Genomic DNA, 57,671 nt, shown 5'->3' with positions numbered 1-57,671 from the left:
TCCGCGGAAGACGTGGACGACACCGGTCGCAGGCACTGGGCGATCGGGGTGTCGACGTTGACGCCACAGGAGTGCGTGCGGGACATCTCGCGCTTGGTCGCGCTTGCCGGCCCGTCGGTGATGGCGATCGATCAGATCGACACCCTGCTGGCGCAGTCCGCCACGTCGACGGGGGGCCGCGACGACGGCGCGACGGACAACCGCGACCTGGAGCACGTCGCGCACGGACTCATGTCGATCCGCGAGACGATGCGGCGCACCGCAGAGGTCGTGGCGTGCCTGCCGTCGGTGTGGGAGTCGATCAGGTCGAGGGCGGCGGCCTCGGTGGCCGACCGGTTCCGGGAAACCGCGCCCCTGCACGAACTTCCGAGTGCCGACATCGGCCGGGCCATTCTCGAGCGCCGGTTCACAGCAAGCTACCGGGCCGTCGACTTCACCCAGCCCTATCCGAGTTGGCCGATTCTGCCGTCGGCGTTCGACGACGCGCAGCAATACACCCCACGCCGACTGCTTCAGCGCGCCGACACCCATGTTCGCGCATGTCTCGATCGCGACGTGGTCGAGGAACTGGCCCACCTCAATGCATCCACCGACAATGCATCCACCGACTCGGGGCAGCCCGCACCCGACGACACACCGTTGGAAACGACCGATCTGGACCGTTTGTTCAACGACTTCCGCAGGCGAGCGGTCGGTGCGGCGGCTCTTGACCCCGAGGGCGAGGACATTACGGTGCCAGGCCTGCTGTCCGCCGCGTTGGACGCCTGGATCATCGAACGCGGCGACGCCGAGCAGACGTTCGCCCTCGACCCGCCTCCTGGCAAGCAGGTTCCGTTGCACGGCAGACTGCGGCAGCGCCTCGACGCGGTGACCGATGACGAACGGCACTGGGCGTTCCGGGCGATCGCGAGCGGGAACGCCATCGCAGTCCAGAATCGGATCAAGAACGCCTGTGTCGCAGCTGGTTTCGGCAGCAACATAGACAAACGTCAATTGTTCCTGTTGCGAAACACCCCGTGGCCGGGTGGCGTGAAGACGGCGGAGGTGGTCGCCGCCTTTGAGGAGTCCGGCGGTCGCACGCTCACGCTGTCGGATGACGATCTGCGTACCGCATCGGCGCTGCGCGATCTCATCGTCGACGACCATCCCGACCTCGTCGGATGGTTGACGAGCCGTAGGCCCGCACATGGGCTGGGTTTCCTGCGCGAGGCGCTTGGCGACGAGGCTGGACCCAAGGCGGTCGAGATACCAACGCCGACAACGGTTCCCGAACCCGAGCCGATCTCAGAGCCGGAGCCAGAGCCGTGGGCCAAGCGGTTGAAGAAGGACGTCCCCCGCGAACAGGTCACCAGCACGGCGATTCCCCTCGGCGTCGACGACGCCACCGGGCAGCCGCTCAGCGTCGAGTTGCTCGCCTTGCGCAAACACACCGCGATCTTCGCGGGATCGGGATCGGGCAAGACGGTGTTGATCCGCCGACTCGTCGAGGAGTGCGCGCTGCGCGGCGTCTCGTCGATCGTGCTGGACCCCAACAACGACTTGGCGCGACTCGGCGTGCCATGGGCCGAACACCCCAGTGGTTGGCGGGCGGCCGACTCGGCACTGGCAGGAGACTACTTCGACAACACCGAGGTCGTCGTGTGGACGCCTCGCCGCTCAGCCGGACGGCCGCTGTCCTTTCAGCCGCTCCCGGACTTCGCCAGCGTCGTCGACGACCGCGACGAGTTCAACGAGGCAGTCGAATCTGCCTTCGCCGCAATGGAACCCCACGCTCACATCGCGGGCAAGACCCCCAAGGCGAACCAATCGCGGGCAGTTCTTCGCGAGGCGTTGCAGTGGTACGGCCGGCGGCCGTCGCCCACGCTGACCGGATTCCTCAGCGCACTCGCCGATCTGCCCGACGGCGTCAGCGTCATCGCGAATGCCCGCGACCGGGGCGCGGAGTTGAGCCAGAACCTGCGGGCCGCCATGGTCAACGACCCGATGTTCGGTGGCGACGGCGCCCCGGCCGACCCTGGGTCGCTGTTGACGCCGTCGGAGGGGTATCGCGCCAGGGTCTCGGTGATCAGCATGGTCGGACTCTCCGACGGGACGCAGCGCGAAGGGTTCGTGAACCAACTGCAGATGGCGTTGTTCGCGTGGATCAAGCGCAATCCGGCGGGTGATCGGCCACTCGGTGGTCTGCTGGTGATGGACGAGGCGCAGAACTTTGCGCCGTCGGGCCGCACCACGGTGGCGACGCGCAGCACGTTGGCGCTGTCGTCACAGGCTCGCAAATACGGCTTGGGGTTGGTGTACGCCACCCAGGCCCCCCGCGGTCTCAACCCGAACATCCCCGGCAACGCGGCGACGCAGCTGTTCGGACTGCTGAACGCGCCCGTCCAGATCGCCGTCGCCAAGGAGATGGCCCGGGTCAAGGGCGGCCTGGTGCCCGACATCAGCAGACTGCGGGCCGGAAACTTCTACGCCGCGCTCGAGGGCACTGCGTTTCAGAAGATCACGACGCCATGGTGTCTGTCGCAGCACCCACACAGTCCGCTCACCACCGAGGAGGTCCTCGAGTTGGCGCGCCGGCCGCTGGGGCCCAAGGGCTAGCGCGCCGACACCTCAACCTCGGGGACCTCCGGAACATCGGTGGCCTCAACGGGTTCGGTCACGTCGCCGCGGAGCACGGCGCTCATGCGCTCGGAGTCCAACTGGCCCTCCCAGCGCGCCACCACGATGGTCGCCACGCAGTTGCCGAGCAGGTTGACCGACACCCGCATCGAGTCCATGATCCGGTCGGCGCCCAGCAGCAGGGCGACTGCGGCGACCGGAATCGCTCCGTGCCCGATGGCGGCGACGGTCGCCGACAACGCCAGGAACGACGACCCTGGCACGCCGGCCATGCCCTTGGAGGTCAGCATGAGCACCAGCACGGCGGTGATCTGCTCGCCGAGGCTGAGGTCGACGCCGAGTGCCTGCGCCAGGAACAGTACGCAGATGGAGAGGTACAGCGTGGCCCCGTCGAGGTTGAACGAGTAGCCCGTCGGCACCACCAAACCCGTTGTGGTCCTTGAGCACCCGGCGAAGATCAACTTGTCCATGATGCGTGGCAGCACCACCTCGGTGGAGGCCGTTCCCAGCGCGAGGAACAGCTCGTCCTTGATGTAGACCACGAAGCGCCACAGGTTGACGCCGGCGAGGAACCACACGATCACCCCGAGGACCAGGATGAACAACGCGGCCCCGAGGTAGCAGGCACCAATCAGCTTGGCGTAGCTGCCCAATGACGAGATGCCGTACTGGCCGATGATGTAGGCCATGGCGCCGAACGCGGCGAGCGGCGCCAGCTTCATGATCCATCCGATGATGGTGAAGAGCAGGCTGCCGAGGTGCTCGATCATCTCGAACACCACCGGCGGACCGTGCTCACCGAACTTGGCGAGCGCCAACCCGAAGAGCACCGCGAAGAAGAGGACCTGCAGCAGCTGGTTCTCGGCGAAGGCCGAGAACACCGACGTCGGAATGATGTTGAGCAAGAACTCCACGGTGTGGGGCAGTTCCCCGCTGCCGGTCTTCTTGGCGACGGCGTCAGCCCCGGAGGCCAGCGTCTGAGGGTCGATGTTGAAGCCCGCGCCGGGTTTGACGACATTGGCGATCACCAGTCCGAACAGCAGCGCGAAGGTGGTGACGACCTCGAAGTAGATCAGGGCCTTCACGCCGATGCGGCCCACCGACTTGAGATCGCCGACGTGGGCGATCCCGATGACCACGGTGCAGAAGATGATCGGCGCGATCAGCATCTTGATCAGCTTGATGAAGGCGTCCGCGACCGGCTTGAGATCGGCGCCGAACGCCGGCCAGAGCCAGCCGACCAGGATGCCCGCGACGATGGCGACCAGGAGTTGGGTGAACAGCGACGTGTACCACCGCGACTTCGGCGGGGTGTCCACCGCGCCTGTCGTGGCTTGCTGGGAGTCGGTCATCGACAATGGATACGTCGATCACGTGTCGGAAAGGTGAGCCGCCTGTAACGGGGACGCTACGAACGGGTCAGTACTCCACGCGGAAGTTGCCGATCAGGCGGATCAGGTTGCCGTCCGGGTCCGTCAACGTCGCCAACTCGACGCCCTTGTTCACGCCTTCGATCTCACCCGGCGCGAGCCCGTGGTCTGCGGCGGAGGCGACGTGGGCCGCGAGATCGTCGACTGCGAAGTTCACCAGGCCGCATCCGGCCCGTTCCTCGTCGACGAAGACCTGCACCCAGCCGCCGGGCACCACCTGCCATTCGACGAGCACCGGCATCGGGTTGTTGTCCGGTGCGCGTCCGAAGAGTTTCTCGTAGAAGGCCTTCGCCGCGTCCAGGTCGGTGACGGGGACTACGGCCATTACGTGTTCGAAGGTCATGTCTGTACGGACCACCCGGGCTCGAGGAACTCATCTCCAGCGACGAAACGGGGCCGGCCACGGATGTGGTCGGCCCCGTCTCATCGGAACTGCGTTACTGCTTCTTCTGTCCCGGAATGCCCTCGTAGGCGATGTCGCCGGTCTTCAGGTTCTGGGCGGTCAGCTCGCCGAGCCCGTCGAGGAACTTCTGGCGCTCGGTGACGACGTGCTGAATCGCGACGTCGACGTTGTCCTTGGTGATGGCGGGCATCACGTAGACGGGCGCCTTGTTGACCTCTTCCTTCTTGACCAGCGCGTTGGCCACGGCCAGTCCGGCGGACAGCTCCACGGTGCCGTTCTGCAGCGAGGTGCCGATGAACTCACCGCTCTTGACGGCGTTGAGGCCGTCCTCGATGCCGTCGATGCCCACGATCGGCACGTCGGTGCGGTTCGCTTCCTTCAGCGCCTGCAGGGCGCCGAGGCCCATGTCGTCGTTCTGGGACACGACGCCGTTGATCTGCGGTCCGAAACTGGAGACCCAGTTCTTCATCTTGTTGACCGCTTCGTCGCGCTTCCAGTTCGCGGTGTCCTTGGCCAGCACCTTGATGTCCGGGTACTTGGCCAGGACCTGGTCGATGCCCTTGCCGCGGTTGATCTCACCGGAACCGCCGAGCGGGCCCTGCAGGATGACGATGTTGCCCTTGCCACCGAGCTTGTCGGCCATCATCTGCATTTCCTGCGCACCGGCGGCGACGTCGTCGGGCTGCACGTTGCCCGCGAGGTCGGGGCTGTCGAGCGCGGCGTTGACGGCCAACAGCGGAATGCCCTTGGCCTTGGCGGCCTGGATCTGCGGGCCGAGCGAATCCGCTTGCACGGGAACGACGATGATCGCGGCGACGCCCTGGTTGATCAGGGAGTCGACCTGGCTGGCCTGGGTGGACACGTCGTTGTTGGCCGAGTTCCACACCAATTCGATGTTGTTGGCCTTGGCATAGGTGTCCATGCCCTCCTTGCCCGCGGTGATGAACGAGCTCATGTCGTACACCGTGACACCGATGCGGGTGGTGTCACTGTTGGCCGCGGTGTCGCCCGCGCCGCAGGCGGTCATGCCGAGCGTCAGCGCGCCCGCCGAGGCGATGACGCCTAGCTTGGTGGTCAGTCTCATCTATTCACTTTCTCCAATGGTGGTGTAACGGAAAGGGGTTGATCAGGGCTGCTTCTGGCCGGGGATTCCCTCGTAGGCGATGTCGCCGGTCTCGAGGTTCTTCTTGGTCAGCTCGGACAGTCCTGCCAGGAACTCTGCTCGCTTGGTGACGACGTGCTCGATCGCGACGTCAACGTTCGCCTGCGTGATCGCCGGCATGATGTAGACCGGGTTGGTGTTGACCTGCTCCTTCTTGGCCAGCGCGTTGGCGACTGCCAGACCGGCGGACAGCTCCACGGTGCCGTTCTGCAGCGACGTGCCGATGAACTCACCGCTCTTGACGGCGTTCAGCCCGTCCTCGATGCCGTCGATGCCGACGATCGGCACGTCGGTGCGACCGGCTTCCTTGAGCGCCTGCAGCGCGCCGAGGCCCATGTCGTCGTTCTCGGCGACCACGCCGGTGATCTGCGGCCCGAAGCCCGAGATCCAGTTCTTCGTCTTGTTGACCGCTTCGTCCCGCTTCCAGTTGGCGGTGTCCATCGCCAGCACCTTGATGTCCGGGTACTTGGCGAGGATGTTCTGAATGCCCTTGGTGCGGTCGAGTTCGCCGGACTGGCCGAGCGGACCCTGCAGAACGACGATGTTGCCCTTGCCGCCGAGCTTGTCGGCCATCATCTGCATTTCCTGCTCACCGGCCTTGACGTCGTCGGGCTGCACGTTGGCGGCGATGTCCTTGCTGTTGAGCGCGGCGTTCACCGGGACCAGCGGGATGCCCTTGGCCTTGGCCGAGGCCACCTGCGGGGCGAGCGAATCAGCCTGCACGGGAACGACGATGATCGCGGCGACGCCCTGGTTGATCATCTGGTCGACCTGGTTGGCCTGAGTGGAGACGTCGAGGTTCGCCGAGTTCCACACCAGCTCGATGTTGTTGTCCTTGGCGTACTGGTCCATCCCCTCCTTGCCCGCGGTGATGAACGAACTCATGTCGTACACCGAGACACCGATCCGGGTCTTGCCGCTCTGGGACTCGGTGTCACCCGCGCCGCACGCGGTCAGGCCCAAGCCCAACAGCCCTGCGGAGGCGACGGCGACGAACTTCGTTGTCAGTCTCATCTGGTCTCTCACTCTCGTTCGTTGATGTGAAATCGTGGTCGTGGACAAGGGATCATGTTCTTCGCCGGGTCGACCACACGTCGACCGCGACCGCTGCGACGATCAGCACACCCTTGATCACGTCCTGCCAGTAGGCGGGCACGACGAGGATGTCCAAGCCGTTGTTCAGCGTCTGAATGATGAAGAGGCCCAGCACCGTTCCCCAGATGGTGCCGCGGCCACCCATCAGGCTGGCGCCGCCGATCACCACCGCGGCGATGGCGTCGAGCTCGTAGCCCTGCCCCAGGTTCGGAGGCCCGGAGATGACGCGGGACGACAGCATCACCCCGGAGATTCCGGCCAGCAGACCCGACAGTGCGTAGACGCTGAACAACACGTTCTTGGCGTTGATGCCGGCGATTTCTGCGGCGTTGCGGTTGCCGCCGACGGCGTAGACGCGCATGCCGTAGGTGGTCCGCTTCATCACGATCGCCAGCACGATGATGCCCAGGATCATGACGACGACGGGGATGGTCAGACCGAAGATCTTCGTGTTGGCGATGGAACCGAATTCGGCGGGCAGGCCGTTGATCGGGGCACCGCCACCGATCACGTAGGCAAGACCCGAGCCCGCGGTCAACGTGCCCAACGTCGCGATGAACGGTGGAACGTTTATTCGGGACACCAGGATTCCGTTGATGGAACCGACCGCAAGGCCGACGACCATCGCCACGGCGACGGTCATCCACACCTGACCGGGGTTGGCCTTCGCGGTTGCCGCACCCGCCATGGCCGACACCGCGATCACCGAGCCCACCGACAGGTCGATGCCGCCGGTGAGCACCACCAGCGTCTGACCCAGAGCGATGAGGGCGAACGGCGCGGCCGCCACCAGGATGGTCAGCAGGTTGTCGACGGTGCCGAAACGTGCACTGCGGTAGCTGAAGTAGGCGATCACCAACAGCATGATGATGACCATCGAGTAGCGAAGCGCGATGCCGCCGATCCACTCGCGGGAGAACAGCCGCACGGGCTCCCCCGTGATCGGCGACGTGACGACCGGCGTACTACCGGATGGCTCCGGCGTCGTGGTGTCGACTGGGGTGGTCACGATTGTTCCTCCGGGTCGGGATGTTGGACGTGTTTGGGGCCGTCGAGTGCAGTCGCCATCCGGAACACGGATTCCTGCACCGCCGGATGGTCGAGGGCGTCGCGGTCGAGCTCGCCGACGAAGGTGCCGTCGCGCATGACGAAGGCGCGGTGGGACAGCCCGATGATCTCCGGCATGTCCGACGACGCCATCAGCACCGCCATGCCGGCTTCGGCGAATTCGGTGATGATGCGGTAGATCTCGCTGCGCGCACCGACGTCGACCCCGCGGGTCGGCTCGTCGAGCAGCAGCACGTTGACGTCGCCGGTCAACCAGCGGGCCAGCACGACCTTCTGCTGGTTGCCGCCCGAGAGCGTTCCGACGAGCTGGCCCATTCCGCTGCTGCGCAGGCGCACGGACTTCATCACGTCGGAGACGGCCGTGGTGCGGGACTTGCCCTTCAGCCAGCCCGCAACGCTGAACGACGACAGTCGCGGCAGCGATCCGTTGTCGAGCACGCTCATCGACAGCACGACCCCGGAGATCTTGCGGTCCTCGGGCACCATTGCCATGCCCGCGGTGATGGCGGCCGCCGGCGCGTTGCGCTTGACCGTGTTGCCCCGCACGACGATCTCACCGGAGCTGGTGTGCCTGGCGCCGAAGATGGCCTCCAGCAGCTCCGTTCGGCCCGCGCCGACCAGCCCGGCCAGTCCGACGATCTCGCCGGAGCCGACCGTGAACGACACGGGTTCCGAGGCGCCGTCGACCTGCAGGTCGCGCACCTCGAGCACGGCGTCGGACTTGGGCGCCACCCGATCGGGGAACAACCCGTTGAGTTCTCGGCCGATCATCGCGGTCACGATGTCGTCGTCGGTGACCTCGGCGAGCGGCTCGTCGAGGATCAGCCCGCCGTCGCGAAGGACCACCACGCGGTCGGCGATCGCACGAATTTCGGCCATCTTGTGGGTGGTGTAGACCATCGCTACGCCGTGTTCACGCAGCCGCCGGACGATGCCGTAGAGCCCCTCGACCTCACGCTCGGAGATGGCAGAGGTGGGCTCGTCGAGCATGACGACTTGAGCGCCAGTCCGGGCTGCCTTGACGATCTCCACGATCTGCCGGAGACCGACGGGCAGGCTGCCCATCCGGGCGGTCGGCGAGATGTCCACGCCGAACACCGCAAGGGCTTCCTTCGCCTCACCGATCATCGCCTTGCGGTTCAGGAACGGCCCAGTCTTGATTTCCCGTCCCACGAAGAGGTTTTCGTAAACCGTCATGTCCTCGATGGACGCCAGCTCCTGCGGCACGATCGCCACGCCGTGGCGAACCGCATCGCGCGGGTTGCCGGGTGTCAGGTGGGTGCCCGACACCGTGACCGTTCCCCCGTCGGCGCTGTACTGCCCGCTGACGATCTTCATCAGCGTCGACTTGCCTGCACCGTTCTCGCCGGCCAGCGCGGTGACCGTCCCCGGCTCGAGGTTCAGGGTGATGCCCTTGAGCACCGGGACACCGCCGAAACTCTTGGTGATGTCGGCACATTCGAGGATCGCCGAGCTCATCTCACACTTCCCGTCGCTTCGCTCGCCCCACCAATGCTCACCAGTACCTTCACATTCTCAGGGTCCATCGACGCCCCGAACGCCTCCGCGGAGTGTTCGAAGTCGTAGCGAGCCGTGATGATCTCGTCGACGGGAACGGCACCCGAGGACAGCAGGTCCATCGCGGCGGTGTAGTCCTCGCGGACGTACATCAGACTGCCGATCAGGGCAATCTCGCGATCCTGGATCAGGTCCAAGCGAACCGGGACGGCACCGGCCGCGACGCCGACGACCATCACGGCGCCACCCTTGTCGACCAGCTCGATCGCCTGGGCCACCGAGCTCTCCCTGGCCACGCAGTCGACCACGACGGCGGCGGGACCACCGAGCAGGGCCAGCGCCGAGGTGACCGCATCGGGTGCGGTGGGGTCGAAAGTGCCTGCCGCACCAAGCCGTTCGGCTCGCTCTCGCTTGGAGTCCAGCAGGTCGGCGACCACGACCTTGGCCCCGGCGTCGCGCAGTGCCAGCAGCACGAACAGACCAATCGGGCCTGCCCCGATCACCACGACGGGGCGATCCCGCAGATCGCCGACCGTCTCGGCGGCGCGGCGGACGGCGTGCACCGGGGTGGCCAGCGGCTCGATGAGGATTGCGTGGTCGTCGTCGAGCGCGGGGTCCAGTGCGATGACCCGGTCGACGGCGACGGTGAAGCTGTCGGCCAGGCCGCCGGGGGTCTGACAGCCGAGCACCAGCAGTTCCTGGCAGATGTTGTATCGGCCTGCCCGGCACTGCGTGCAGTGCCCGCAGGCGAGGTTGGGCTCCACGACGACGCGGGTCCCGACCCAGGAGTCGTCCACTCCGGCACCCACGGCGTCGACGACGCCGATCACCTCGTGCCCGGGGCGGTACGGCAGGTCGATGAACGGGTGATGACCGCACGCCGCGTGCGTATCCGATCCGCAGATGCCGACGACGGTGCCGCGGATGCGGACCTCGCCAGCCTCGGGACCGGCCTCGGGCACCGTCTCGAAGACGATGTCGTCGATCGCGTTGACGACGACGCGGCGATTTGCCCCGGGGGCAGCCGGGCTCACCATGCGGTGTACCCGCCGTCGGCGACGAGAACCGATCCCGTGATGAACGACGCGGCGTCGCTGGCGAGGAAGACCACGCTCGGAGCGATCTCCTCGGGCATCGCGTAGCGCTGCTGAGGTGCGTCGTCGATCCAGTACCGCTTGAGGTCGGGTCGGTCGACCGGTGCCATCTCCGTCTTGCAGTAGCCGGGAGCCACGGCGTTGACGCGGATGCCCAGCGGACCCCATTCGGCGGCAAGCGATTTGGTGAGGTGGTGCACCGCCGCCTTCGACGCGTTGTACGCCGGCTGCATCTGCGGCCGGTTGACGATCAGGCCGGACATCGACCCGATGTTGACCACCGAACCCGATCCACGCTCACGCATGTGGGCGCCGACTGCCAGCGAACAGGCCCACAGCGCCTTGACGTTCAGGTCGAACACGTCGTCCCACTGCTGTTCGGTGACGTCCCAGGAGTCGGCGTGATAGCAGGTGCCCGCGTTGTTGACCAGGACGTCGACGTGTCCGAGCGCCTCGACGGCCTCGGCGGTCATCCTGGCGACGTCGTCGGCCTTGGTGATGTCGGCGGTGATCGGGTGCATCGTGTGCCCCTCGGCCGCCGCCTCCGCCACGACCGTCGCGTTGCGCTCGGCGCTGCGGCCCGCGATGGCCACGGTGGCGCCCGCTTCGGCCAAACCGAACGCGAACGCCCGCCCGAGTCCCTGGTTGCCGCCGGTGACCAGCGCGGTGCGGCCGGTCAGGTCGAATGGAGAGCGCTTGGTCGCTTCCGAACTCGTCATGATGGCACCACGATCGACTTGAGGCTGGCGGGATCTGTGTCGCTGTCGAGGGCCTCGCCGACGTGTTCCAGGTCGTACCTGCCGGTCACCATCCCGTCGAGGTCGACGGCGCCGGACGCCACCAAATGGATTGCCGCAGGCCAGGTGTCGGTGTAGCGGAACACCCCGGTCACGTTGATCTCCATGTTCTGGATGTGGCCGATGGGCAACGGGTAGTCGCCGGAGCCCATCCCGACCAGCACGACGTAGCCGGCCGGGCCGACGGCCTTGATGCCGCTGGTGACCGCCGGAGCGGCGCCACTAGCGTCGATGAACACGTCGACCTGAGGATCGAGTGCGGCGACGTCGTCGACCATCGGATCGAGGACCTCGGTTGCCCCGAAGCGCAGCACGGCCTCGCGCCGCGATTCGAGCGGGTCCGACACGACGACGCGGGAGGCACCGAAGGCGCGCGCGGCCTGCGCGCAGATCACGCCGATCGGTCCGGCACCGGCGATGAGCACCGAGGTGCCCGGCGCGACGTGAGCCTTGCGCATCGTGGTCACGGCGACCGACAGCGGCTCCAGCAGGGCGGCGGCCTCGTCGGACATGGAATCGGGTACCGGGTGGGCGAATTCGGCGTCGATGACGACGTAGCGGCAGAACGCGCCGTCGATCGGCGGGGTGGCGTAGAACTCCATGTACGGGCACAGGTTGTAGCGACCCGCCATGCACTGCTTGCACCGGCGGCACGGGTGCTGCGGCTCGACGGCCACGCGCTGTCCAACCCGCGTCGGGTCGACCTGGTCGCCGACGGCGGCGATGCGGCCCGCCAGTTCGTGCCCGAGGATCATCGGGTCCTCGACGACGAAGTCGCCGATGCGGCCGTGGCGGTAGTAGTGCACGTCGGAGCCACAGACGCCGACGGCGGCCACCTCAACCAGGACCTCGTGGGCCCCCGGCGTCGGGACGGGCCGGTCCTCGATCTTCAGCGTTCCGACGCCGGTCATCACACTCGCGCGCATCGTGTCGGAAATGGTCTCGGTCATATTGCTTCCCTTCGTTCGGAGGTCAAGAGGGCCCGGCCGACGACTATCTGCTGAACACCGGCTGCTGCGCACAAGGGCGCGATCTCCTCGGTGACCCCGCCGTCGACGGCAACGGGTAGTTCGAATCTGGTGGTGCAGGCGGTGACGAGGCTCAGTCGCTCGAGTCCGCAGCGGTCCTTGGTACCGGGTTCGATGAGCATCACCAGGACACCGTCGGGTTCGGCGGGCCATTGCGGATCGGCGAGCCCGTCCCATTCCCGCCACACCGCGATCCACGCCGAGCCACCGGCGGCGCGGATGGCGTGCGCCCGCTCGGACGTGAAGGCCTGCCACGGCAGGAACACCGCACCGGGGTGGAGAGCCAGGATCTTCGGGAGCACGGCGTCGACGAAGTCGGCCGAGCCGATCAGGTGGACGCCGATCTTCTGGCGGTCGACGGCCGTCGAGATCATCTGCAGCTCAGCCAGACTCACACCGGCGGGCAAGCCCTCCGACACCGCCATGACGTCGACGTGGACGTCGAGCCCCGTGTCGGCCAACGTGAGCGCGGCGGCGACGCGAGCGTCCGTCGCGGAGTACACCGAACCTGCGAGCAGACCGGGAAAGTCGCGATGCCATGGTGCCAATGCGATCATCGATCGCCTCCGTCCAGTAGCGGCGACGCCGCGAGCGACGCCCATCGCGCCCTCAGGGCGGGAAGATCCCTGCCCTGCGAACGTGGTTCCACGCGGGTCCTGGCATCGGGCAGCCACCGCTTGGCCAGGTCGACGAGCCCGGCCCGGTCGGCATGGGAGGCCACCGCAGCGGCCTGGATGCAGGCGCCCCGCGCGGTCGCTTCGTCGACGTCGGGCACCGTGACCTCGTCGCCGAGCAGATCGGCCAGCAGTTGCAGCGTCGCGGGTGAGCGGGCTCCCCCACCGACTGCCGTTGCGGCACCGGTCATTTCGACACCGCATGCGAGCAGACTGTCGCGGCCGGACATGAGTGACAGCAGCGGACCTTCGACGAAGGCGCGCGCCAGTTCCTCGCGGGTGCTGACCGACGTGAGGTCGGCGATGGCGCCGCGGGCGTCGGGCCGGTCCGGGGTGCGTTCCCCGTCCAGGAACGGCACCAGCACGGGACCCTGGGTCGGCCCCGCCGCCAGTGCGAGCGCGGAGATCCCGGCCAGGTCGGTGCCGAGCAGCACCGCCGCGCGGTCGACGACCCGGGCGGCGTTGAGGGTGCTCATCAACGGCAGATACCCGCCCGTCATGTCCGCGACACCGTCGACGGCACCGGTCGTGTCGAAGACCGGACCCCGCGAGGACGTCGCCACCACGCCCGAGGTGCCGATGCTGAAGTACTGGTCTCCGTCGGTCAGGCCCAGCCCGAGGTAGGCCGCATGCTGGTCGCCACCGCCCGGCCCGACCACCACGTCGTCCCCGATACCGAGCAGAGCCGCCCTGGCGGGCAACACCCGGCCCGCCGCATCGGTGGGTCCGAGCACGGTCGGCAGTTTGGCGGCCCAGTCCCTCGGCCCGGCCGCCACCTCGAGGTAGGACGGAATCCACTGTCCCTCAACGGCGTCGAAGTACCCGGTGCCGGACGCCTCCGAGCGATCGGTCACCTTTTCCCCGGTCAACCAGAACGTCAGGTAGTCGTGCGGCAGGAGCATGGTGTCGACCCGGTCCAGCAGCCCTGGCTCGTGCTCGGCGACCCACGCCAGCTTGGCGATGGTGAAGGCGGCGGTCGGCAACGTGCCGATCCGCATGACCCAGTGGCGGGCACCGATGCGCTCGACGAGGCGCGCGAGGTTGGGCGCCCCGGTCGTGTCGTTCCACAGCTTGGCGGCGCGGAGCACCTCGCCCTGCGCGTCGAGCAGCACCAGGCCGTGGCATTGCGCCGCAACGGAAATCGCCCGGATGTCGGCCCGCTCGGCGCACGCGGCCATGGCCTGGTTCGCGGCGGCGACCAGCGCGGCGACCCAGTCACGTGGATGCTGCTCACTGCACGGAGGAAAGGCGGGCGGGTGCGGGGCGGCGCCCGACCCGAGGATCTTCCCCGAGGCCAGGTCACGGATCTCGACCTTGCACGATTGCGTCGACGAGTCGACGCCCATTACCGCCGGTGTGGTCATGCGCCGCGCACCACCGGTGCCGACTCGTCGCCGGAACGGTGGCCACGGGCACCGACGCCACCGGCCGGATGACCGTCGACGACGTCGCGGAGGGTGTGACCGCGCATCGACATGGTCACGACGGCCACCGCGTCACTCCATGCGCCGACGGCGAGGGTGCTCGCCATCGCGATCATGTCGCCGGGATCGGCGTCGGACGGCGTCGGCGGCAGCGCGGCGACGCTGCTCGCCGCCGTCGCGAAGGGTGAGTCGGGGCTCTCGGTGACGGCGACGACGTGGATGCCGCGACGACCGAGACGCTCGACGAGGCTGGTGAGCTCGTTGCTTTGGCCCGTCTTCGAGATCGCGACGACGAGATCCGACGGCGTGATCGCGCCCATCCCGCCGTGTAGCGCATCCATCGAGGGCAGGTACACCGCGGGTGTGCCGCAGACCGAGAGCAGGTGAGCGAGGCGTTCGGCCATGATGCCCGAGGTGCCGGAGCCGGTGGTGACGACTTTGCCTGCGACGGCGATCATCTGGTGGGCGACGGTGACGATGCTGGACTCGACCGTTCCGACGAGCGCCGCAATCGCGGCGGACTCTCGGGACAGCACCTCACCGGCGAGGTCAGCCAGGCCTTCGTCCTTAAAAGCACTGTCGGCCAGGCCTTCGTTGTCGAGGCCTTCGTCGCTGCTCAACTGTTCAACCCCGCCGCTAGTGAGATTCCTGTGTGATGTGGATCATGCAATGCGTATGCTCACATGTCAATGTCTCTGCACATATGTGCAAGACGGGGTGAGCCTAGCGGCTCAGGAGTCACGGGAGGCGACCCATGGGGCCCGACGAGCTGTTCCAGCGCGCGGTCATCGCCCGTCGCTATTACCTGGAGGGCCGCACGAGAATTCAGATCGCCGAGGAGTTCGGGCTGTCCCGCTTCAAGGTCGCCAGAATGCTCGACGAGGCACTCGAGTCCGGCATGGTGGAGATCAAGATTCACAACCCCGGTGCCGTCGACGTCGAACTGTCGACGGCCCTGCAACGCCAATACGGACTCGAGCACGCCTACGCCGTCTCCGCGGACTCGACCAACGCCGCCGATCACGTCGACGCCGTCGCGAAGGCGATGGCCGAACTGTTGCAGTCGATCCTCCGCGACGGAGACGTCGTCGGCGTCGACTGCGGCCGCACCCTGACCCACATCGCGCCGTACCTGACGTCGTTACCCCGTTGCGACGTCGTACAACTCACGGGCATGGCCGGGCCCATCACCTCCAACGGCACCGACCTCGTCCGGCGCGTCAGCGAAGTCAGCGGTGGCGACTCCTGGCCGCTGTACGCCCCGCTGGTGGTCACCGACGCCCGCACCGCGCGGAGTCTCGGCGACACTCCACAGATCCGCGAGACCACCGCCCGCCATTCGTCGGTCAGCTGCGCCATCGTCTCGGTCGGCGCCTGGACGGAGGGTGCTTCCCAGGTGTACGACTCGTTGACCGCCGACGAGACCGCCGCTCTCGACGCGGCAGGCGTGTGTGCCGAGACCTGCGCCCTGCTCTTGGACGCGGAAGGCCAGCGTGTCCCTGGACTCGACGAGCGCCGGATGGGAATCGACGAGGCGGTGTTGCGCGCGATCCCCACCAGAATCGCCATCGCGGCCGGCAAGGAAAAGGCCGCCGCCACCCAAGCCGTCCTCAACTCTGGCCTGGTGTCCTCGTTGGTCACCGACATCGACATCGCCACAGCAGTTCTCAATTGATCATGACCACCACTGACGAGGAGAGATGAGAGACATGCCCGACGCAACCGAACCCACCGTGGACTTCGACTTCCGGCTGACCGATCGGGTGGCCCTGGTTACCGGCGGCGCATCCGGGATCGGGGCGGCCATCGCGGCGGCCTTCGCGACCAAGGGCGCAACTGTCGCCGTCGCGGATCTCGCCACCGACGGCGGATACACCTGCGACGTCTCAGACCCCGAATCGGTCGAGAGCACCGTGGCGGCCGTCATCGCCGACCACGGCAAGATCGACATCCTGGTCAACAGCGCCGGCATCGCGAGACTCGCACCCGCCGAAGAGATTTCACTCGTCGACTGGGATTCGACGATGGCCGTCAACCTCAAGGGCACCTTCCTGATGTGTCAGGTCGTCGGCAGGCACATGCTGGCCGCAGGCCGTGGCGCAATCGTCAACATGGCATCCCAAGCCGCCAGCGTCGCCATCGAGGAACACGTCGCCTACTGCGCGTCGAAGTTCGGCGTCCTCGGCATCACGAAGGTGCTCGCCACGGAATGGGCGGGCCGTGGCGTGCGGGTCAACAGCATCTCCCCGACCGTGGTGCTGACCGATCTCGGCATCAAGGCGTGGGACAACCCGAAGGGTGACGCGCTCAAGAAGCTGATCCCCACCGGGCGCTTCGCCTATCCCGACGAGATCGCCGCTGCGGCAATCTACTTGGCCTCCGACGCCGCGGCCATGGTCAACGGTGCGGACCTCGTCATCGACGGCGGCTACACCATCAAGTAGTCGAGGCGCGCTCCACCAGCTCCGGACGGAACATCACGTGGTTGGGCTCGGCCTTCGGCGACTCCGAGAAGGCCATCAGAAGGTCGAGCGCCGTGGCCCCGATGTCCGCACTGGGCTGGCGGATCGACGACAGTGGCACCGCCGCCGACCGGGCGAAGTCGATGTCGTCGTAGCCAATCAGCGCGACGTCGCCGGGGACGCTCACTCCGCTGCCGGCCAAGGCCTGCAACATCCCGATCGCCAACAGGTCGTTGGCGCAGAAGATCGCATCGGGTCGCTGCTCGGCCGGGCGGGCGCACAACCGCTCCCCCGCCGCGCGACCTGCAAGCACGCTGGCTTCGTCGGTGGGCACCACTTCCAGTGTCGTGCCGGGAAATTCGTCGACCGCCGCCCGCGCGCCGGCCAGCCGGTCGGCGACCTGCCGCAGGCCGAGGGGCCCACCGACGTAGGCGATGCGACGGCGTCCGCGCTCGCACAGATGGTGCGCCGCGAGCCGGCCACCGGCGACGTCGTCGACCGCCACCGAGGGGAATGGCGTCCCCGTGCCGTCACGGTCCACCAGCACGACGGGCACACCACGTCCCTGCAACACGACCAGGCGGTCGAGGTCCTCTCCGACCGGTGAAATCAGCAGGCCGAAGACGCGTTGCTCCTCGAACGTGTCCAGATAATTCCGTTCACGCCGGGGGTCGTCGTCCGAGGTTCCCAGCAGTACGACCAAATTGTGTTGTGCCGCACGATTTTCCGCGGATCGCGCCACGTCTGTGAAGAACGGGTTTCCGACGTCGAGGACCAACAGCCCCACACACCGGGACTGGCCGGCCCGCAATTGGCGAGCGGCGTCGTTGCGGACGAAGCCCAACTTCTCGATCGCGGCGTGCACCCGCGCGACGGTGGCTGGCGCAACTCGTTCCGGGGCGTTGAGCACGTTGGACACCGTGCCGACGGAGACCGAGGCCGCCGCGGCGACGTCACGAATCCCGGCGGCCACCGCGGTTAGACCCTCGTCGTCGGTTGCCGCGGCGCCAGGCGCTCCAGCTGCGTGACGTGGGCGGGGGTGAGCTCCTCGAGTGAGTTCACGCCCAGCAAGCGCATAGTCCGCTCGACCTGATCGGACAGGATCTCGATGGCCCGGTTGACGCCCGCCTCGCCGCCCGCCATCAACCCGTAGAGGTAGGCCCGCCCGATCAACGTGAACCGTGCGCCCATCGCGATCGCGGACACCACGTCGGCACCCGACATGATGCCGGTGTCCAGGTGCACCTCGACGTCCTTCCCCACCTCGCGGACCACCTCGGGCAACAGGTGGAACGGAATGGGCGCCCGGTCGAGTTGGCGGCCACCGTGATTGGACAGCAGCACCGCGTCGACGCCCAGGTCGGCAACGGCCCGTGCGTCGGCGACAGTTTGCACGCCCTTGACCACGAACTTGCCCGGCCACTGCGACTTGATCCACGCGAGGTCCTCGAACGTCACCGTGGGGTCGAACATCGTGTCCAGCAACTCCGCGACGGTGCCCGACCACCGGTCGAGCGACGCGAAAGCCAGCGGCTCGGTGGTCAGGAAGTCGATCCACCACTGCGGGCGCGGCAGCGCGTTGGCGACGGTCCGCAGGGTCAGCGCCGGCGGGATGGACATGCCGTTGCGCTTGTCGCGCAAGCGAGCACCGGCGACGGGCACGTCGACGGTGACCAGCAACGTGTCGTAGCCCGCGGCCACCGCACGCTCGACCAACGCCATCGACTTGTCGCGGTCCTTCCACATGTACAGCTGAAACCAGTTGCGCCCCAGCGGGTTCGCGGCCTTGACGTCCTCGATGGCGGTGGTGCCCATCGTCGACAGGGAGAACGGGATGCCCGCCCGGGCGGCGGCATGCGCACCGGCGATTTCACCCTCGGTGTGCATCATCCTGGTGAACCCGGTGGGCGCGATCCCGAACGGCAGCGCCACCGGCGCGCCGAGCACGTCCCAGCCGGTGCTCACCTTCGACACGTCCCGAAGAATGGCCGGGTGGAACTCGACGTCGGAGAACGCCTGCCGCGCCCTGGCGATCGACAGCTCGGCCTCGGCCGAGCCGTCGGTGTAGTCGAACGCCGCCCGCGGGGTGCGCCGCTTGGCGATGCGGCGCAGGTCCTCGATGGTCAGCGCCTTGTCGAGCCGACGTTTGGTGGCGTCGAACTCCGGCTTCTTGAACTGCATCAGCGGTGCCAGGTCATGCCTGCTTGGCAACCGTCGCCTGGTCAAGTGGTTCGTCGAGTCGCTCATCGTCATACCCTTCCTGCCGGAGCCCGTCGAGGCTCGAAGCGTTCCGTGGGCAACGTGGTGGCCATCGTCGCACGTAGGTCGTCGAGGTCACCACGCAGCAGGCCATGCGCACGCGCCTGCAGCAGCACGTTGCCGATCGCGGTGGCCTCTACTGGGCCGGCGACCACCGGTCTGTTTACCCGGTTGGCGACCAGCTGACACAGCAGCCGGTTCCTCGCCCCGCCGCCGACCAGATGGACGGTTTCGACGGGCACTCCGGTCAGGGCGGCCGACTGTTCGACGCCCCTTGCGAACCCGGCGGCGAGACTCTCGACGATCGCGCGGGCCATCTCGGGGCGACTCTCCGGCGCAGGCAGACCGCGTTCGCCGTACCACGCCGCGATCCGACCGGGCATGTCCCCTGGTTCGACGAACCGCGGGTCGTCTCCGTCGAAGACCTCGGCGGGCGGCGGGCAGGCCGCGGCCTGCTCCAGCAGCACGGGCAGGTCGACGCGGGAGCCGTCGCGCTCCCAGTGCCGCACCGATTCGCTGAGCAACCAGAGACCCATCACGTTGCGCAGGAAGCGGATTCGCCCGTCGGCACCCACTTCGTTGGTGAAGTTGGCGGTCCTGGCTTCGGCACTCATCACCGGCGCGCCCAGCTCAACCCCGACCAGCGCCCAGGTGCCGCAGGAGACGTAGGCCGCCGACGCCGCGTCCATTGGAATGGCGGCGACGGCAGAGGCGGTGTCATGGGAGGCCACGGTGGTCACCCGAAGACCGGTGCCGAACCCCACCCGATCGGCAAGGTCGGGCAGCACGGTCCCGAGCTCGGCACCGGGCTCGGCAAGATGGGGGAACAGACCTCCCGGCAGGCCGAGCATCGACTCCAGCTCGGTGTCCCACGTGCCGTCGACGCCGAGCAGCCCAGTCGTCGAGGCGTTGGTCCGCTCCGTCGCGGCGCGCCCGGTCAGCCAGTAGCCGATCAGGTCGGGCACAAGAAGGGCGGTGTCGGCAAGGTCGAGCAGACCCTCGAGCCTGTCGGCGGCCAACTGGAACATTGTGTTGAATGCCATGAACTGCAGCCCGTTGCGCGCGTGGATGCGCTCCTGCGGCAGCGTCTCGTGCACGGCGTCGGCGCCGAGTGCGCACCGGGCGTCGCGGTAGTTGTACGGCAGCCCAAGCAGTTTGCCGTCGCGCAGCAAGCCGTAGTCGACCGCCCACGAGTCCACCCCGACGCTTGTCACGTCGGGTGCGACGCGACTCGCCTCGGCCAGACCCGTGCACACGTTGCCGAACAAACCGGGCAGATCCCAGTGCATCGCCGTGCGCCGACCGTTCCAGAGGTAGACCGGGTCGTTGGCGAACCGGTTGATCTGGCGCATCTCAAGGGTGCCGGGCCCGACGTCGGCCAGCATGACCCGGCCGCTGGTGGCACCGAGGTCGACTGCGACGAACCGGCCGGTCTTCATCGGAGGAAAGCCGCCGCCACGCCCGCATCCACCGGCACGTGCAACCCGGTCGTATGCGAGAAGTCCGAGGTGCACAGCGCGAACGCCGCATTGGCGATGTTCTCCGGCAGCACTTCCCGTTTCAGCAGAGTGCGCTGAGCGTAGTAGGCGCCAAGCTCTTCCTCCGGCACGCCGTAGACCGCGGCCCGCTTGGCGCCCCAGCCACCCGCGAAGATGCCGGATCCACGGACGACGCCGTCGGGGTTGATGCCGTTGACCTTGATGCCGTGCTCGCCCAGTTCTGCGGCCAGCAACCGCACCTGGTGCGCCTGGTCCGCCTTCGTCGCCGAGTAGGCGATGTTGTTGGGGCCGGCGAACACCGAATTCTTCGACGAGATGTAGATGATGTCCCCGCCGAGCTTCTGGTCGATCAACGCGCGGGCCGCGGCCTTCGAGACCAGGAACGAGCCGCGGGCCATCACGTTGTGCTGCAGGTCCCAGTCGGCCGCCGTGGTTTCCAGCAGCGACTTCGACAGCGAAAGGCCGGCGTTGTTGACCACGATGTCGATCCCGCCGAACGCCAGCACGGTCGCGTCCACTGCGGCCTGCACGGCCGCCTCGTCGGTGACGTCCGCGGCGATCCCGATCGCCACGTCGGTGGTGCCGATCTGTTCGGCTGCGGCACTGGCCTTCTCGGCGTCCAAATCGGCGATGACGACGCATGCACCCTCGGCCGCCAGACGTTCGGCGATGGCCTTGCCGATGCCCGAGGCGGCGCCGGTGACCAGTGCGATGCGGGTTGCCAACGGCTTCGGCTTGGGCATCCGCGCAAGCTTGGCCTCCTCGAGCGCCCAGTACTCGATGCGGAACTTCTCCGCTTCGTCGATGGGGGCGTAGGTCGAGATGGCCTCCGCACCACGCATCACGTTGATCGCGTTGAGGTAGAACTCCCCCGCGACGCGCGCGGTCTGCTTGTCCTTGCCGTAGCTGAACATTCCGACGCCGGGAATCAGCACGATCGCCGGGTCGGCACCGCGCATCGCGGGCGACTCGGGCGAGGCGTGCCGCTCGTAATAGCCGGCGTAGTCGGCGCGGTACTGCTGGTGCAGTTCGGTCAACCTGGCCTTGGCGTCGTCCACTGACGCGTCCGCGGGCAGGTCGAGCACCATCGGCTTGACCTTGGTGCGCAGGAAGTGGTCCGGACAACTGGTGCCCAGCGCGGCCAACCTGGGATGCTCACTGCTGGAGAGGAATTCGAGCACTCGCGGGTCGTCGGTGAAATGACCCACCTGCGGCTTGTCGGCCGAAGCGAGGCCGCGGATGAACGGGGCCAGCTCGGCGGCCTTGGCGCGGCGCGCGTCGTCGGGCAGCGCTCCGTAGCCGTCCACCGGCGAACCGAAGGGCTGGGGTCGACCGTTGGCGTCCAGATACCGCTGCACCGTGTCGATGATCTCCAGGGAGCGTGCCTCGGCCTCTGCCGACGTGTCGCCCCACGCGGTGATGCCGTGACCACCGAGGATGGTGCCGATCGCCTGCGGGTTGTGCGCCTTGATCTCGGCGATGTCGAGGCCCAGCTGGAAACCTGGCCTGCGCCAGGGGATCCACACCACGCGGTCGCCGAAGATCTGCTTGGTCAGCGCCTCGCCGTCGGCGGAGGTGGCCAACGCGATGCCCGAGTCGGGGTGCAGGTGGTCGACATGAGCCGCGTCGACCAGACCGTGCATCGCGGTGTCGATCGACGGGGCCGCGCCACCCCGTCCGTGCAGGCAGTAGTCGAAGGCCGCGACCATTTCGTCCTCGCGCTCGACGCCGGGGTAGACGTCGACGAGCGCGCGCATGCGGTCCAGCCGCAGGACGGCCAGGCCGTTCTCGGTCAGGGTGCCGAGGTCACCGCCGGAACCCTTGACCCACAACAGGTCTACGGGTGCGCCGGTCACGGGGTCCACCTCGGAGCCCTTGGCCGAGGTGTTGCCTCCGGCGTAGTTGGTGTTCTTCGGGTCGGAGCCCAGTCGGTTGGATCGGGCGATCAGCTCGGCGACGGTTGGATTCGTCATGGTGGTCATGCTCCCCACGAAGATTGGGTGCCGCCGACGCGTTCGGCGGCGACGGTGTCCTGGTAGCCCGATTCGGCGAAGGCACGCATCGGATGTTCGGGAAGGCCGCGGTCGGCGCGCCACCGAGCCATCGCCGGTCGGACGTCTGTGTAGAAGGCGTCCATGAAGATCTCGTTGGCGCCAAGCACGTCACCGGATTCCTGTGCGACGGCCAGCGCGTCCGCGTCGACGAGCTGTGCCCGGGCGGTCATCTCGGCCACGTTGAGCACCGAGCGGATCTGGCCGGGGATCTTCGCCTCGACGTTGTGGCATTGGTCCAACATCAGCGAGAGGTCGCTGCCGGCATCAAGACCACCGCCGCGGATCACCTCGAACATGATGCGGAACAGCTGGAACGGATCGGCCGCCCCGACGATGAGGTCGTCGTCGGCGTAGAACCGGGAGTTGAAGTCGAACGACCCCAGCTTTCCCAACCGGAGCAACTGCGCGACGATGAATTCGATGTTGGTGCCTGGCGCGTGGTGGCCGGTGTCGAGGCACACCTTCGCGCGCTCGCCGAGGGCCGAGACCTGCACGTAGGAGGTGCCCCAGTCCGGGACGTCGGTCATGTACATCGCGGGCTCGAAGAACTTGTACTCCAACACCATTCGCTGGCCTTCGCCGATGTGCTGGTAGATGGTGGCCAGCGACTCGGCCAGCCGATCCTGACGCCCGCGGATGTCACCCTGGCCGGGGTAGTTGGTGCCGTCCGCCAGCCAGATCTTGAGATCCTGCGAACCGGTCTGGTTCATGATCTCGATACAGGCCAGGTGGTGGTCGATCGCCTTCTGCCGGACCATCTTGTCCACGTGGGTCAGGCTGCCGAACTTGTAGTCGTCGTCCTGGAAGGTGTTGGAGTTGACCGTCCCCAGCGCCACGCCGTGCTCGGCGGCGTGCGCGGCCAAGGCGGCGTAGTCGTCGACCCGGTCCCACGGGATGTGCAGGGCGACCGTGGGCGCCATCCCGGTGAAGCGGTGCACCGTCGCCGCGTCGGCGATCTTCTCTTCGATCGTGCGCGGGGTGCCGGGCGTACCGAACACCTTGAATCGAGTGCCGGAGTTTCCGAACGCCCACGAGGGCAGTTCAATGGCTACATTGTCGAGCAGATTCATCGGACTGCCTCCTCCGTCGCGGTCGAACTCTCCACACCATCATTGTCCGTCGCTGCGCTCGCCTGCGGGCCGTACCGCTCGAGTTCGATCTGCCGCAATGACTTTCCTCTCGTCTCCGGAGCCCAGACGGCACCGATCACCAGCGCCACCGTCAGCAGGCCGATGAGCAGAAGTCCGACACCCGTGAGCCCGGTGACCGCCAGCAACGTCGGGAAGAAGTAGCTCAGCAGCCCGGTGAAGCTGCGCACGACGCAGAACATCACGCCCTGGGCACTGGCCCGGTACGGGGTGGCGAACAGTTCGCTCGCCCAGAGGCTGTAGAACGCCTGCGCGCCGATGCCTGCCGAGACACCCCAGAGGACGGCGAAGGCCAGCATCGTCGGCACGCCACCGTCGGTGAACGCCACCAGCACGATCCAGCCGGCGATGCCGAGCGCGGCGCCGATGACGTACAGCAGCCGCTGCGACATCCGGTCGGCGTACCGCATGAAGCCGAAGTACGTCGCGGCCACGGTGCAGCCCCACACAAGAACCTGCAGCATGTTCTGGGCGACGGGGCTGTGCAGTCCGGCGGCGTCGTACACGCGTGGCATGAAGATGCCAGCCTGACCGGCGACGGTGTTCCAGAACAGGTAGATGCCGCCGAGGAACAGCAGCGCGGCGATGTTGACCTTGCGGGAGAACAGACCGCGCAGACCGCGCAGGCCAACCGCGTTGGCAACGGGAACCGATTCCTGCTGACCTTCCTCCGTCCAAATGGTCGACTCCGCGAGACCCTGGCGCACCCACCAGACGACGGCGGCGACGACGAACAGGTGCAGGAAGATCAAGCGCGATCCGAGCAGTCCCATGGGAGCCAGCGCGGCAGCCAGCCCGAATCCGATCAGTGGGCCAACCGACCAGGCCAACTGGGCGGTGCCGACGTGCTTGGCGCGACCGTCGGTCGGCGCTTGCTCGGCGATGTAGGTCCACGAGGCGGGGACGCCTGCGCCGACGGCGAGGCCGGTGATCACGAAGGCGGCCAACAGCATTGCGTAGTTGACGGCGAACGCGGCCAGCAGCACGCCGGCCATGTAGACCAGCAGGTCGTAGGTGTAGATCGCCTTGCGGCCATACCGATCACACAGCGGACCGCCGAGGATCGCGCCGATGGCGGCTCCGAAGGCGTTGGCGCTCAACGCCGCCAGCAGCCCGACGGCGAAGTTGCCGATGTTGAACTCCGACTGCCAGAAGGCCAGGCTGGTGGCGATCGCGATGATCGACCCGGCTTCGATGTAGTTGGACATGGCGACCGCGATGGTCGCCCGCCAACCCGTCGTCGTGCGTGCTCCGATTTTCATGGGTTCCTTCAGTCGAGGTGGAAGTACTCGGTGAGCGGCGTCATCGCTTGGTCGGGTTGGACCCCGGCGGGGTTCTCGAAGAAGTCGGACATGCCGGCCTGCCAGCGAGCGTTGACCTCGGTGGCGGCCATGCGCGACTGGGCTGCCGCGAAGTCGTCGGTTTCGAGGTAGCCGACGACGAGCCCGTCGTCGGGTCGGACGAACAGCGAATAGTTGTGCCAGCCGGCCTCGCTCAGCGCCTCGAGCATCTCGGGCCAGACGTGTTCGTGGGCGGCGACGTACTCGTCGATGCGTTCGGGCTTGAGGTGCAGAACGAAGCACACCCGGGTGACCGCGGCTTGAACCACCACTCGCCTCCAACTTGATTGAAACGTTTCAATACGTGATGACGCTCACGATATGCAGCATCGGCGACGAAGTCAACACCACCCCCCATCGCGATTTGCGGTCGCTAAGGAGCGCTCAGCGCTCCTGAAACGCCGCAAATCACCGGGGGCGGACTACAGGAGGGTGGCGGTCCCGTCGGCGTTGACCCGGACCTTCACGCCCGCGATGTCTTCGCGAACGCTCGTCTCGGCCTCCGACGCGTCGGTGACGACGGCGAGGGCACGGGTGTCGTCGGGAGTGCGCACCGCGAGGAAGACCTTCTCGGCCGCGCCTTCACGACTGACCGGCGTCGTCCACGACTCGACGATCCCGGTGCCTTCCCAATGGTCCTCGGCAACCACGGTCGGCTCGGCGTCGACCGCGGCTTGCACGTCCTCCCAACGGAACTCGCCCGTCGGCGGCTCGGTGCCGTAGACACCGAAGCTGTGCTTGGTCAGGTATCCGCCGTTGGCCGTCACCAGGCCCAGCGTGCCGGGCGAGGCCACCAGCCTCTCGGCCATGGTGGCGATGGAATGGGTGACGTAGTTGTTCCACGGTCCGCCCGCGAACGTCAGGCCGCCGGTGACGGTCAACGCCCGCTCGCCGTCGAGCGGGATGCCGAGTTCGCGCGCCGCCACCTGCACGGCCGACGGGAAGCACGAGTACAGGTCGACGAAGTCCATGTCCTCGACGCCCTTCCCCGCCAACTCGAGCGCCCGACCGCCGGCGATGCGGATGGCGGGCGACCGGTCGAACGCCGCCCGCTCGGCGATCAGATAGGTGTCGTGTGCGTCGGTTCCGGCGTACGGGAAAACCCAACTGTCCGTCGGGATCTGGAGTTGCCGTGCCTTCTCCACCGACGTCAGGATCAGCACGGCGCCCTGGTCGACCATGTTGTTGGAGTTCATCAGCTTGGTATACGGCCAGCTGATCATCCGGTTGCTCGCGCTGGGCTCCGAAATCTCCTCGGCGGTCACGGGATTGCGGTTCCAGGCGTGCGGATTCCCTTGGGCGACGGCGCTGAACCCCGCCCAGAGTTCACCGATCCGGCGGCGGTGTTCGTCTGGCGTCTCCCCCGCCGAGATCCGCAACGCCTGCTCGAACATCGGATAGACGTACGACGGCCGGTCCAGCTGAATGCGGAGCTCTACCGGCCCCGCCAAAACGAATTCGTCGTCGGCCCCGTGCGGCACCGGCACCGAGTCGTCCTGCTGCGTGTAGTGAAGCTTGCCGCCTGCCGCCCGGACCTTCGTCCGGGTACGCCACGTCTCGGCACCCGCGATCAGCACGGTGTCCACGCTGCCCGACTGAATGTCCAGGCACGCCTGATTGACCAGGGACTGCGGCACGTTGCCGCCGATGCTGGTGTAACGCCCCTCGGCTCCGACCGCCCCGATCCGTTCGGCAAGCAGCACACCGGGATTGCGGTACCGCCACGACAGCAGGTTGACGATGCGCACCGAGTCGACGGCTTCGAGCACCCTGGAGTCGACTGCGGCGCGGGCCGCCCGCTCCATCAGGTCGACGGGCTCCACCGTCGGGTCGCTGTCGTGCTGGCTGACCTGTCCGTAGCCGACGAGCACTGGTGTTCTGGGATCAAGGGGCACGATGGCCTTTCTTCCGTTACGCGAGAGGAGGGTTGGGGGTCCACGTGAAGAGCACGCCGTCGGCGATCAAGCGGTCGGTCTCGGTCGCGTCGAGGTCGAGCACCTCGCCGACGACCCGTCGAGTGTGTTCGCCCGGCATCGGCGCGGGCCGCATTGGCGCATCGGGGATCCGCCGGAACGGCGCGGGGTGGGTCTCGCTCGACATGGGTGCCGCGAACAGCGGATGCACCATGTCGGCGTACAGGCCGCGGAAGACGAGCTGCGGATCGGCGAGGACGTCCACCGCGCGGTTCATCGGTCCGGCGGGAACACCTGCCGCCTGCACCGCCTCGACCACCTCGGCCTTGTTCCTGACAATCGTCCACCGTCCCACCAGGTCGACGAATTCGTCTGCTGCAGAGGGCAGCTCGGTCACACCGAGAACCTCCGCCAACGACGTCCGGTCGGCGTCCGAGCGCACGGAGATCACACACCACTCGTCGTCACCCCCACACGGGTACACGGCGTGCAGCGCGTCGTCGTCGACGACGGCCAGCCCGGCTGCCCTGGCGGTGTCGGTGACGTAGGACGTGGCGAGCTGGTTGACGGCGGCTTCGGCCTGCGAGACGTGCACGTGCGCACCGGAATCACCCCGGTCGATCAAGGCGGCAAGGGTGGCGATCGCCGTGATCCGCGCGACGACGTGGTCGGGAAAGATGGTCGTCGAGTCGTAGAACCCGGTGTCCTCGGGATCGTCCGAGGTCCACAGCCGGCTGACACCGGTGGTGGCCCGCACCAGCGGGCCGTAGCCCATTCGATCGCTCCACGGCCCGGTCGCGCCAAACGCGCTGCTCTCGGCCAGCACGACGCGTGGATGGACCTTTGCCAGCTCGTCGTGGGAGAACCCAAGGGCTGCAAGCGTTCCCGGCTTGAAGTTGGCGAACACCGCGTCGGAGGCCGACACCAGGCGCCGAAAGAGCGAGGCTCCCTCCGGGGAGCGTAGATCCAGTCCGAGGCTGGACTCGTTGCGATGGGTCAACGCCCACGACCTGCTCATCGGTTGCCCGGGCGGGGTCTGGCGAAGGCCGTCGGGGTACGCCGCGCTCTCCACCTTGATCACCTCGGCGCCGTGGTCGGCGAACAGCCGACCGAGTTCACCGCCCGCGACGATGACCCCGAGGTCGAGCACACGCAGCCCCTCGAACGGCTGGCGGCCCGGCTCGACGGTCGGCGCACCCGTCGGGCGGACGGTCTCCAACCAGCCGGCGTCGCCGTCTCCCGGCTGCGGGCTGGGTCGCGCGATTCCGGCCCGCCGCCCGTCGACCACGAACACACCGGCCGGCACGGACAGCGCCGTGCCGGCGCCGATCTCGACGTCGGTCAGCGCGCCGACGGACTGAAAGTGCTCCGAGGCCAACGCTTCCGCTGGGGTGAACACGGCGGCGATCGGCACGCCTCGACGCTGCCCCTCGGCGACGAGGGCGTCCATCGTCTGCGGAGCGAACAACTCCCCGATCGCGGCGTTGAGTTCCGCCGACGCCAGGAAGCGGGCGATGATCGTCTCGAACTTCGGATCGGCGAACTGCTCTGGTTCGCCGAGCCAGGCCCGCATGCCGTGCCATTGCCGCGCCGACAGCAGACAGATCCTGACGAACCCGTCGCGGCACGGGAAGGTCGGGTAGATCTGCTGGTTGCGGGGGCGTCCCCGCCACAGCTCGCCGGACTTCTTCTTCCCGACGGCCGCCTGCCCCTCCGACCCGAATGGTGGATCGAGGCATTGGACGACGGCTTCGTAGCGCGAGAAGTCGACGTAGTCGCCGCTGCCGGAACGCAATCGGTGGTAATACGCGACGAGGGCCACCCAGGCCGCCTGAACCGCGGCCGTCGAGGAGGCCAGCCCGGAGGGCGGCAGGACGGGACGGCCCACCGTCGGACCAGACCGCGACAACGCCGTCGACATCGCATAGAACACGGAGTCGGTGCCCAGCCAGCCCGCGTGTGGACCCGTCGTCCCGAAGTCGGTGATCTCGAGCGCGACGAGGTGCGGGTGCTGCTCCGCCAGGTCCGAGACCGACGGCCCGTAGGCCGACGCGCCGCCCGCTCCCCCGCCGTCGACCAGGATGTCGGCGGTGGCGACCACGTCGGCGAAGCGCTCGCGGTCGCCCGCGTCGGCGGGGTCGAGCACGATGCTGCGCTTGTTCGCGTTGTTCAGGGCAAAGGCGACCGACGCCCCCGCCACGGTCGGCCGGGCCACTCGATGTGGCGCCCCGCCCGGCGTCTCGACCACGAGCACGTCGGCTCCGAGGTCGGCGAAGATTCTGCCGACACCGTCCGAATCCGGGCCGCCGAGGTCCAGCACCCTCGTCGACGACAAAAGCTGACACGTGTCAAGCATGCGGATCAGTATCGTTCAGCAGCCGGTGGCCGCACGGGCCGGGTCGGCGTCCGACGGTGGCAACTGCAAGAAACCGGCATTGACCTGCAGACATGGGCTGCTCACGTATGCTCAGCGGGTTATGTCCGACGTCGCAACGGCCGAAGCGCCGCCCCACCCGCTGATCGGTCAGCTGGCGGCCCTGCATCACTTCCGGGTGTACGTCGACGTCGGCGTCGTGGTGGTCGTGCTGATCATGACGAACCTCCTCGCACACTTCACCACCCCTCTCGCCAACGTCGTCGTGGTTCCGGCAGCCGCGATCGGCCTCGTGCTGCTGGTGCGCTCGAGAGGCTTGGGCTGGACGGAGCTCGGGCTCGGCCGTGACCATTGGCGCTCCGGTGCCTGGTACGCCGTCGGCGCCGTAGCCCTGGTCGGGACGGTCATCGGCGTCGGAGCACTGCTCCCGTGGACCCGTCCGATGTTCATGAACGACCACTACGCCACCATGTCCGGGGCGCTGCTCGCGTCGATGATCATCATTCCGCTGCAAACGGTGATCCCCGAGGAGCTCGCGTTCCGCGGGGTGCTGCACGGCGCACTCGACCGGGCCTGGGGTTTCCGGGGAGTCGCCGCCGCGGGTTCGGTCCTGTTCGGCATGTGGCACATCGCCACGTCGTTCGGCTTGACCAGTAGCAATGTCGGCTTCACCGATCTGTTCGGCTCAGGCGTCCTCGGCATGGTCGCAGGGATCGTGATGGCCGTGATCGCCACTGGTGCGGCCGGATTCGTCTTCACGTGGCTGCGCAGGCGAAGCGGCAGCCTGATCGCGCCGATCGCGTTGCACTGGTCGCTCAACGGCCTTGGCGCACTTGCCGCGGCTGCGGTCTGGCACCTCTCCACCTAGGCCCCGCCGCTGGCGGGGGCAATCAGACCGCGGCTACCTCTTGCGGACCGCCCCCACGATGGCCAGCAGGATCACCGAACCGAGGACTGCGGTGAAGAGCGTGAACCACCATCCGCCCGCCGCGGTGTCGACGACGAAGCTCAGAAGGAACCCGCCGATCAGCGCGCCGACGATGCCGATGACGATGTTGAGCAGAATGCCCGAGCCGCCGCCCTTGACGATCTTGCCGGCGATCCAGCCCGCGAGGGCGCCAATGATGATGTATCCGATCCATCCCACGCTGGTGAGCGTGCTGGATCGTTCGGCGAGAAACGCCGTTGCCGCGACCACGTCCATGACGAACTCCTGCCAGTAGCCGAACTGGTCCGGCGACGTCGCCGGGCCAGCTACCGGTCTACCCGCCGACGATAACGATTAGACGCACGAAATGTGCACGGTCGTCCGTCGATCGTCGGGTCAGCCGGCCGGCATCATTCCGGGAGGCGCGTCCGTCACGGGGACGGGGACGCCGACGCCGGGACGGGCCGGCGGCGCGTTGGGATCAGGCGCGGGTGCGTTGGGATCCGGCGCAGGCGGCGGCGGTGGTGGCGGCGGGGTGAACGAGCGGATCGACTGTGCGAGCGTCGCAGCGGCACCCTTGTCGACGGGGTGGTTCGCCGAACCCAGCCACACGACGAACCAGCGCTCGGGAGTCCGCTGACCGCGGGGCGCTCCCGGGGGTGGGACGTCACCGACGACGCCGGCCCAGATCTGACCGTTCGGCTTGGCCGGGTCGGTGAACTTGACCTCGTATGAAGAGAACGCGCCGGGCAGCCCGGCCGCGTCGAGTGGGCCAGCTTCCTGGCCCTGACGGGTGCCGGCGAACGGCATGAAGAACTCGCCCATGTCGGACGCCAACCTGGTGGCGGCCTTCGCGTTGTCGGTCTCGGCGCCGGCGAAGAGCTTCAGGTCGAGACGACCGAGCAGGACGCTGGTGTCCGACGGTGCCTCAGCGCCCGCCTCGGGGACCTTGGTGAGCAGGGCCTGTCCGTACGACAGCTGCGTGTTGTCCGAGACCTTCCAGCCGGCGGGAACGACGTAACTGAAGCCGCCGGCGGCGTTGTCGACGCGGCCTGGCTCTGGTGGCGGTGCGGGCGGCACGTTGGGATCCACCGGCGGCGCGGCGTTGGGATCGGCGGGCGGCGGTGGCGGTGCGTTCGGATCCACCGGGGCCGGCGCAGGAGCAGGCACGGGAGCGGGGGCCGGCAGGGGCGCAGGCGCCGGGGCGGGCGCCGGGGCCGGAACCGGCTCGGGGGCCGGAACGGGATCGGCGTGAGCCACGGTGCCGGGAAGTACGACTGTCGCGGCAGTGAGGCCGGCAAGGGCGGCCGCGGCCAGAGCCTTGCGGAAGCGCCTGCGTCGAGGAGGGTGCAGCATGAGGAAGAAACTACCGTGTTACGGCCGTGACGCAAGTGTGAGTTGCGAATGAAGTGCCAAACTTGGAGATTGCTGTGCAACGAAACCGCGTGGCGGGGGCACATACTGCAGATTGCTGAGCGCGTGCGGGCACGGCGCAGCGCCCGCGCGGTGCGCGGGTGTCTGCTCTGGATTGATCGTGATCGCGGCGGCCGCCGTTACCGGGCGGGATGCATCGACGCTTTCCGTTTTGACGGCGATGTCCGAAGTCAGCCGTTGCACGCGAGTCGAGTTTCGTCCAGAAGCTACTGTCCAGTAACATGATCGGCGACTCGCTGGGTTCAGCGTCGAACACGAGGAGGTCGGGATGATGGACGTGCTGCTTACCGGTGGTGACACCGAACTGGGGCGCATCATCGCCGAGGGATTCCGCGACGCGGGGCACCAGGTCGTCATAGCGGGCTCACGGCGCGACGAGCTCGAGGTCGCCGCCAAGGAGCTCGACGTCGACTCGATCGTCTTCGACAACACCGACCCGGCCAGCCTCGAAGAGGCCCGCAGCCAGTTCCCCCATCACCTCGACACGATCGTCAACGTGCCAGCGCACCGCTGGGATGGCGGCGACCCCCGCACCTACTCGCTGTCCGAGCGTGCTGCTGCGTGGCGGACGGCGCTGGACACCACCGTGTTGTCGGCAGTGTTGACCGTGCAAATCCTCGGCGACCATCTGCGCTCGGGCGGCTCGATTGTCAACGTCGTCGGCGACAACGCCACCGAGGGCAGCCCCGAAGCAGCCATCAAGGCCGCGTTGTCCAACTGGACTGCGGGACAAGCGACCCACTTCGGGATCCGGGGCATCACGCTCAACGCGATCGCGTCGGGACGGGGCGCCGAGCCCGGGTACGACGGCATCGCAAGCGCGTCACCGTCGATCGCCGCGGAGATCACCCGGTTGGCGTTGTTCCTGACCACACCTGCGGCACGCCACATCACCGGGCAGACGTTGCACGTCAGCCACGGGGCTCTCGCCAGCTTCTCCTGACCTCGGATTTATTCCGGCGTCAGCCCACAGCGAAACGGGGTTCCCGTTCCGGTTGGCGTGGTTAGGGTCACACAGGTGACCATTCGACTCGGACTTCAAATCCCCAACTTTTCCTACGGCACCGGTATCGAGCAGCTCTTTCCCACGGTGATCGCCCAGGCGCAGGAAGCCGAGGCCGCCGGCTTCGACTCCGTCTTCGTGATGGACCACTTTTACCAACTGCCCGGACTTGGCACGCCCGACCAGCCCATGCTCGAGGCCTACACCGCCCTCGGCGCCCTGGCGGCGTCCACCAAGAGCGTTCAGCTCGGCACCCTCGTCACCGGCAACACCTACCGCAACCCGACGCTGCTCGCGAAGGCGATCACCACGCTCGACGTCATCAGCCAGGGCCGCGCGATCCTCGGCATCGGCACCGGCTGGTTCGAACTCGAGCACGACTCGCTGGGCTATGACTTCGGCACCTTCACCGACCGGTTCAACCGCCTCGGTGAAGCGCTGCAGATCATCCTGCCCATGCTCGAGGGTGAGCGGCCGACGTTCTCCGGCAAGTACTACAAGACCCAAGAGGCGATGGCCGAGCCACGCTTCCGGGACCACATTCCGCTGATGATCGGCGGCAGCGGCGAGAAGAAGACGATTCCGTTGGCCGCCAAGCACTTCGACCACCTCAACATCATCGCCGGCTTCGACGAGCTCCCCCGCAAGCTCCAGGTGGTCAAGGAGAACTGCGAGAAGATCGACCGGGATCCGGCGACGCTCGAAACCAGCATGCTCGTCGTCGCGATCATCGGCGAGGGCGTCACCGCCGAATTCATTCCGGAGGACTTCCGGCAGCAGGCGGTCTACGGCAGCCCCGAGCAGGTCGCCGAGCAGGTGAAGGAGAAGGTGCTCGACGCCGGCGTCGACGGTGTCATCCTCAGCCCCGTCACCAGCATCGACGGGTACCACCCCGGCCAGGTCACCGCCGTCGGCGAGCTGCTCAAGCCGCTGCTCAACGGGTAAACGGCAGGGGTACGGAGCGAAGACCACACGTGTCCGCGGAGTGCGGTGGGTTATCTCACCGCACTCCGGGGAACGGGTCCGACTAACCTAGAGGTTGTACTGGACAGGTTTTCGCACGCGAGGAGCAGCAATGAGCCACCCCGGAGCTACGGCAACGGATCGGCATAAGGTCGTCATCATCGGTTCTGGGTTCGGCGGTCTCAACACCGCCCAGAAGCTCAAGAGGGCCGACGTCGACGTCAAGCTGATCGCCCGCACGACGCATCACCTCTTCCAGCCCCTGCTCTACCAGGTGGCCACCGGCATCATCTCCGAAGGCGAGATCGCCCCGCCCACGCGTCTGATCCTGCGCAAGCAGGAGAACGCCCAGGTGCTGCTCGGCGACGTCACCCACGTCGACCTCGAAGCCAAGACGGTGACCTCCGAGCTGCTCGGCCACGACTACGTGACGCCGTATGACAGCCTCGTCATCGCAGCTGGCGCGGGCCAGTCGTACTTCGGCAACGACCACTTCGCCGAGTTCGCCCCCGGCATGAAGTCCATCGACGACGCGCTGGAACTCCGCGGCCGCATCCTCGGCGCATTCGAGCAGGCCGAACGCTCCAGCGACCCCGAGCGCCGCAAGAAGCTGCTGACCTTCGTGGTCGTCGGCGCGGGCCCGACCGGTGTCGAGATGGCCGGGCAGATTCAGGAACTTGCCGACCAGACCCTGAAGGGCAGCTTCCGGCACATCGACCCCACCGAAGCGCACGTCATCCTCTTGGACGCCGCGCCGGCGGTACTTCCCCCGATGGGCAAGAAACTCGGCCTCAAGGCGCAGGCGCGTCTCGAGAAGATGGGCGTCGAGGTCCAGCTGAACGCCATGGTCACCGACGTCGACCGCAACGGCATCACCGTCAAGGACGCCGACGGCACCATTCGGCGCATCGAGGCGGCCTGCAAGGTGTGGTCCGCCGGTGTGCAGGCCAGCCCGCTGGGCCGCGACCTCGCCGAGCAGTCAGAGACCGAGATCGACCGCGCCGGCCGCGTGAAGGTGCTCCCCGATCTGTCGATTCCCGGCCACCCGAACGTGTTCGTCATCGGCGACATGGCCTTCGTCGAAGGCGTGCCCGGCATGGCGCAAGGTGCCATCCAGGGCGCCAAGTACGTCGCCAAGATCATCCAGAACGAGTCCAACGCGCGCGAGCACGGCACGATCCCCAAGCCCCGCGAACCGTTCAGCTACTTCGACAAGGGCTCGATGGCGACGGTCTCCAAGTACAACGCCGTCGCACAGGTCGGCAAGCTCGAGTTCGGCGGCTTCATCGCGTGGCTGGCATGGCTTGGCCTCCACCTGATCTACCTGGTGGGCTTCAAGACGAAGGTGGCCACCCTGATGTCGTGGGCCGTCACGTTCCTCAGTCGGGAGCGCGGTCAGCTGACCATCACCGAGCAGCAGGCCTATGCCAGAACGCGGCTCGAGCAACTCGAGGACATGGCGGCCTCGATGCGAGAGACAGAAAAGGCCGCCAGCTAGCGCAACCGGTCGCCCTGCCAGGTCGCGAGGCACCCGCCCGCGGCGAGTTCGAGCGTCGTGCCCTTGGCCTCGAACGTGGCTTCTGGGTACCGCAGTTCGCTGACGCAGGCGCGTGGCGCGCCGAGTTCGTCGTCGGTCACCGAACCGGCGCCGAGCTCGACGCGGTGCCGTAGCAGCGGCCCGCCGTCGGTGTCTGCGTGCACGGAACCCGACCAAAAGCCTTGGCGCTCATTCGATCTGCCGATCTGTACGCGCTCGCGCAGGCGCACCCGGCCGTGGTCGCCGAGCGTCAGCCGGGTCGACGTCACGTGCCTCGCGGATCCGGCCACGATGGTCGGCTGCGGATCGAGATCGAGCACGCCGTCGACCTCGAGATCCCAACACGCCCTGGACTCCATGGTCACCGTGCCAGGCATCGCCATCGTGGCCGCGGCACTGCGCACGCGCAGGACCGCTCCGGTTTCGACCACCACCCGGAACCTCATTGTGTCCCCGCCCAGCGGCGTCGCCGCCGCCGAGACCAGATGCACGGTGTCGGTCTCGGTGCGGCGACCCGCGACCCCGCCGAGGCACTCGATGCGTGGCGCGCGGCCGGGGGACGCGACGATCAGGACCTCCGAGATCATCTGCTTTAGACCGGGACGCGCAATTGCTGATGCACCCAGTCGAGAACCAGCGTCGCCGCCGGATCCTCGGTCAGCGAGATCAACACGAACGGACGCTCGCCACGGACCATCGCGGCATCGCGGCGCATCACGTCGAGGTCGGCGCCGACCATCGGAGCCAGGTCGGTCTTGTTGATTACCAACAGATCCGAGAACGTCACGCCGGGGCCGCCCTTGCGGGGCACCTTGTCGCCGCCCGCCACGTCGACGACGAAGATCTGCACGTCGACCAACCCGGAGGAGAAGGTCGCGGTCAGATTGTCTCCGCCCGACTCGACGAGGATCAGGTCGAGCTTCGGGTTACCTGCGATCAGGTCGTCGATCGCGTCGAGGTTCGCGGTGATGTCGTCGCGGATCGCGGTGTGCGGGCAGCCGCCGGTCTGCACGGCGGCGATCCGTTCGTCGGGAAGCACGGCGTTGCGGCGCAGGAAGTCGGCGTCCTCGGTGGTGTAGATGTCGTTGGTCAGCACCGCGAGGGACAGCTCGTTGCGCAGTTGCCGGCACAGCGCGGCCACCAGAGCGGTCTTGCCGGAGCCCACCGGTCCCCCGATCCCGATGCGCAGCGGCTCCCCCGCGTGCCGGACGCGGCGGGGCCGCTCCACGTGAGCGTGGGGTTCGCCGTCGAGCAGATGTGGTGGCATGGAAGACCTTTCAGGAGACGAACAACGGTCGGTCACGTTCGGCGTGACGCTGGGCTAGCACGTCGAGCAGCGGGTCGGAGAGGTCGGCAAGTTCCTTCGCGGCGTCGGCCGCGGTCTGGTCGCACAGCGACGACAGTTCGAACGTGAGAGCGGCGACGTCGCCGGGGTCCAGCGCAAGCAGTCGCTGCGCGGCCGTGGCCGACCCCGTCATCGTCGTGTAGACCACCGAGACGGCGGTCTGTTCGGGCAGCAGTCCGCTGGCCGCGCCGACGGCGCCTGCCGCGACGGCGAGGTGCGGCTTGGTGCCGACGGCGACCCAATCCCGCTCCGGCCACACCCGGCGAGCCAGCCGGACCAGTCCCCTGCCCTGGGCCCGTGACGCGCTGCGCGCGGCGGGAGCCGGTGTGCGCGCGTCGGTTTCGAGATCGGCGGCGGTGAAGCCCAGTGCACCCTCGTGCACGGCTGCGGCGATGGACGCCGTGACCAGTCCGCTGGTGCGGATGCGCCGACGGAGGAAGGCGCGCAGCGTGACCACGTCGACGACCAGCCCGCTGGTGATCGCCTCTTCGACACCACCGGAGTGAACGTGCCCCCCGGTGGGCAGCCGCGAGTCGGCGAGGATCAGCAGGGTCGACAGATTCGACATCTCAGAACAGGAAGTATCTCTGCGCCATCGGCAGTTCCACGGCGGGCTGCTCGGCCCAGACGTCACCGTCGATGGTCACGGTGAAGGTGTCGGGGTCGACCTCGATGCGCGGCAATGCGTCGTTGAGCGGCATGTCGGCCTTGCCTATCTTGCGCACGTCACGCACGGGGACGAGTCGCCGGTTGACGGCCAGCCGATCGGCGAGGCCGTCGTCGATCGCCTGGGGCGACACGAAGTGCACAGACGTCGCGGCCGCCGCGGCGGGCGCGGCACCGAACATCGGTCGCGGCAACACGGGCTGCGGCGTGGGGATCGACGCGTTTGCGTCCCCCATCGCCGCCCACGCGATCATGCCGCCCTTGATGACGGCATGCGGGCGGACCCCGAAGAAGGCCGGTTCCCAGAGCACCAGGTCGGCGAGCTTTCCCACTTCGACCGAGCCGATCTCGTGGTCGACGCCGTGGGCGATCGCCGGGCAGATGGTGTACTTCGCGACGTAGCGGCGGACCCGGTTGTTGTCTGCCGCACCGTCACCCTCGAGGGCGCCGCGGCGCTTCTTCATCACGTGCGCCGTCTGCCAGGTGCGCAGCACCACTTCGCCGATGCGGCCCATGGCTTGGGCGTCGCTGCCGATCATCGAGATCGCCCCGATGTCGTGCAGAAGGTCCTCCGCGGCGATCGTCGACGGGCGGATCCGGCTCTCGGCGAAGGCGAGATCCTCTGGGACACTTGGGTTCAGGTGGTGGCACACCATCAGCATGTCGAGGTGCTCGTCGAGGGTGTTGACGGTGTGCGGCCGCGTCGGGTTGGTCGAACTGGGCAGCACGTTGGCGTGTGAGACCACCGTGATGATGTCGGGTGCGTGGCCGCCGCCGGCCCCCTCGGTGTGATAGGCGTGGATGCCGCGGCCGTTGATCGCGGCCAGGGTGTCTTCGACGAAACCTGCCTCGTTGAGGGTGTCGGAGTGCAGGTTGACCTGCACGCCAGCGGCTTCGGCGACGGTCAGGCAGGCGTCGATGGCGGCGGGCGTTGTGCCCCAGTCCTCGTGAAGCTTGAATCCGGCTGCGCCGCCGCGTAGTTGCTCCCACATGGCGTCCGGGTTGACGGTGTTTCCCTTGCCGAGCAGCAGCACGTTCAGCGGCCAGTGGTCGAGCGCCTCGAGCATGCGCGCCATGTGCCAGGACCCCGGCGTCACGGTGGTGGCCTTGCTGCCCTCCGCGGGCCCGGTGCCGCCCGCGACGATCGTGGTGATGCCGCCGCCGAGGGCCTCCTCCATGATCTGCGGGCAGATCAGGTGGACGTGACAGTCGATGGCGCCCGCGGTGAGGATGCGGCCGTTGCCTGCGATGATCTCGGTGGACGGTCCCACCACCAGGTCGGGATGAACGCCGGACATGATGTCGGGGTTGCCGGCCTTGCCGATGGCGGTGATGCGGCCGTCACGAATGCCGATGTCGGCCTTGATGATTCCCCAGTAGTCGACGATCACCGCTCCGGTGATGACGGTGTCGGGGGCGCCGTCGGCCCTGGTTGCCCTCGATTGGCCCATGGACTCCCGAAGCACCTTGCCGCCACCGAAGACGGCTTCGTCACCCGCTCGCCCAGGACCGCCACTGCGGTCCTCGGTGATCTCGACGAACAGATCGGTGTCGGCCAGTCGGATCCGGTCGCCCGTGGTGGGGCCGAAGAGCGCGGCGTAACGACTCCGCGAAAGGTCGCTCACGTATCCAGCTTTCCTGGTGGGTTCAGGGACAATCCGTAGACCTCACGGGTGCCGGCCAGCGGCACCAGCGAAACGTCTTGGGAAATACCGGGTTCGAAGCGCACCGCCGTACCGGCGGGGATGTCTAGACGGTGGCCGTGGGCGGCGACGCGGTCGAACTCGAGCGCAGCATTCGACTGCGGCAGGTGGACGTGGCTGCCGACCTGCACGGGGCGGTCGCCGGTGTTGACGACGGTGAGTTCGAGCCTCTCGGCACCGTCGTTGATCGTGATGTCACCGTCGCCGTACAGAATTTCGCCTGGAATCACTGGTGCCCTCTGCTCTTCGCGCAAGCGCTCATCTGCTGCCTTCTGCTCTTCGCGCAAGCGCTCATCTGCTGCCTTCTGCTCTTCGCGCAAGCGCTCATCTCCCGCCTCAGGAGATCGGGTGGTGGACGGTGACGAGCTTGGTGCCGTCCGGGAAGGTGGCCTCGGCCTGAACGTCGTACAGCATCTCGGGCACGCCGTCCATGACGTCGTCACGGCTGAGCACCTCACGCCCGCTGTTCATCAGATCGGCGACGGTTCGGCCGTCGCGGGCGCCCTCGAGGATGTGGTCGGTGATGAGCGCGACCGCTTCGGGATGGTTCAGCCGCAGACCGCGCGCCTGACGGCGGCGGGCCAGTTCGGCCGCGTAGGAGATGAGCAGTCGATCCTGCTCGTGCGGTGACAGGCGCATAGGTCGCGATCCTGCCACGGGAAGCGGCGCTCAGCAGCGCACGCGCGGACGGCGTCTGCGCGTGCCGCGGTTCTAGGCCTCGGTGGGCAGGTTCTGCAGACGCACCTGGCCGCGGGCGACCAGCTTGTCGTTGGTGTCGGTGATCTCGATGAGCCAGATCTGCTGACGCCGACCCCGGTGGATGGGGGTGGACACCGCGGTGACCATGCCCGCAGTGATCGCGCGCAGGAAGTCGGTGTTGTTGTTCACTCCGACGACGTTGCTTCCGGCGCCCTTGGTCTGCAGCCAGGCCGCCGCCGACATGCTGGCCACGCTCTCGACGATGGCGCAGTAGACCCCGCCGTGCACGATGCCGTGCGGTTGGAGATGCCTCGCGTCGATGGTCAGCTGGGCCTTCGCACCGTCGGGCGTCACGTCCAAGTAGGTGAGGCCGATCTCGTCGTCGAATCCACCCACGCCGTTGGGCATCCAAGTCGTCACAAGAGAATTGTCTACACGCTCGCGGATGCCGCCAGGGCACGTACCCCGGAAAAACGGGTGGGCCCCGCGCACGAAACGTGCGCGGGGCCCACCCTCGAATGGACCGGGGATCTCTGCAGCCCTCAGGATTCCGCGGCGGTCCGGTGGTCTTTTGAAGTTGTGTTCGTGCGTGACTACAGCATAGGCAAGGCTTCCCTAATTTAGCAAGGCCTTCCCCACACAGGCGCGTCGAACGCCCCGAACCGGCGCTCCGAAGCCGACCAGTGCGTCGAGGACTGCCTGACCGCGCCGCATGCTCGTCAACTCGCTGGTACCGGCGAGCAGCGGGACCTGGGTGGCCGCGCTGACGACGGCGGTGCCGACGACGTGCCACATGGCTGCCATGGACATCGCACCGTCGCTGACCTCCGCCAGCCTGGCGAACAGCGGCTCGAGCGTGCGGTGGCTGCGGTGGGCCACCCACGTCGTCAACGCCGCCTCGTTCGGGAGCGCGACGATCCGGTCGACGGCGGCATGCGCGCCCCCTCGGAAGTGCGCGTCGTCGGGAAGTGCCCGCAGCGTGGGGTCGACGACGCCGACCCAGTCGATGGCGCCTTCCGAGTCCACGTGCACCCACAGGTTTTCCAGTCCGGTGTCCCACGCCCTGCCCTCGAGCGCCAGCAGGGGCACCACGCGCCCGATCACGACGTGCGCCAGCGTCGCGGCGAGCTGGTGGGCGACCGCGACGGTGTTGTCCGTCTCGGCGGCTGCCGCGTCGTACATCTCCCGAAGCCGGTCGGTGGACAGCGCGTCGGTCAGCGGCCACCATCTCCGCCGGGACAGGTCGCGCATGACGGCGACCCCGTACACCCGCGGGGATTCCGGATAGAGCGCGCGTAGGCGCTGGCTGGACTCGTGAAGCGGCAGCGGCCTGTCGATCACCATCCGTGCAATGAGTGGGTCGTCTACCACGACGGTCATGGGCACCTCCTACAGTTAGGTTAGCCTTACTATAGTGAGAGTGACGAACAGAGAAACCCCTAGTGACCCGACTCACAGACGGGAATGGGCAACGGCGCCCCGCGGCTCATACGACACACGGTAGTAAGCGCGTAGTACCCTGATCCCATTGCTCAGGAGAGTGAACGAAACATGGCCAAACAAACGCGACTCGGGGAACTCGAACGCGAAGTGATGGACCACCTCTGGTCATCGCGCGAACCCCAAACCGTCCGCCAGGTGCACGAAGCACTGGCGGCGCGGCGAGACCTGGCCTACACGACGATCATGACCGTCCTCCAGCGCCTCGCCAAGAAGAACCTCGTCGTCCAGCACCGCGACGACAGAGCACACCGCTACGCACCGACCAACGGCCGCGACGAACTGGTCGCAGGACTCATGGTCGACGCCCTCGACCAGGCATCGGACTCCGGCAGTCGCGAGGCCGCGCTGGTGCATTTCGTCGAACGGGTGGGCGCCGACGAGGCCGCCGCGTTGCGACGTGCGCTGGCCGAACTCGAGGCCAAGGACCGTTCTGGCGCAGCCGCTGGCAATCCGGGTACCGCCTGAGGGACACTGACAGTGTGTCCGCGCTGGCCTTCGCCGTAGTCGCGCTGCTCCTCATTGGACCAGTGCCAGCGTTGTTGGCGCGTTCGTCCTGGCCGCTGCGGGCGCCCCGCGCCGCGGTGGTGCTGTGGCAGTCGATCGCGCTGGCCGCGGTGCTGTCGGCATTCAGTGCCGGCATCGCGATCGCCAGCAGGCTTTTCGTCCCGGGTCCCGACGGCAGACCCACCGCCACGATCACCAGTGAGATCAAGGTCCTTGGCTGGCCGCTGTGGCTGCTCTACGTCGTGGTCTTTGCAGTCACCCTGCTGATCGGCGCCCGCCTCGTCGTGGCCATCGTCCAGGTGGCGATCGCCACCAGGCGGCGGCGAGCGCATCACCGGATGGTCGTCGACCTCGTCGGCAGATGCCACGGACGGTCCCACGCACTTCGCATCCTCGACGTCTCCCAACCGCTGGCCTACTGCCTGCCCGGTGTCCGCAGCCGCGTCGTCGTCAGCGAGGGCACACTGAGTGCGCTGTCGGAGTCGGAGATGGCGGCCATCCTCAGCCACGAACACGCGCACCTACGGGCCCGCCACGATCTGGTGCTCGAGATGTTCACCGCCGTCCACGCCGCCTTCCCCCGCTTCGTCCGCAGCGCCAACGCGCTCGACGCGGTCCGGTTGCTCATCGAACTTCTCGCCGACGACGCCGCGGTGCGGACGGCAGGCCCGACGCCGCTGGCCAGGGCCCTGGTGGCCTGCGCGTCGAGCCACGCCCCGTCCGGCGCGCTCGCCGCGGGCGGTCCGCACACCGTGACGCGGGTACGCCGCCTGTGCGGCAAGCCCAACAGCGTCCCTCTCGCCGTCGCGGCCTACGTCACCGCCGTCGCACTCCTCGTCGTGCCCACCGTCGCGCTCGCAGTCCCCTGGCTCACCGAGCTACAACGCTTGATCACCAGCTAGATTCAGCTGTCGGAAGTCGTGTTCGATCCCCCCAATGAAAGGCCGCCCGTGAGCTCGTCGGAATCACCTGCAACCACCGGAACAGCTCAGATCGGCGTCACCGGCCTCGCGGTGATGGGATCCAACATCGCGCGCAACTTCGCCCACCACGGGTACACCGTCGCGCTGCACAACCGAACCACCGCCAAGATCGACGCACTGCTCGAGGCACACGGTTCCGAGGGCAACTTCGTGCGCGGCAACACCATCCCGGAATTCCTTGCGACGCTTGAGAAGCCGCGCCGGGTCCTGATCATGGTCAAGGCCGGCGATCCCACCGACGCGGTGATCAACGAGCTCGCCGACGCGATGGAGGAGGGCGACATCATCATCGATGGCGGCAACTCCCTCTTCACCGACACCATCCGCCGCGAGAGGGCCATCCGTGAGCGCGGTCTGCACTACGTCGGCGCGGGCATCTCCGGCGGCGAGGAGGGCGCACTCAACGGGCCGTCGATCATGCCCGGCGGTCCCGTCGAGTCCTACACGTCACTCGGCCCGCTGCTCGAGGAGATCTCCGCCCACGTCGACGGCGTCCCGTGCTGCACGCACATCGGCCCCGACGGGGCGGGACACTTCGTCAAGATGGTGCACAACGGCATCGAGTACTCCGACATGCAGCTCATCGGCGAGGCCTACCAGCTGCTGCGCGACGGACTCGGCAAGACCGCCCCCGAGATCGCCGACATCTTCGCCGAATGGAACAAGGGCGACCTGGACAGCTACCTGATCGAGATCACCGCCGAGGTGCTCAAGCAGGTCGACGCCAAAACCGGCAAGCCGCTGGTCGACGTCATCCTCGACGAGGCAGAGCAGAAGGGCACCGGCCGCTGGACGGTCAAGTCGGCCCTCGACCTCGGGGTGCCGGTCACCGGCATCGCCGAAGCCGTGTTCGCCCGCGCCCTGTCCGGCTCGGTCGCCCAGCGCAAGGCCACCACCGGGCTTGCCGCCGGGGACCTCGGTGCCAAGCCGGACGACGCGGCGCAGTTCGTCGACGACGTCAGCAAGGCGCTGTACGCGTCGAAGATCATCGCCTACGCCCAGGGCTTCAACCAGATTCAGGCGGGCAGCGCCGAATACGGCTGGGACATCACCCTCGGTGACATGGCGACCATCTGGCGTGGCGGCTGCATCATCCGTGCGAAGTTCCTCAACCGCATCAAGGAGGCGTACGACGAGAACGGCGAGCTGGCGACCCTTATCGCCGCGCCGTACTTCCGCGACGCGGTCGAGGCAGGCATCGACAGCTGGCGCCGAGTCGTGGTGAAGGCCACCGAGCTGGGAATTCCGATCCCCGGATTCGCCTCCGCGCTGTCGTACTACGACGCGCTGCGCACCGAGCGGCTCCCCGCGGCGCTCACTCAGGGACTGCGCGACTTCTTCGGCGCTCACACCTACGGACGCATCGACGAGGACCCGAGCAAGAAGTTCCACACCCAGTGGAGCGGTGACCGCAGCGAGTCGCCTGCGTGATCAACCCGCCGAACGTGGACTTTCGCCACGCATCGAAGACCAACGGCGTGGATGAAGTCCACACTCGGCGCGGATGGAAGGTGTCATGAAGTTTCTCGAAGGGCACCACCCGCCCTACGACCTGACCTACAACGACGTCTTCGTCGTGCCGGGACGCTCGGACGTGGCGTCCCGGTTCGACGTCGACCTCTCCACCTCCGACGGATCTGGCACCACGATCCCGGTGGTGGTGGCGAACATGACCGCCGTGGCGGGCCGCCGGATGGCCGAGACGGTGGCGCGGCGCGGCGGCATCGTCGTTCTGCCACAAGACCTTCCGACCTCGGCGGTTCGCGAGATGGTCGAGTTCGTCAAGAGCCGCGACCTGGTCGTCGACACGCCCGTCACCCTGTCGCCGAACGATTCGGTCTCGGACGCCACCGCGCTGATCCACAAGCGCGCCCACGGTGCCGCCGTCGTGGTCGACGACGACGGCAAGCCGATCGGACTGGTCACCGAAGCGTCGTGCCGCGGCGTTGACCGCTTCGCGCGAGTTCGCGACGTCGCGACGGTCGACTTCGTCACCGCGGAGGTTGGCACCGATCCGCGCGCCGTGTTCGACAAGCTCGAGCACAGCCCGGTCGGGGTGGCCGTGATGACCGGTCCCGACGGCCGCCTTGCCGGGGTGCTGACGCGCACGGGTGCGATCAGAGCGGGTATCTACTCCCCCGCAGTCGACGACTCCGGTCGGCTGCGGATCGCCGCCGCGGTCGGCATCAACGGCGACGTCGCCGCCAAGGCGCAGGCGTTGGCCGAAGCCGGCGTCGACCTGCTGGTCGTCGACACCGCCCACGGCCACCAGCTCAAGATGCTCGACGCCATCAAGGCGGTGTCGTCACTGGACCTCGGCCTTCCGCTCGCCGCGGGCAACGTGGTGTCGGCTGAGGGAACGCGTGACCTGATCAGCGCCGGCGCGTCGATCGTCAAGGTCGGCGTCGGCCCCGGTGCGATGTGCACCACACGGATGATGACCGGCGTCGGTCGCCCGCAGTTCTCGGCGGTCGTCGAATGTTCAGCCGCCGCACGGCAATTGGGCGGTCACGTCTGGGCCGACGGCGGCGTGCGCCATCCCCGCGACGTCGCACTGGCCCTGGCCGCCGGCGCCGCCAACGTCATGATCGGTTCCTGGTTCGCCGGCACCTACGAGTCGCCGGGCGACCTGCTGTACGACCGTGACGACCGGCTCTACAAGGAGAGCTACGGCATGGCGTCCAAACGTGCCGTCGCGGCCCGAACCTCGGGCGACAGCCAGTTCGACCGCGCCCGCAAGGCGTTGTTCGAGGAGGGCATCTCGACCTCGCGGATGAGCCTGGACCCGGCGCGTGGTGGTGTGGAGGACCTCCTCGACCACATCACCTCCGGCGTGCGGAGCACCTGCACCTACGTCGGCGCGACGACGCTGGAGGAACTGCACGACAAGGTGGTACTCGGCGTACAGTCCGCCGCCGGCTTCGCCGAAGGGCATCCACTGCCGTCGGGCTGGTGACCTCCGCGGTGTTCTGAATGGCGACGGCCCCGCTAAGATTGGTGCATCTCGTCGCCGATCGAAGGGGAACACGTGCCGCAGGCACCCGCCGAGGCCCCGGAACCTGAACGGGCCTCCTCGGAGCCATCCGACGCCGAACCCTCCAGTAGGAAGCCGGGCCTGGTGCCCGGCGCCCGTGGTGCGTGGCTTCGATGAGTCTCGCCCTCAGTCTGCTCGCCTTTCTACTGCTGACGGCGGGAACGGCTCTGTTCGTCGCCGCCGAATTCTCTCTGACGGCGCTGGAACGAAGCACCGTCGAAGCCAACGCCAAGTCCGGTGGTTGGCGTGACGCCTACGTCCAAAAGGCGCACCGCTCACTGTCATTCCAGTTGTCCGGCGCCCAGCTCGGCATCTCGATCACGACGTTGGCCACCGGTTATCTGGCCGAACCCGTCGTCGCGACCCTGCTCCACGCACCGCTCAAGCTGATTGGCGTGCCCGAGAGCATGCTCGACGGCATCTCGCTCGGCCTTGCCCTGCTGATCGCCACGTCGGTCTCGATGATCTTCGGCGAGCTGGTGCCCAAGAACCTCGCCGTCGCCACACCGTTGCCGACCGCGCGCTGGGCGGCCCCGCTGCAATGGTGGTTCTCCCGGTTCCTGACACCTGCCATCAAGGTGACCAACGGCACGGCCAACTGGATTCTGCGCAGGCTCGGCATCGAGCCCGCCGAGGAACTGCGGTCCGCTCGCTCGCCGCAGGAACTCGTCTCGCTGGTGCGCACCTCCAAGCGCAGCGGTTCCCTGGACGCCAGCACCGCCGACCTGGTGGACCGCTCACTGAAGTTCGGCGAACGGTCGGCGGAGGAACTCATGACGCCGCGGTCCAAGATCGAATCGCTGAACGTCGACGACACCGTCGCGGACCTGGTGCTCAAGGCCATCGAGACCGGCTTCTCGCGCTTCCCCATCACCGCTGGCGATCTGGACGAGACGGTCGGCATCGTGCACGTCAAGCAGGCATTTACCGTGCCGGTCGCCGACCGTGCCACCACCCAGCTCGCGGCGCTCGCGCGACCGGTGTCCACCGTCCCATCGAGCCTCGACGGTGACGCCGTGATGACCCAGATCCGCGCCAACGGGCTGCAGACCGCGCTGGTCGTCGACGAATACGGCGGCACCGCGGGCATGGTCACCGTCGAAGACCTCATCGAGGAAATCGTCGGCGACGTCCGCGACGAGCACGACGACGCCACCCTCGACGTCGTCGAGGTCCGCAACGGCTGGCGCATCTCGGGCCTGTTGCGCATCGACGAGGTCGAGAGCGCGACGTCCTTCCGGCCGCCGGAGGGTGACTACGAAACGATCGGCGGGCTCATCCTCCAAGAGCTTGGTCACATCCCCGAGCCCGGCGAAACCGTCGAACTCACCGAGTTCGACCCCGACGGTCCGTTGGACGACCCCGTGCACTGGCAGGCGACGGTGATCCAGATGGACGGCCGGCGCATAGACCTGCTGGAGCTCACCGAACTGGGCCGCCGCGGCGAGTCCGAGGAGGAGGGACGCTGATGGGATCCGACGTCTTCGGCGTGCTCCTTACGGTGGTGCTGCTCGGCGCGAACGCGTTCTTCGTCGGCGCCGAGTTCGCGCTGATCTCGGCCCGCCGCGACCGCCTCGAAGCCCTTGCCGAACAGGGCAAGAAGAGCGCGGTCACCGTCATCAGGGCCGGTGAGCGGCTGTCGCTGATGCTGGCAGGCGCGCAGCTGGGCATCACCATCTGCTCGATCCTGCTCGGCCGGGTCGGCGAACCCGCCGTTGCGCACCTGCTGGAGGTGCCGTTCGGCCTCCTTGGCATCCCCGACACGATCCTGCACACGGTGTCGTTCGTCATCGCGCTCGGCGTCGTCGTCACGTTGCACGTGCTGCTCGGCGAGATGGTCCCCAAGAACATCGCCATTGCCGGGCCGGAATCGGCGGCGATGCTGTTGATCCCGCCGTACCTGGTCTACATGCGGTTGGCCAAGCCGTTCATCGCGTTCTACAACTGGTGCGCCAACACGACCCTGCGCTCCTTCGGCGTCGAACCGAAGGACGAACTCGACGTCACGGTGTCCACGGTGGAGCTCTCGGAGATGATCGCCGAGTCGCTCTCGGAGGGCCTGCTCGACCCCGAGGAACACGGCAGGCTGACGCGCGCGCTGCAGATCCGAACCCACGTCGTGGCCGACGTCGCCATCCCGCTGTCCGACATCAGGGCGGTCCCCGTCGCGGGTCCGGGGCTTGGACCCACCGTCGCGGCGATCGAACGGGCGCTCGTCGACACCGGCTACTCCCGCTTCCCCGTCACCGACAGCACCGGAGCATTCCTCGGATACCTGCACATCAAAGACGTGCTCGGACTGATGAGTGACCCAGACGCAGTCGTCGACCTGGCCACGGTTCGGGCGCTGCCACGGCTGGCCGCGTCGCTGCCGGTTCCCGACGCTCTGACCCGACTCCGCCGCGACAACAGCCATCTGGCGCTGGTCACCACCGACGACCGGGTGACGGCCGTCGTGGCGCTGGAGGATCTCGTCGAGGACCTGGTGGGGACGGTGCGCGACGGGACGCACCGTGTCTGAGGTGCTCCTCATGCGCCGGTTGCTCGCCGAAGCCGAGTGGTTCGGGCGCGAGCAGAGGCACGTGGAACGGGCCGAATCCTTCCTCGGGCCGCACCGGGCGCGGGCTCAGCGGGGCGAGGCGCACCCGGTCTGGGACTTCCTGTTTAGCTACTACAGCCTGCGGCCCCGGCAGTTGCGTCGCTGGCACCCCGGTTTCGGCGTCGCACTCGACGGCGGGGAGGCTCGCCGGTTCCTCGACCGCGCGGGCTACGAAACATCCGGCGCCGGTGTCACGGTGGGCCACGCGCATCTGCTCACACGCGCCGACACCGTCGCCTTCATCGCAAAGTTGCTCCGCGCCACCGCCGATCGTCCGCCGCGGCTCAACTGCTTCGGACTGCACGAGTGGGCCATGGTCTACCGGACCACGGACGTGCGGCACGATCAAGTCCCGCTGCGACTCGGCGCCGCGGGCACCGACGAGGTTGTCGAGTCGATTCCTTTGCGCTGCAGCCACTTCGACGCCTACCGCTTCTTCACCGAGCCCGCCGCGCCCCGCAACGCCGAGGCGCTGAGCCGCGAAACCCAGGTCGCCACCGAACAACCGGGGTGCGTGCACGCCAACATGGACTTGTACAAGTGGTGTTACAAGCTCGGCGCGCTGGTGCCCTCGGAGTTGCTGATGGACTGCCTGGAGCTCGCGGCACGGGCCAGGGTGCTCGACATGCGGGCCAGTCCCTACGATTTGGCCGACTTCGGGATCGAGCCAATCGCCGTCGAGAACGCGGCAGGCCGCACCGAGTACGTGCGCTGCCAACGTGACATCGCCGATCGTTCGGCACCGTTGCGGGCGGCATTGCTGAGCCGCTGCGACGAGATGTTGGCGGCAGCAGGTCGATTGGCTGACGCTTAGCCACGGGTAAGCTGGACCGACGCTTGAGAGAGGAAATCATGACTGACCGCGTGACCGTCGGAAACTTGCGAGTGGCACGGGTGCTGCACGACTTCATCACCAATGAGGCGCTGCCGGGCACCGGTGTAGACCCCGACAGCTTCTGGGCGGGCGTGGACAAGGTCGTCGCCGATCTGGCCCCCGTCAACCAGGATCTGCTTGCGCGCCGAGACGAACTGCAGGCGCAGATCGACAAGTGGCACCGCCAGCGCGTCATCGGACCGTTCGACGCCGCCGAATACCAGGCGTTCCTCACCGAAATCGGCTACCTCCAGCCAGAACCCGACGACTTCACGATCACCACCTCCGGCGTCGACGACGAGATCACCAGCACCGCAGGCCCACAGTTGGTCGTGCCCATTCTCAACGCCCGGTTCGCCCTGAACGCCTCCAACGCGCGGTGGGGCTCGCTGTACGACGCGCTCTACGGCACCGACGTCATCTCCGAGGACGACGGCGCCGAGAAGGGCAGCGGCGGTTACAACCAGGTGCGCGGCGACAAGGTCATCGCCTACGCCCGCACGTTCCTCGACGAGTCCGTGCCCCTGGCGTCCGGCTCCTACGTCGACGCCACCGGCTTCCTGATCGAGGACGGCCAGCTGTTGGTCACCCTCGGCGACGACCTGTCGACGGGATTGGCCACGCCGGAGGAGTTTGCCGGCTACCTCGGCGAACCCGACGCACCAACCGCCGTCCTGCTGGTGCACAACGGCCTGCACGTCGAAATCCTGATCGACGCCGACTCCCCCGTCGGGTCGACCGACAAGGCGGGCGTCAAGGACGTCGTGCTGGAGTCGGCCGTCACCACGATCATGGACTTCGAGGACTCCGTCGCCGCGGTCGACGCCGACGACAAGGTGCTCGGTTACCGCAACTGGCTTGGCCTCAACCGTGGCGACCTGACCGAAGAGGTCAGCAAGGGCGGCAAGTCCTTCACCAGGGTGCTCAACGAGGACCGGACCTTCACCGCCCCCGATGGCGGGTCCGAGCTGACGCTGCCCGGCCGCAGCCTGCTGTTCGTCCGCAACGTCGGACATCTGATGACCAACGACGCCATCGTGTTCGAGGACGGCTCCGAGGTCCCAGAAGGCATCCAGGACGCGCTGTTCACCGGTCTGATCGCCGTGCACGGGCTGAAGGCCGATGAGCAGAACGGACCCCTGCTGAACAGCCGCACCGGCTCGATCTACATCGTGAAGCCCAAGATGCACGGCCCGGACGAGGTCGCGTTCACCTGCGAACTGTTCAGCCGCGTCGAGGACGTGCTCGGTCTTCCCCAGGCCACCATGAAGGTCGGCATCATGGACGAGGAGCGGCGCACCACGCTCAACCTGAAGGCCGCCATCAAGGCCGCGGCCGACCGGGTGGTGTTCATCAACACCGGCTTCCTCGACCGCACCGGCGACGAGATCCACACCTCGATGGAAGCCGGCCCGATGATCCGCAAGGGCGCGATGAAGAGCCAGCCCTGGATCAAGGCCTACGAAGACCAGAACGTCGACGTCGGCCTGGCAGCGGGTTTGTCCGGCAAGGCACAGATCGGCAAGGGCATGTGGGCCATGACCGAGCTGATGGCCGACATGGTCGAACAGAAGATCGGCCAACCCAAGGCCGGCGCCACCACCGCGTGGGTGCCGTCGCCGACCGGAGCGACCCTGCACGCCATGCACTACCACCAGGTGGACGTCTTCGAGGTGCAGAAGGAACTCGCGGGCAAGAAGCGCACCACGCTCGACGAGCTGTTGACCATCCCGCTGTCCAAGGAACTGGCGTGGGCTCCCGAGGAAATCCGCGAAGAGGTCGACAACAACTGCCAGTCGATCCTCGGCTACGTGGTGCGGTGGGTCGACGCGGGCGTCGGCTGCTCCAAGGTGCCCGACATCCACGACGTCGCACTGATGGAGGACCGCGCCACCCTGCGGATCTCCAGCCAGCTGTTGGCGAACTGGTTGCGGCACGGCGTCATCACCGAGGAGGACGTCAAGGCCAGCCTGCGACGGATGGCCGTGGTGGTCGACGAGCAGAACGCCGATGACTCCTCGTATCTGCCGATGGCTCCCGACCCAGAGGCCAGCATCGCCTTCGAGGCGGCCCAGGAGCTGATCCTCGCCGGCGCCGCGCAGCCCAACGGCTACACCGAGCCGATCCTGCATCGCCGCCGTCGGGAGTTCAAGGCTCGTCACGCCAACCAGTGACTAGACTTCGGCGGGTTCAGGTGACCACGAGACTCAACGAGTACAGGGGTTAGGAATGGGCAGGCACAGCATTCCCGACCCAGAGGATTCCTCGGAGGCGGGACAGGGCGCCGGCGACGACCAGCCGGATTCGCCGTACGCGGGCGAATACGCCGACGACTACACGACCGACGACCGTCCGGCCGGTGACGATCCGGCCGACGAATACGAAACCGGTTACGACACAACCGGTTACGACGACGGTTATGACGACGGTTATGACGAAGGCGACCACCCCAATCTCGAGGAGCAGGAGGCCGCCACCACCGCGTTCGCGGCTACGCCCGCGGGGCCCAATCGCCGCGATTGGGAAAGCAGCGAGTGGACCGGCAGCCACCGGGCCATCACTCCCAAGCGGCGCGGCATCAGCGTCTCCGTGATCGTCGCACTGGTGACCGTCGTCGTCGTGGTCGGCGCCGTCATCGCCTGGCGATTCTTCGGCGACGCCCTCTCGGAACGCTCCCAGGCCGGCGCCGCTCGATGCGTGGCCGGCGAGGTCGCCGTCGCCGTGGTCGTCGACCCCTCGATCGCCGACCAGATCACGCCGCTGGCCGAGAAGTACAGCCAGTCCGCGGCACCCGTCGGCGACAAGTGCGTCAAGATCGGGGTCAAGGCCGCCGAATCCGACCAGGTGATCAACGGGTTCGCCGGCCCATGGCCCGGCGACCTTGGCGAGCAGCCCGCCCTGTGGATTCCCGGCAGTTCGATCTCCGAGGCCCGCCTCGAGGCGTCGACCGGCGAGAAGACCGTCAGCGACAGCCGCTCGCTGGTGACCTCACCGGTAATGCTCGCCATGCGGCCTCAGTTGAAGACCGCTTTGGGACAACGTAATTGGGGCGCATTGCCCGGCCTGCAGAGCAACGCCACGTCGCTGGACGGGATGAACCTGCCAGGGTGGGGATCGCTGAAGCTGGCGTTGCCGATGACGGGTGACAGCGATGCCACCTATCTGGCCGCCGAGTCCGTCGCCTCCGCGGCGGCGCCGCAGGGGCAGCCGCCGACGTCGGGGGCCAGCGCCATCGCGACGTTGCGAGCCGGACAGCCGAAACTCGCCGACGACAAGTCGTCGACGGCGATGGACGCGCTGCTCAAGGCGTCCGATCCGGCCTTGGCCGACGTACACGCGGTGGTCGCCACCGAGCAGCAGATCTTCCAACGAGGCTCGCAGGCCGACGCCAAGGACAAGCTCGCCGCCTGGCTGCCGTCCGGGCCGACCGCGGTGGCCGACTATCCCACCGTCTTGCTGGCAGGCACCTGGCTGAGCCAGGAACAGGTAAGCGCGGCAAGTGAGTTCGCCCGATTCCTGCGCAAGCCGGAAGCGCTCGCGAGCCTCGCGGAAGCCGGGTTCCGAGCCGATGGCACCACCCCGCCGCAGAGCGACGTCGTCGACTTCGCCTCGCTGCCGGCCCCACTGTCGATCGGCGACGGTGGCGTGCGGGCGACGCTGGCCAACCTGGTCAGCGCACCGGCGCAGGACCCCGCGGTCACCGTGCTGCTCGACCAGTCGATGTCGGCCGACGAGGGCGGCAAGTCCCGGCTGGCCAACGTCACCGCTGCGCTCACCGCACGGCTGCAGGCGCTTCCGTCGAATTCGGCGGTCGGGTTGTGGACCTTCGACGGCGTGGCGGGACGTTCCGAGGTGCCAATGGGACAGCTCGACGAGCAGGTCGGCGGAACCCCGCGCTCGCAGGTGCTGACCACCAATCTCAACGGTCAGGCGCCCAGCAACGGGGGTGCGGTGTCCTTCACCACGCTGCGTCTGCTGTACCCGGAGGCGGTCGCCAACTTCCGTGAGGGCCAGCCCAATTCGGTGCTCGTCATCACCGCGGGGCCGCACACCGATCAGTCTCTCGACGGCGCCGGGCTGCAGGACTTCATCAAGCAGAACTTCAACCAGGCGCGGCCCGTCGCGGTCAACGTCGTCGACTTCGGCGCCGATCCCGACCGGGGTACCTGGGAGGCCGTCGCCCAGGCGACCGGCGGGGACTACCAGAACCTGAACAGTTCGGCGGGCCCCGAGCTCACCGCGGCGCTGACCACCGCGCTCGGCTAACCCCGCAACCGTTCGCGAGCAGACAGAAAGGGCCCACAATCTCTGCGATTGAGGGCCCTTTCCGTCTGGTCGCGGGGTAACTCCTAGCTCAGGCGAAGGCCTCCACCGGAGGGCACGAGCAGACCAGGTTGCGGTCACCGTAGGCGCTGTCGACGCGACGCACCGGCGGCCACACCTTGGGCCGGAACCCCTTGCCCATCGGGTACGCGGCCTGCTCCCTGGTGTACGGATGCTCCCAATTTTCCACCAGGAGGCACTCGGCCGTGTGCGGGGCACCGCGCAACGGGTTGTCGTCCGCGGGCCACGCGCCCGACCCGACCTGGTCGATCTCGGCACGGATCGAGATCATCGCCTCGCAAAAGGCGTCCACCTCGGTGAGGCTCTCACTCTCGGTGGGCTCGACCATCAACGTTCCCGCGACGGGGAAGCTCATCGTCGGCGCATGGAAGCCGTAGTCCGCCAAGCGCTTTGCCACGTCGTCGACCGTCACGCCGGTCGCCTTGGTGATGCCGCGCAAGTCCAGGATGCACTCGTGCGCGACCATGCCGTTCTCGCCGGTGTAGAGCACGGGGTAGTACTCGTCCAACCGGCGCGCGACGTAGTTGGCCGACGCGATCGCCGTGAGCGTCGCCGCCCGCAGGCCGGGTGCACCCATCATGCGGATGTACGCCCAGGTGATCGGCAGGATCGACGCCGACCCATAGGGTGCCGCCGACACGGTGTAGGTGTCGGTGAGCTCGTCGGCCAGCGGGTGCCCGGGGAGGAACGGCGCCAGGTGGCTGCGCACCGCGACCGGTCCGACACCGGGACCGCCACCGCCGTGCGGGATGCAGAACGTCTTGTGCAGGTTGAGGTGGCTGACGTCGCCGCCGAACCGGCCGGGACGGGCCAGGCCGACGAGCGCGTTCAGGTTCGCGCCGTCGACGTAGACCTGACCGCCGACGTCATGCACGGCCGCGCAGATCTCCTCGACGTCGTGCTCGAAGACCCCGTGCGTCGACGGGTAGGTGATCATCAGCGCCGCGACGGCGTCACCGTGTTCGGTGATCTTTGCCCGCAGGTCGTCGAGGTCGACGTCGCCGTTCTCGCGGCACTTCACCACCACGACGCGCATTCCGGCAAGGGCGGCCGACGCCGCGTTGGTGCCGTGCGCGCTCGACGGGATCAGGCAGATGTTGCGCTGCGCGTCACCGCGACTGAGGTGATAGGCCTGAATCGCGAGCAGACCGGCGTACTCCCCCTGCGAACCCGCATTGGGTTGCAGCGACACGGAGTCGTAGCCGGTGAGCTGCGTCAGCCAGCCCTCCAGGTCGGCGATCAGCTTGCGCAGACCCGGCGTGTCAGAAGCCGGTGCGAACGGATGCTGCCGAGCGAACTCCGGCCAGGTGATGGGCTCCATCTCGGCGGCGGCGTTGAGCTTCATGGTGCACGACCCCAGCGGGATCATGCTGCGGTCCAGCGCGATGTCCTTGTCCGCCAGCGACCGCAGGTAGCGCATCATGTCGGTCTCGGTGCGGTAGCGGGTGAACGCCGGGTGGGTCAGGAAAGCCGATGTGCGCGTGGCGATCTCGGGCCCCGCCCAGTGGTGTCCGCCCTTGGTGGCACCGAAGGCGGACAGGACCTCTTCGACGTGGGTGGCGGTGGTGGCCTCGTCGCAGGCGACGGAGACGTGGTCGGCGTCGACCAGCCAGACGTTGACGCCTCGCGCCTTGGCCGCCGCGCGGACCTCCTCGGCACGCCCGGGAACGCGGGCCAGGACGGTGTCGAAGAACGCGTCGTGCACGACCTCGACGTCGGCCTCGACCAGGGCGGTGGCGACCGCGAGCGCATTGCCGTGCACCTTGTGGGCGATGGCCTTCAGCCCGTCGGCACCGTGGTAGCTGGCGTACATGGCCGCCATCACCGCCAGCAGCACCTGCGCGGTGCAGATGTTGCTGGTGGCCTTGTCACGGCGGATGTGCTGTTCACGGGTCTGCAGCGCGAGGCGGTAGGCGGGCGAACCGTCGGAGTCGACCGAGACGCCGACCAGGCGACCGGGCAGCTGGCGGGCGTGCTTGGTGTGCACGGCGAGGTAGCCGGCATGCGGACCACCGAATCCCATTGGGACGCCGAAACGTTGGGTGGTGCCGAAGCCGACGTCGGCGCCGATCTCTCCGGGCGGGGTGACGAGTGTCAGGGCCAGCAGGTCGGCACCGACGGCGACCAACGCACCGCGATCGTGGGCCTGCTCGACGAGAGCGCTCCAGTCGGTGACGCGTCCGCTGGCACCCGGCAGCTGGACCACGACACCGAAGAAGTCGCCGTCGGGGAGTCCGTTGCGCAGGTCGGCAGTGACGATCTGGATACCCAGCGGGGCGGCCCTGGTGGCCAGCACCGCGGCGGTCTGTGCGTAGACGTCGACGTCGACGAGGAGCGTGTTCGCCGAACCCTTGACCGCCCGGTGCATGAGCGTCATGGCCTCGGCGGCGGCGGTGGCCTCGTCGAGCATGGACGCGTTCGCGACCTCGAGACCGGTCAGTTCTTCGACCATCGTCTGGAAGTTGAGGAGGGCTTCGAGCCTGCCCTGGCTGATCTCCGGCTGATACGGCGTGTAGGCCGTGTACCAGGCGGGGTTTTCGAGGATGTTGCGCTTCAACACCGCGGGAGTCAGCGTGTCGAAGTAGCCCTGCCCGATCATCGAGACAGCGACGGTGTTGGCGTCGGCCATCGCGCGGAGTTCGGCGAGCGACTGCTCCTCGGTGGCGGGCGGTGGGAGCTGGTCGAGGCCGGGAGACAGTCCGTCGGCGGTCAGCGCGTCGAGAATGCCGCTCGGAAGCGCCTTTTCAGCCAGCTCGCCGAGGGTGTCGACACCGATCACCTGGAGCATGGTCGCGATGGCGTCCGCGTCCGGCCCGATGTGCCTGTCGGCGAACCTGGGCTGGTGGTGTTCGTTGCTGGGATGTGATGGAGCACCGGGCACGGAAGGACCTCTCAGAGCGTGGAACCGCTTGCGGTCCTCCCCCTCTGTCGTCGACCCGTCGCGGGCGCCTGAGAGATTCGGCGGACCCGATCACTGCCGGGTCGGCCTTTCCCCATGGGCGGGTGAATCGAGCTCACCACTTTCCAGAGGCATCGTGGCTCCACGCGGTCCTGGGTGCCTGAGAGGTTGACGGAGAGGTGTTGCTCCTTCGGCGTCCGTGGCTGGCGGCCACGGAACTCTCCCGCGCAGGGGCGATGCGTTGCCAAGTCTACCGGAGTGGGTGGAGGTCAGCCGATCTTGCGGTCGCGGGTCTTGCGCCGCGACGCGAGCTCGTCCTCCGGGCTGGGGATCGACTCCCCGCCGTCGGCCCGCTCGCCGGGGAAGTCGGCGATGGCACCCGTCAGCTCGCGCATGGCTCCCGATACCGCAATGCCGAACACGCCCTGACCGCCTTGAAGCAGGTCGACGACCTCTTCGGCCGACGTGCACTCGTAGACGGTGGTGCCGTCGGAGAACAGGGTGATGTTGGCGAGGTCCTTGACGCCGCGCTGACGCAGATGGTCCACCGCGACGCGAATGTTGTGCAACGAGATTCCGGTGTCCAGAAGCCTTTTGACGATCTTCAGGACCAGGATGTCCTTGAACGAATAGAGCCGCTGACTGCCCGAGCCGGCCGCACCGCGAATCGACGGGACCACCAGGGACGTCCTGGCCCAGTAATCCAGCTGGCGGTAGGTGATTCCGGCGATCTGACAGGCGCTCGGCCCCCGGTAGCCCACGAGTTCGTCCGGGACGGAGTTGTCGGGGAACAGGCCACCCTGCACGGGTTCGCTACGTGCTGCCGAGACTGCCGGCTCCGGTGTGCCGCTGGAGGTGAGATCCAACTGCTCCTGACGTGGCGTGTCGCCCACTGCCCATCCTCTCGCCGATCGAACTGGATCCATGCGTGGCAGCCATCAACGACGACTCAACACGTTTGCTCCGAGCTCTCGAGTATGTCGAGCATACGCTTCCTGCTCGACACTCACTGCCCCTCGGAGTGATTCAAAGTATGGCTGCCCGCGACATGTATCGACGAAACCGGCTCCGCGTGTCGAGAGCGTGAGACGCATCCGTGACTATCGACGAGTCCGGCAGCCGACTCAGGTGGCCTTGAAGTCGTCTGGGGAAACGCTGTCGAGGAACTCCTTGAACTTCTCGACCTCGTCTTCACGAACGGCGCCGGTGGTTTCCTCGTCGGACTCGTCGGGGATCAACAGCCCCGCCTCGGCCAACACGGCCTCTTCGACGTAGATCGGCACCCCGGCCCGCAT

General features: G+C 67.7%; 50 protein-coding genes and 1 riboswitch (2 of these 51 cut by a window edge). Of the genes, 16 read left to right on the top strand and 34 right to left on the bottom strand.

Annotated features, from left to right (window positions below; translation table 11 throughout):
* Positions 1-2,595, top strand: partial view of a helicase HerA domain-containing protein gene (locus ASD37_RS00815; protein ID WP_056546680.1) — the 3' portion only. It extends 597 nt beyond the left edge of the window; 2,595 of the gene's 3,192 nt are visible here — the last part of the coding sequence; its start codon lies off the left edge, out of view; its stop codon occupies positions 2,593-2,595.
* On the opposite strand, the gene dctA is transcribed toward ASD37_RS00815, so the two are convergent.
* The 12 genes from dctA to ASD37_RS00755 form a co-directional block, all read right to left on the bottom strand.
* Positions 2,592-3,968 (bottom strand): C4-dicarboxylate transporter DctA, encoded by a 1,377-nt coding sequence (dctA, locus tag ASD37_RS00810; RefSeq protein WP_056546677.1) that lies wholly within the window; start codon positions 3,966-3,968, stop codon positions 2,592-2,594. The genes ASD37_RS00815 and dctA overlap by 4 nt on opposite strands.
* Positions 3,969-4,035: 67 nt before the next feature.
* A complete protein-coding gene (locus tag ASD37_RS00805; protein WP_056546674.1) occupies positions 4,036-4,389 on the bottom strand; it encodes a VOC family protein in 354 nt (117 codons plus the stop codon).
* A 94-nt stretch (positions 4,390-4,483) separates the two neighbouring features.
* The gene (gene xypA, locus ASD37_RS00800) at positions 4,484-5,533 is read right to left on the bottom strand and encodes a sugar ABC transporter xylitol/L-sorbitol-binding protein XypA (protein WP_056546672.1); all 1,050 of its coding nucleotides are present in this window, start codon (positions 5,531-5,533) and stop codon (positions 4,484-4,486) included.
* A gap of 42 nt (positions 5,534-5,575) precedes the next feature.
* A complete protein-coding gene (locus ASD37_RS00795) occupies positions 5,576-6,625 on the bottom strand; it encodes a substrate-binding domain-containing protein (protein ID WP_056546669.1) in 1,050 nt (349 codons plus the stop codon).
* A gap of 52 nt (positions 6,626-6,677) precedes the next feature.
* Positions 6,678-7,715 carry an ABC transporter permease gene (locus ASD37_RS00790; protein ID WP_056546666.1) on the bottom strand — a complete coding sequence of 346 codons (1,038 nt, stop codon included), beginning with the start codon at positions 7,713-7,715 and terminating at the stop codon, positions 6,678-6,680.
* The gene (locus ASD37_RS00785) at positions 7,712-9,253 is read right to left on the bottom strand and encodes a sugar ABC transporter ATP-binding protein (protein ID WP_056546663.1); all 1,542 of its coding nucleotides are present in this window, start codon (positions 9,251-9,253) and stop codon (positions 7,712-7,714) included. The genes ASD37_RS00790 and ASD37_RS00785 overlap by 4 nt, the downstream gene beginning before the upstream one ends.
* Positions 9,250-10,329: a zinc-binding dehydrogenase gene (locus ASD37_RS00780; protein WP_056546661.1), complete on the bottom strand. Its 1,080-nt coding sequence runs from the start codon at positions 10,327-10,329 to the stop codon at positions 9,250-9,252. The genes ASD37_RS00785 and ASD37_RS00780 overlap by 4 nt, the downstream gene beginning before the upstream one ends.
* Positions 10,323-11,105 (bottom strand): SDR family NAD(P)-dependent oxidoreductase, encoded by a 783-nt coding sequence (locus tag ASD37_RS00775; protein WP_056546658.1) that lies wholly within the window; start codon positions 11,103-11,105, stop codon positions 10,323-10,325. Before ASD37_RS00775 ends, ASD37_RS00780 begins: the two co-directional genes overlap by 7 nt.
* Positions 11,102-12,133 (bottom strand): NAD(P)-dependent alcohol dehydrogenase, encoded by a 1,032-nt coding sequence (locus tag ASD37_RS00770; RefSeq protein WP_056546655.1) that lies wholly within the window; start codon positions 12,131-12,133, stop codon positions 11,102-11,104. Before ASD37_RS00770 ends, ASD37_RS00775 begins: the two co-directional genes overlap by 4 nt.
* Positions 12,130-12,768: a ribulose phosphate epimerase gene (locus ASD37_RS00765; protein ID WP_056546652.1), complete on the bottom strand. Its 639-nt coding sequence runs from the start codon at positions 12,766-12,768 to the stop codon at positions 12,130-12,132. Before ASD37_RS00765 ends, ASD37_RS00770 begins: the two co-directional genes overlap by 4 nt.
* Positions 12,765-14,249, bottom strand: a complete 1,485-nt coding sequence (xylB, locus tag ASD37_RS00760) for a xylulokinase (protein WP_056546649.1) — start codon at positions 14,247-14,249, stop codon at positions 12,765-12,767. Before xylB ends, ASD37_RS00765 begins: the two co-directional genes overlap by 4 nt.
* Positions 14,246-14,929 carry an SIS domain-containing protein gene (locus ASD37_RS00755; RefSeq protein ID WP_235567933.1) on the bottom strand — a complete coding sequence of 228 codons (684 nt, stop codon included), beginning with the start codon at positions 14,927-14,929 and terminating at the stop codon, positions 14,246-14,248. Before ASD37_RS00755 ends, xylB begins: the two co-directional genes overlap by 4 nt.
* A 134-nt stretch (positions 14,930-15,063) precedes the next feature.
* On the opposite strand from ASD37_RS00755, the gene ASD37_RS00750 reads away from it, so the two are divergent.
* Positions 15,064-15,984, top strand: coding sequence for a sugar-binding transcriptional regulator (locus tag ASD37_RS00750; RefSeq protein ID WP_056546647.1), 921 nt, complete (start codon positions 15,064-15,066; stop codon positions 15,982-15,984).
* A gap of 34 nt (positions 15,985-16,018) precedes the next feature.
* Positions 16,019-16,753, top strand: coding sequence for a GolD/DthD family dehydrogenase (locus ASD37_RS00745; RefSeq protein WP_056546643.1), 735 nt, complete (start codon positions 16,019-16,021; stop codon positions 16,751-16,753).
* Here the strand turns inward: ASD37_RS00745 and ASD37_RS00740 are convergent.
* From ASD37_RS00740 to ASD37_RS00700, 9 genes are all read right to left on the bottom strand, one after another.
* Positions 16,746-17,744, bottom strand: coding sequence for a LacI family DNA-binding transcriptional regulator (locus tag ASD37_RS00740; RefSeq protein WP_162253208.1), 999 nt, complete (start codon positions 17,742-17,744; stop codon positions 16,746-16,748). The genes ASD37_RS00745 and ASD37_RS00740 overlap by 8 nt on opposite strands.
* A gap of 5 nt (positions 17,745-17,749) precedes the next feature.
* Positions 17,750-19,018: an alpha-hydroxy acid oxidase gene (locus ASD37_RS00735; RefSeq protein ID WP_162253207.1), complete on the bottom strand. Its 1,269-nt coding sequence runs from the start codon at positions 19,016-19,018 to the stop codon at positions 17,750-17,752.
* 2 nt (positions 19,019-19,020) lie between these two features.
* Complete coding sequence (locus tag ASD37_RS00730; RefSeq protein WP_056546640.1) at positions 19,021-20,469, bottom strand: rhamnulokinase family protein; 1,449 nt, start codon at positions 20,467-20,469, stop codon at positions 19,021-19,023.
* Complete coding sequence (locus ASD37_RS00725; RefSeq protein WP_056549569.1) at positions 20,466-22,502, bottom strand: bifunctional rhamnulose-1-phosphate aldolase/short-chain dehydrogenase; 2,037 nt, start codon at positions 22,500-22,502, stop codon at positions 20,466-20,468. Before ASD37_RS00725 ends, ASD37_RS00730 begins: the two co-directional genes overlap by 4 nt.
* A gap of 5 nt (positions 22,503-22,507) precedes the next feature.
* Positions 22,508-23,653 (bottom strand): L-rhamnose isomerase, encoded by a 1,146-nt coding sequence (rhaI, locus tag ASD37_RS00720; RefSeq protein WP_056546637.1) that lies wholly within the window; start codon positions 23,651-23,653, stop codon positions 22,508-22,510.
* The gene (locus tag ASD37_RS00715; RefSeq protein ID WP_056546634.1) at positions 23,650-24,993 is read right to left on the bottom strand and encodes an MFS transporter; all 1,344 of its coding nucleotides are present in this window, start codon (positions 24,991-24,993) and stop codon (positions 23,650-23,652) included. The genes rhaI and ASD37_RS00715 overlap by 4 nt, the downstream gene beginning before the upstream one ends.
* 8 nt (positions 24,994-25,001) lie before the next feature.
* The gene (locus ASD37_RS00710) at positions 25,002-25,340 is read right to left on the bottom strand and encodes an L-rhamnose mutarotase (RefSeq protein ID WP_056549567.1); all 339 of its coding nucleotides are present in this window, start codon (positions 25,338-25,340) and stop codon (positions 25,002-25,004) included.
* 153 nt (positions 25,341-25,493) lie between these two features.
* Positions 25,494-26,966, bottom strand: a complete 1,473-nt coding sequence (locus ASD37_RS00705) for an acetyl-CoA acetyltransferase (protein WP_056546631.1) — start codon at positions 26,964-26,966, stop codon at positions 25,494-25,496.
* 16 nt (positions 26,967-26,982) lie between these two features.
* On the bottom strand, positions 26,983-29,340 hold the full coding sequence (locus ASD37_RS00700; protein ID WP_056546629.1) for a CoA transferase: 2,358 nt from the start codon (positions 29,338-29,340) through the stop codon (positions 26,983-26,985).
* Between the two features lie 121 nt (positions 29,341-29,461).
* Between ASD37_RS00700 and ASD37_RS00695 the strand changes: the two genes are divergently transcribed.
* On the top strand, positions 29,462-30,226 hold the full coding sequence (locus ASD37_RS00695; RefSeq protein ID WP_056549565.1) for a CPBP family intramembrane glutamic endopeptidase: 765 nt from the start codon (positions 29,462-29,464) through the stop codon (positions 30,224-30,226).
* Between the two features lie 33 nt (positions 30,227-30,259).
* Here the strand turns inward: ASD37_RS00695 and ASD37_RS00690 are convergent, their stop codons facing one another.
* Together ASD37_RS00690 and ASD37_RS00685 are read right to left on the bottom strand one after the other, a co-directional pair.
* Positions 30,260-30,562 carry a GlsB/YeaQ/YmgE family stress response membrane protein gene (locus ASD37_RS00690; RefSeq protein WP_056546626.1) on the bottom strand — a complete coding sequence of 101 codons (303 nt, stop codon included), beginning with the start codon at positions 30,560-30,562 and terminating at the stop codon, positions 30,260-30,262.
* A 120-nt stretch (positions 30,563-30,682) separates the two neighbouring features.
* Positions 30,683-31,642 carry an APA family fibronectin-binding glycoprotein gene (locus tag ASD37_RS00685; RefSeq protein ID WP_056546623.1) on the bottom strand — a complete coding sequence of 320 codons (960 nt, stop codon included), beginning with the start codon at positions 31,640-31,642 and terminating at the stop codon, positions 30,683-30,685.
* Between the two features lie 349 nt (positions 31,643-31,991).
* On the opposite strand from ASD37_RS00685, the gene ASD37_RS00680 reads away from it, so the two are divergent.
* The 3 genes from ASD37_RS00680 (at position 31,992) to ASD37_RS00670 (ending at position 35,184) form a co-directional block, all read left to right on the top strand.
* Positions 31,992-32,663 carry an SDR family oxidoreductase gene (locus tag ASD37_RS00680; protein ID WP_056549563.1) on the top strand — a complete coding sequence of 224 codons (672 nt, stop codon included), beginning with the start codon at positions 31,992-31,994 and terminating at the stop codon, positions 32,661-32,663.
* Positions 32,664-32,738: 75 nt separating this feature from the next.
* Entirely contained in the window at positions 32,739-33,668 is a 930-nt protein-coding gene (locus ASD37_RS00675) for an LLM class F420-dependent oxidoreductase (RefSeq protein ID WP_056546620.1), read from the top strand.
* Between the two features lie 130 nt (positions 33,669-33,798).
* On the top strand, positions 33,799-35,184 hold the full coding sequence (locus tag ASD37_RS00670) for an NAD(P)/FAD-dependent oxidoreductase (RefSeq protein ID WP_056546617.1): 1,386 nt from the start codon (positions 33,799-33,801) through the stop codon (positions 35,182-35,184).
* On the opposite strand, the gene ASD37_RS00665 is transcribed toward ASD37_RS00670, so the two are convergent.
* From ASD37_RS00665 to ASD37_RS00630, 8 genes are all read right to left on the bottom strand, one after another.
* Positions 35,181-35,810: an urease accessory protein UreD gene (locus tag ASD37_RS00665; protein ID WP_056546614.1), complete on the bottom strand. Its 630-nt coding sequence runs from the start codon at positions 35,808-35,810 to the stop codon at positions 35,181-35,183. The two genes, ASD37_RS00670 and ASD37_RS00665, sit on opposite strands and share 4 nt — an antisense overlap.
* A 5-nt stretch (positions 35,811-35,815) precedes the next feature.
* Positions 35,816-36,490: an urease accessory protein UreG gene (ureG, locus tag ASD37_RS00660; RefSeq protein ID WP_056546611.1), complete on the bottom strand. Its 675-nt coding sequence runs from the start codon at positions 36,488-36,490 to the stop codon at positions 35,816-35,818.
* A gap of 10 nt (positions 36,491-36,500) precedes the next feature.
* Positions 36,501-37,136 (bottom strand): urease accessory protein UreF, encoded by a 636-nt coding sequence (locus ASD37_RS00655; protein ID WP_056546608.1) that lies wholly within the window; start codon positions 37,134-37,136, stop codon positions 36,501-36,503.
* 1 nt (position 37,137) lies between these two features.
* A complete protein-coding gene (locus ASD37_RS00650; RefSeq protein WP_056546605.1) occupies positions 37,138-38,859 on the bottom strand; it encodes an urease subunit alpha in 1,722 nt (573 codons plus the stop codon).
* Entirely contained in the window at positions 38,856-39,167 is a 312-nt protein-coding gene (locus ASD37_RS00645; RefSeq protein WP_056546602.1) for an urease subunit beta, read from the bottom strand. Before ASD37_RS00645 ends, ASD37_RS00650 begins: the two co-directional genes overlap by 4 nt.
* Before the next feature lie 106 nt (positions 39,168-39,273).
* Entirely contained in the window at positions 39,274-39,576 is a 303-nt protein-coding gene (locus ASD37_RS00640; protein ID WP_056546599.1) for an urease subunit gamma, read from the bottom strand.
* A 72-nt stretch (positions 39,577-39,648) separates the two neighbouring features.
* Positions 39,649-40,056, bottom strand: coding sequence for a PaaI family thioesterase (locus ASD37_RS00635; RefSeq protein ID WP_056546596.1), 408 nt, complete (start codon positions 40,054-40,056; stop codon positions 39,649-39,651).
* Positions 40,057-40,251: 195 nt separating this feature from the next.
* Positions 40,252-41,016, bottom strand: a complete 765-nt coding sequence (locus tag ASD37_RS00630) for a hypothetical protein (RefSeq protein WP_056546593.1) — start codon at positions 41,014-41,016, stop codon at positions 40,252-40,254.
* Between the two features lie 171 nt (positions 41,017-41,187).
* On the opposite strand from ASD37_RS00630, the gene ASD37_RS00625 reads away from it, so the two are divergent.
* From ASD37_RS00625 to ASD37_RS00585, 9 genes are all read left to right on the top strand, one after another.
* Positions 41,188-41,604, top strand: a complete 417-nt coding sequence (locus ASD37_RS00625; RefSeq protein WP_056546590.1) for a BlaI/MecI/CopY family transcriptional regulator — start codon at positions 41,188-41,190, stop codon at positions 41,602-41,604.
* Between the two features lie 14 nt (positions 41,605-41,618).
* Entirely contained in the window at positions 41,619-42,545 is a 927-nt protein-coding gene (locus tag ASD37_RS00620; RefSeq protein WP_056546587.1) for a M56 family metallopeptidase, read from the top strand.
* Between the two features lie 48 nt (positions 42,546-42,593).
* Positions 42,594-44,057: an NADP-dependent phosphogluconate dehydrogenase gene (gndA, locus tag ASD37_RS00615; protein ID WP_056546584.1), complete on the top strand. Its 1,464-nt coding sequence runs from the start codon at positions 42,594-42,596 to the stop codon at positions 44,055-44,057.
* A gap of 85 nt (positions 44,058-44,142) precedes the next feature.
* Positions 44,143-45,582, top strand: a complete 1,440-nt coding sequence (locus ASD37_RS00610; RefSeq protein ID WP_056549561.1) for a GuaB1 family IMP dehydrogenase-related protein — start codon at positions 44,143-44,145, stop codon at positions 45,580-45,582.
* 191 nt (positions 45,583-45,773) lie between these two features.
* The gene (locus ASD37_RS00605; RefSeq protein ID WP_056546581.1) at positions 45,774-47,129 is read left to right on the top strand and encodes a hemolysin family protein; all 1,356 of its coding nucleotides are present in this window, start codon (positions 45,774-45,776) and stop codon (positions 47,127-47,129) included.
* Positions 47,129-48,181: a hemolysin family protein gene (locus tag ASD37_RS00600; RefSeq protein WP_056546576.1), complete on the top strand. Its 1,053-nt coding sequence runs from the start codon at positions 47,129-47,131 to the stop codon at positions 48,179-48,181. Before ASD37_RS00605 ends, ASD37_RS00600 begins: the two co-directional genes overlap by 1 nt.
* Before the next feature lie 10 nt (positions 48,182-48,191).
* On the top strand, positions 48,192-49,073 hold the full coding sequence (locus ASD37_RS00595) for a hypothetical protein (RefSeq protein WP_056549560.1): 882 nt from the start codon (positions 48,192-48,194) through the stop codon (positions 49,071-49,073).
* A 38-nt stretch (positions 49,074-49,111) separates the two neighbouring features.
* Positions 49,112-51,307, top strand: a complete 2,196-nt coding sequence (locus tag ASD37_RS00590) for a malate synthase G (RefSeq protein ID WP_056546573.1) — start codon at positions 49,112-49,114, stop codon at positions 51,305-51,307.
* Between the two features lie 55 nt (positions 51,308-51,362).
* Positions 51,363-53,399: a substrate-binding domain-containing protein gene (locus ASD37_RS00585; protein WP_056546570.1), complete on the top strand. Its 2,037-nt coding sequence runs from the start codon at positions 51,363-51,365 to the stop codon at positions 53,397-53,399.
* A gap of 88 nt (positions 53,400-53,487) precedes the next feature.
* On the opposite strand, the gene gcvP is transcribed toward ASD37_RS00585, so the two are convergent.
* From gcvP to ASD37_RS00570, 3 genes are all read right to left on the bottom strand, one after another.
* A complete protein-coding gene (gene gcvP, locus ASD37_RS00580; protein ID WP_056546567.1) occupies positions 53,488-56,358 on the bottom strand; it encodes an aminomethyl-transferring glycine dehydrogenase in 2,871 nt (956 codons plus the stop codon).
* Between the two features lie 155 nt (positions 56,359-56,513).
* A riboswitch (glycine riboswitch) is annotated at positions 56,514-56,612 on the bottom strand.
* 33 nt (positions 56,613-56,645) lie between these two features.
* Positions 56,646-57,269, bottom strand: coding sequence for a MerR family transcriptional regulator (locus tag ASD37_RS00575; protein ID WP_056546564.1), 624 nt, complete (start codon positions 57,267-57,269; stop codon positions 56,646-56,648).
* A 231-nt stretch (positions 57,270-57,500) separates the two neighbouring features.
* On the bottom strand, positions 57,501-57,671 hold the 3' end of the coding sequence (locus ASD37_RS00570; protein ID WP_056546561.1) for a bifunctional nuclease family protein. It continues 324 nt past the right edge of the window; the window shows 171 of its 495 coding nt (coding positions 325-495); its start codon lies off the right edge, out of view; its stop codon occupies positions 57,501-57,503.

This window comes from Mycobacterium sp. Root135, from assembly GCF_001426545.1.
In the GTDB taxonomy this organism is placed as follows: Bacteria; Actinomycetota; Actinomycetes; order Mycobacteriales; family Mycobacteriaceae; genus Mycobacterium.
The sequence above is the reverse complement of the archived record's forward strand: the minus strand, read 5'-3'. Positions and strand labels throughout refer to the sequence as shown.

Bases quoted from the DNA above. Each gene is read 5' to 3' on its own strand.
- dctA (WP_056546677.1), bottom strand. From the start codon at position 3,968: ATGACCGACTCCCAGCAAGCCACGACAGGCGCGGTGGACACCCCGCCG.
- ASD37_RS00805 (WP_056546674.1), bottom strand. From the start codon at position 4,389: ATGACCTTCGAACACGTAATGGCCGTAGTCCCCGTCACCGACCTGGAC.
- xypA (WP_056546672.1), bottom strand. From the start codon at position 5,533: ATGAGACTGACCACCAAGCTAGGCGTCATCGCCTCGGCGGGCGCGCTG.
- ASD37_RS00795 (WP_056546669.1), bottom strand. From the start codon at position 6,625: ATGAGACTGACAACGAAGTTCGTCGCCGTCGCCTCCGCAGGGCTGTTG.
- ASD37_RS00785 (WP_056546663.1), bottom strand. From the start codon at position 9,253: ATGAGCTCGGCGATCCTCGAATGTGCCGACATCACCAAGAGTTTCGGC.
- ASD37_RS00780 (WP_056546661.1), bottom strand. From the start codon at position 10,329: ATGGTGAGCCCGGCTGCCCCCGGGGCAAATCGCCGCGTCGTCGTCAAC.
- ASD37_RS00775 (WP_056546658.1), bottom strand. From the start codon at position 11,105: ATGACGAGTTCGGAAGCGACCAAGCGCTCTCCATTCGACCTGACCGGC.
- ASD37_RS00770 (WP_056546655.1), bottom strand. From the start codon at position 12,133: ATGACCGAGACCATTTCCGACACGATGCGCGCGAGTGTGATGACCGGC.
- ASD37_RS00765 (WP_056546652.1), bottom strand. From the start codon at position 12,768: ATGATCGCATTGGCACCATGGCATCGCGACTTTCCCGGTCTGCTCGCA.
- xylB (WP_056546649.1), bottom strand. From the start codon at position 14,249: ATGACCACACCGGCGGTAATGGGCGTCGACTCGTCGACGCAATCGTGC.
- ASD37_RS00750 (WP_056546647.1), top strand. From the start codon at position 15,064: ATGGGGCCCGACGAGCTGTTCCAGCGCGCGGTCATCGCCCGTCGCTAT.
- ASD37_RS00745 (WP_056546643.1), top strand. From the start codon at position 16,019: ATGCCCGACGCAACCGAACCCACCGTGGACTTCGACTTCCGGCTGACC.
- ASD37_RS00735 (WP_162253207.1), bottom strand. From the start codon at position 19,018: ATGAGCGACTCGACGAACCACTTGACCAGGCGACGGTTGCCAAGCAGG.
- ASD37_RS00730 (WP_056546640.1), bottom strand. From the start codon at position 20,469: ATGAAGACCGGCCGGTTCGTCGCAGTCGACCTCGGTGCCACCAGCGGC.
- ASD37_RS00725 (WP_056549569.1), bottom strand. From the start codon at position 22,502: ATGACGAATCCAACCGTCGCCGAGCTGATCGCCCGATCCAACCGACTG.
- rhaI (WP_056546637.1), bottom strand. From the start codon at position 23,653: ATGAATCTGCTCGACAATGTAGCCATTGAACTGCCCTCGTGGGCGTTC.
- ASD37_RS00715 (WP_056546634.1), bottom strand. From the start codon at position 24,993: ATGAAAATCGGAGCACGCACGACGACGGGTTGGCGGGCGACCATCGCG.
- ASD37_RS00700 (WP_056546629.1), bottom strand. From the start codon at position 29,340: ATGCTTGACACGTGTCAGCTTTTGTCGTCGACGAGGGTGCTGGACCTC.
- ASD37_RS00695 (WP_056549565.1), top strand. From the start codon at position 29,462: ATGTCCGACGTCGCAACGGCCGAAGCGCCGCCCCACCCGCTGATCGGT.
- ASD37_RS00690 (WP_056546626.1), bottom strand. From the start codon at position 30,562: ATGGACGTGGTCGCGGCAACGGCGTTTCTCGCCGAACGATCCAGCACG.
- ASD37_RS00685 (WP_056546623.1), bottom strand. From the start codon at position 31,642: ATGCTGCACCCTCCTCGACGCAGGCGCTTCCGCAAGGCTCTGGCCGCG.
- ASD37_RS00680 (WP_056549563.1), top strand. From the start codon at position 31,992: ATGGACGTGCTGCTTACCGGTGGTGACACCGAACTGGGGCGCATCATC.
- ASD37_RS00670 (WP_056546617.1), top strand. From the start codon at position 33,799: ATGAGCCACCCCGGAGCTACGGCAACGGATCGGCATAAGGTCGTCATC.
- ASD37_RS00665 (WP_056546614.1), bottom strand. From the start codon at position 35,810: ATGATCTCGGAGGTCCTGATCGTCGCGTCCCCCGGCCGCGCGCCACGC.
- ureG (WP_056546611.1), bottom strand. From the start codon at position 36,490: ATGCCACCACATCTGCTCGACGGCGAACCCCACGCTCACGTGGAGCGG.
- ASD37_RS00655 (WP_056546608.1), bottom strand. From the start codon at position 37,136: ATGTCGAATCTGTCGACCCTGCTGATCCTCGCCGACTCGCGGCTGCCC.
- ASD37_RS00640 (WP_056546599.1), bottom strand. From the start codon at position 39,576: ATGCGCCTGTCACCGCACGAGCAGGATCGACTGCTCATCTCCTACGCG.
- ASD37_RS00630 (WP_056546593.1), bottom strand. From the start codon at position 41,016: ATGACCGTCGTGGTAGACGACCCACTCATTGCACGGATGGTGATCGAC.
- ASD37_RS00625 (WP_056546590.1), top strand. From the start codon at position 41,188: ATGGCCAAACAAACGCGACTCGGGGAACTCGAACGCGAAGTGATGGAC.
- ASD37_RS00610 (WP_056549561.1), top strand. From the start codon at position 44,143: ATGAAGTTTCTCGAAGGGCACCACCCGCCCTACGACCTGACCTACAAC.
- ASD37_RS00605 (WP_056546581.1), top strand. From the start codon at position 45,774: ATGAGTCTCGCCCTCAGTCTGCTCGCCTTTCTACTGCTGACGGCGGGA.
- ASD37_RS00600 (WP_056546576.1), top strand. From the start codon at position 47,129: ATGGGATCCGACGTCTTCGGCGTGCTCCTTACGGTGGTGCTGCTCGGC.
- ASD37_RS00595 (WP_056549560.1), top strand. From the start codon at position 48,192: ATGCGCCGGTTGCTCGCCGAAGCCGAGTGGTTCGGGCGCGAGCAGAGG.
- ASD37_RS00590 (WP_056546573.1), top strand. From the start codon at position 49,112: ATGACTGACCGCGTGACCGTCGGAAACTTGCGAGTGGCACGGGTGCTG.
- ASD37_RS00585 (WP_056546570.1), top strand. From the start codon at position 51,363: ATGGGCAGGCACAGCATTCCCGACCCAGAGGATTCCTCGGAGGCGGGA.